This window comes from Paractinoplanes rhizophilus (assembly GCF_042664765.1).
In the GTDB taxonomy this organism is placed as follows: Bacteria; Actinomycetota; Actinomycetes; order Mycobacteriales; family Micromonosporaceae; genus Actinoplanes; species Actinoplanes rhizophilus.
Genome location: NZ_JBHTBJ010000046.1, coordinates 1 through 52,818, shown reverse-complemented (window position 1 = coordinate 52,818; position 52,818 = coordinate 1). Strand labels below are relative to the sequence as shown.

Genomic DNA, 52,818 nt, shown 5'->3' with positions numbered 1-52,818 from the left:
CTCCAAATCGACGTGCACATGGCCTCCATGGTCATCGTTGCTCAGCAACGTCGATCATGGAGACCCTCACCCGTCACCCCGCAGCCACCCCCATCCACGCAGGTAACCCCGGTCATCACTCGTCTAGGGCTGGCTGCCGTGCCTGCTCAGACAGCACGGTGGAGCAGGTGTCTACGGTGAAGGCATAGCTGGTGTGATCGAGTGTTTCCTGCATTGTCTTCAGCTCGACGTGCGCGGCCAGGGGTGAGCCTGGCCGACGCCGGTGCAGCGCAGCGATGGTGGTCTGGTCGAGGGCGATGGTGCGCTGCCCGGCGATGGCCTTCGACTCATCCAGATACGGCCGGCCGTGGGCATGGGCGATGTTGTGATTGACCGTCAGCAGCAACTGGCGCATGCCCTACCTGAGTCTTGGGCAGTTCCAAGCCCTTCAGAATCCGCTTGGGTTTGGCGATGGGCCGAACGTTTGCCGACATGGTCGCGCATGCAGCCGTGAGTCCGGCGTTGTCCTCGGCGGTTCCACCCTCGCTGGATGACGGGCCAGGATGGCTCATTTGCTCCGGCCGGCCCTCTGTGCCTGCGCGATTCGCGTAGAGACTCGAACCGAAAAGGTGAATCATTTGGTCAGTGCCGTACTTCAGGCTGCTACCGCAAATAGTGCCGATGTGGACCCGTTCGACCGGTCGGCAACGGAAAAGTGTCGTACGCCCTTGCTAGGCTCTCAGCGCTCAACGTAAGGGTCGCGACGCTGACAGTGACGACGTGGGTCCAGGTCAAGGCCGACAAGTCCGTCGACTGGGGCTCTACGTGCTCAAGATGACGATCGGGAGGTGGAGGTGCCTCTGCTTATTGCCGTGCCGTCCCGCCAAGGCGGTAGATGGCCTTGACTGATCGTGCCTTGGTCACAACCGAGATCTTCGTGCGCCACCCGATGCTCGGCATTGGCAAGCTTCACCGGAGCACGGGCGTCGTGCGGTTCTTCGGCGGGCCGACGACCGAGGAGATCGCTGTGCCTGCCGATGGCACGACATTCGTGCCGGTTCAGTTGGAGAGGCACCAGCGCGTGTGGTGCCGTCGCGACGGTTTGTGGCGCGCTGGGTTCGTTGATTCGCTCGACACGAGCGACGCACGGTACATGGTGGATTTTCCGAACGGATGTACTGAATACGTCGCCGTTAGCCAGATGTACGTGCTGCGGTCACGGTCAGTCAGCGATCCCGTGGATCTGCTGAAGGCCGGCACCGTGGAAACCCGGTACTGGCATCGCCGCAGGTCGACGTTCGTGGGCGATGTCCTGCGTCAGCGTGTCGCTGCTCAGGGGCTGGCGGGTATTTGGTCCTCCGGCGTTGATATCCATGCCCATCAGGTCGGAGCTGCCCGTCGCATCCTGGCCGATCCGGTGAGGCGATACCTCCTCGCCGACGAGGTCGGACTAGGGAAGACAGTGGAGGCGGGCATGGTCCTGCGCCAACTCCTGCTCGACTGTAGCGGTGAGGCGCTTGTGTTGGCTCCCGATGGCCTGACCGAGCAGTGGAAGGCCGAGCTTCGGTCGAAGTTCCGGGTGGATCAGCTTCCCGGAAGAGTGCTTGTCCACCCTCACTCCCACATTGCGACGCTTGCCCCGGTCAGCCGGATGGCCGTCATCGTGGACGAGGCTCATCGACTCACCGCGGCTGCCCCAGGCGGCGACGACGCGGCCTATCGGCAACTCTGCGCCGTGAGCCATGCCGCGTCCAGCCTGTTACTGCTGTCAGCGACGCCCGTACGGTCGAACGAAGACGGCTTCCTGCGGATGCTCCACCTTCTTGATCCGTCGACGTACCCCCTCGACGGCCTCGCACAGTTCCGGCATCGAGTCGACATCCGCGACGATCTCGGGGAGGCGCTCGCGGCGCTCGGCGATGACGCGCCAGTAATGTTTCTCGCCGAGCCGATCGCCGCGCTGCGCAGGCTGCTGCCGGACGAGAAGTGGCTCCAGACCGAACTCGACCTACTGGATCAGCTCATAGCCGATCGTCTTACCGACCAGGTGCGCAGCCGCTGCCGGCGGGTACGCATGCAACTCGCGGAGACGCACCGCATCCACCGCCGCATGATCCGTACCCGCCGGAGCGCCTCCCTCGCACGGCTGTTTCCCGTCCGCGGCCGTACGGTCGGACCTGACTGGTTGCTCACGGATCCCGACGAACGGCGGCCCGAGGTGTTCACGTTGATCGAGGATCTTCGAAACGAACTCGCCGCACTCCCAGAGCCGGACGCCGAGGCAGTCTTTCGCACAGTCCTGGGTCGCGCGATGGCCCCCGTGATCGCTCTGGCCGATCTCGCAGCGGCATTGCGGGAGGAACCTGGGCACGACCTTGACGATGGGGAACGGACCGCTTTACAGGCATTATCGGGCACCGCCTTGGGCCGCTCCGCTGCAGCGCAGATCGAGGCAATCCTCGCGCATCACACGGCGGCCGATCGTTTTACCGCGATGATCGAGTGGGCGTGGCTTGGCATCGGCAGCCGTCGGACGGCTGTGGCGTGCTCGTTCCCGGCGACCGCTGCCGCCGCAGCGGACCGCCTGGAGGCCCAGTTCGGCGCCGGCCGCGTCGTGCGCCTGTTGTCCACCATGAGCGTCGCGGAAAGGTCGGCCGCGACACGCCGGTTCGTTGCGGGCCCGTTCCGGGGAGTGCTCGTCATGGACCGCGGCAGCGAGGAAGGCATCAACCTGCAGGTCGTCGACGAGGTCCTGCACTTGGATCTCCCGGTGAGCGTCGCCCGCATCGAGCAGCGCCTAGGCCGATTCGATCGGTGGGCTCAGCCGGGACGTTCGGCAAGGGCACCGGTGCGATCTGCGGCGTTCCGCGAGCAGACCGCGGTCCTGGACGCCAACCTCGGAGGATGGCGCCTAGCCCTGGACGAAGGGCTGAGCCTGTTCGGAGAGTCCACCGCGACCCTGCAATATGTGGTACCCGAGGTCGAAAGGGACTTTCTTGCCCTCGCCATTGATCAAGGCCTCGCTGAGGCCGGTAAGCGCACGGGTGCCCGGCGAGACGAGCTAGACAGGCAGCGACGCCGGATCGAAGGACAAGACCTCCTCGACGCGATCGAGGACCGCACCGAAGACACGGAGTTCGCCGAGGCCATGAGAAGGGCCGACATGGCTGACCGTGCTTTCGCGGCGTTCCGCGGCTACGCGGTTCAAATGCTTGGCTTCACCGAGGACATCGGCGACACCGCAACCCGCTTCGGTATCAGCTCCAAGCACCCGCCACGCCTTACCGAGTCGGATGTGACGAGCATCGGCCCCGATAACCTGCGCCGGCGCTACGCACACCGGCGGGCGGCCGCCACGAACGGCGTCGGTCTGCTGCGCTGGGGTGAACCGCTCATGGATCGGTTCGCAGACCTGGCGCGGAAGGACGATCGAGGGCGAGTCTTCGCGATCGAGGTCTGCCAGCCGAACCGCGAACCGAGATCCGTGCTCGTCGTATTCATGTTTCGGGTCGTCGTCGCGGCCGACTCCGAGCCGGTGGACCAGTTGCGTACTGCCGACCCCGCAGCGGCGAGGGCTGCAACTGTTCGGCTTGGGCAGTTGTTCCCGCCTCTCGCCGAGACGGTGTGGTGGCGTCCCGACCATGGTGAGCCACCCGAACAGGTTTGCCGGACACTCGACCTGATCGAGGGGGTGAACTTGGGCAGCCGGCCCGAACGATTCGACGAACTCGTCCGTCTCCTGCACTGGCCCGATCTGTGTGAACAAGCTACCCGCGAGGCCCTTCGCCTGGCAGCCAATCGCCCCGGCGTTCTGCACCACACGACAGCCGCGGCCTCGGCGACAGAAGCCCTACGCACGAAGGAGGAAGCCGTAGTCCAGGCCAGGCTCCGCGTCGGCGCGGACACCGCCAGCGATCCTCGTGTGCTCGAAGCAGTCGCCGCCGCGGTCGCAGCACCGCAATTGGCGATCGACTCGTGCGGGGTCGTCTTCCTGACCGGGCCCGACGCGTGAGCACGCCAAGCATCACGCTCGACGACCTGCGTGCCCGCGACCGGCGACTCGACCGGCGACTGGCAACCTACGGGTCACCGGCCGACCTCGCCGTAATGATCCGTACCGGTCTAGTCGCGGCCGACTATGCGGCGCTGACCCTGACCGGAACGCCCCTGGAGGACTGGGACCCGGCGGTCTGGGCTGGCCACGGACTCATGCAGTCCGGGACGACGGTGCGGCCGACAGCATGGAAGCCCACCTGGCTCGATCACTACGACACCGTCGCACCCGACGAGGCCCCAAGCCGTCGCTCAATGCGACGCTTTGACGCCGACGTGCCCGCTGATCCATTTTATCAACAGACAATGAAGCACGCCGGTGCCAAGACCGTGGGACAGCGCGACGCGGTACGGGCAGCCGCCCTTGCCGGCTCCGGTGACACTGTCATCTGCATCCTTCCGACCGGATCGGGTAAGAGCGACGTCGTTCTTACCCGGGCACTACGAAACCGTCCGCGCCAAACCGTGATTGTCGTGCCGACAGTGTCACTAGCCCTGGATCTTGAGCGCCGAGTGCGGAAACTGGTGGGCGACGACCGAGCCCAGTTCGCCTACTTCGGGGCGGCTGATCAGTCCACCAAGCACGACATTCGCGCCGGGATCGCATCAGGGTCGCAGTGGTTGACGATCGCCGCACCCGAAGCGGCGTGCACGACTCTGGCCGCGCCGCTAATCGAGGCCGCCTCGAGCGGCTCACTCGATCTCATCGTGGTGGATGAGGCCCACATCGTCGCCGAATGGGGCGACGCCTTCCGACCGGCGTTTCAAACATTCGCCGGCCTACGCCAGAGGCTGCTTGAGACAGCGCCCGTGGGCCGGCAACCGGCCACCGTTCTGCTCACCGGGACACTGGACACCTACGGCCTCACGACCCTGACACGCTTGTTCCCCGGACGGCAACGCCTCCTCATCTGCGGCCAAGCGACCCGACCGGAACCCGCATGGTGGGCGGCGCAGTGCGCCGACGAGTCCGACAAACGCAACAGACTGGTCGAGGCGTTACGCCACCTGCCTCGACCTGCCCTGGTGTACACAACGCTGCACATGTCGGAGCGATCGACCAACACCAGAACCGCGCTGAAATGGCTGACACACGCCGGATTTACAGCCGTTACCGAGATCGCCGGCAATCCCCAGCCCAGCACCCGGCAGGCTGCGGTCCGCGGTCTGCGACTGGAGGGCCGACCAGACAAGGATCTGGACATCGTGGTAGCGACCTCAGCTTTCGGGCTCGGCATCGACATCGACGATGTTCGCAGCGTCGTGCATCTGTGTGTGCCAGAATCCGTCGACCGGCTATACCAGGAGGTGGGACGTTCCGGCCGCGACGGACGCGCAGCCGCGTCCTTGGTCCTGTGGACCACCGCCGATATGGCCGTGGCGACCGAAATGGCCCGTGAGCGGCTTATCGGACCCGATCTAGCGTGGTCGCGATGGCAAGGCATGCGCCAGGGGCGGTGGTCAGGTGACGACCTCACCGTCGACTTGCGCGCCGACCACGCGAACGTCAAATACCCGGCGAGCGATACCAACATCTACTGGAACGTGCAGACGCTGGCAGCCATGGACCGGGCCGGCATGATCCAGCGCCAGTGGCCGCTGCCGGCCGCGGTACCCGCCGATGCAGGCGACGACGAGGTGGAGGCGTTCTTCGACACGCAACGGACGGCGGCCGTTGTGAAGGTTCAGCACAGTGACCTCGACGATTTTGACACGTTCCGGACGCGGTTCACCGCCAGCCAGCGGGCAACCCGCGACGCGGCGAACGCCGGCCTCACCGCCGCGACCGGTCTGATCAACGGAGTCGACGAGTGCACGAACCGGTACCTCGCCCGTCACTACCGTCTCGGCGACGACCAGGGAAACCAGTTCCCGGTGTCGGTGGCGTGCGGTGGCTGTCCGCACTGCCGTCGTACCGGGACGCCACCAACGCCGGTTCCGACATACCCGACCCTCTGGGCAGGTCAACTGCGGACGGAGGCGATCGACGACCTGCGCCACCTTGCCACCGACGGCAGGATGAGCGTTCAGATAAACACGCCTAACGACGAGGCATTGCAGACCCTGGTGGATCGCCTACTGCGCCGCGGCATCACCATCGTCGCCACCGCGACCTCCGAGGCCAGGCAGTGGCGAACACGGGCTACGGGACCGTGGTGGCGCGACGACATCCACGTCTGGGCTGGACAACTGGACACACCGTGGCGGGTGCCCACCTTGCTGGTTATCGACTCATCGGTCGATGACGCGGTGCTGATGCGGGCCTTGTCACGCTTGGCAAAGCAACCCCTCGGCGTCGTGCTGACGGCCCCGGACCGCCGCGACCCCGTGAATCCGAAACAGTTCCTCCACGAGGCGTGGACGCCCAGCTATGAGATCGAAGACGTGTTGAGGAAGATCTGACATGCCGCTGCTCAATCCGCCCGACATCCTACCTGAGGCCATGCGCTACCTCGCGCGAACTGTCATCGCGCACCGGGGAAACCGCTGCCCTAAGGCGGAACTGCTGGCCCTAGTGGCTCCCGAAGGACTTGTCGAGACGATGAGGCCACTGGACCGTGATAAGGACGACGACCCTGACGCCGACAACACCGCGGAGAGCGGCAGGATCATCGCCGACAGATCCCTAGCGGCATTGATCTCACTTGGGTTCCTCGCACAGCATGACGCCGAGGTCGCAGCGAGCGAAACAGCTTTGAACCTGTGGCGCAGCGCCGACGCAATTACCCCGACGTCGTTCAGTCATGCCCTCCGATCGCAGATCTGGCGCGTCGCCGCATCAAATCGGGATAGCGTCGCCGCCCAGGTGGAAGACCTCGTCCAAGCGATGGGGGTCCTGTTCGCCGCCCGCGAACCACTACGTCCGTTCGAGTTTGAAACGGGCCAGGGTCGCCACTTCGCCGAGGCGCAGGCCAGCGAGTTCGGCCCCCTCAAGAAGAACTGGCCGGTGACCAACTCAACCCAGTTCCTGCCGTTGTGCCGATGGGCGCCCTACCTCGGCCTCGCCCAGCCACTCAGCCCTCGGTCACTCGTCGCCGACGCCAGCCAGGCACTGCGGCACGACCTGGCCCAACTGCCGGCCCAGCGATTCCGAGCGGCCGATTTTGTCGCGCGCTGCGCCGAAGTCCTACCGATTAGTGACGGCGGTCCCTGGTCACGTTGGAAAAGCGATGACGGTCAGGAGCTCTCGCCAGGCCTGTCGGTGTCGTTACGACAATTGGAAGCAGACGGCCATCTAGCCTTTCCTCCGGCGGAGAGCGACACCGATGCCCTCACCGTGGCGTTGGGTCAAAACGCAGAGTCCATCCGGATCTCTCACATCGATTGGCATCCGCAAGGATCAGCAAAGGAGCGGCCGTGACGGCGACGCCGATTCCCCCCTGTTGGTCCAACGCCGAGATCCAGGTGGCTGCCCAAGTCGACGCCGGCGGTCTCGAGTTCGGAGATCCCGCCGCCGACGCAGTGTTCAGCGCCGTCCACCAAACGGTTCCACTAGCCCGGGTGGCGAAGGGAGGTGCCCGGGAACCTGTCACCGAAGCGGAAGTTCTCGCAGATCTATGCCAACCGTTGGTCTCGAACGAGCCATTGATCCGGTTCATCACAGGAATCGCCGGACGGGGGAAGAGCCACTTCGTCCGCTGGCTGCGCGTGCACACGCCGCCACGCAACGACTGGCACATCGTCTACATCGAAAAGCGGAACACTTCGCTGCGGCGCATCATCGAACAGGTGATCGACGGCATCGACGCACCGTCGGCGACATCTCTGCGGGCGAGCCTGGCGCGGGCCGCGTCCCGCGTGACGACCGTGCCTGAGGCGATGCTCGCCCTGCTCAATCACCTGCACCGGCTGGTCGAATTCGACGACACCCCCATCATCCAAAACCTCTCCGGTTCCGACCTCGCCGAGATTCGGGCACGCGTCGCGCGGCTCATCGGCGACTACACGTTCAAGCAACAGCTTTCGCGGTCGGGCGGCCCGATCGAGCGCATCGCGAAACTCGCCAAAGACGGCCACGAACCCGGCAGGGACGTTAACGCTGAAGATCTGCACCTTACCGAAGCTGATCTCAAGGTCGACCCCGAGGAGTTTCTCGACGCCGGCACGGACATACAGCGTAGGGTCCGCGATCTCACTATGAACCGCAGCTTCCGCGCCGCGGCGGCGGCGATCCTGGACTACTACCTCCCACGAGCCGCCGCTGACGTGTTCACCGGCAGTTCCACCGATCTTTTGCAGGTCTTCGAAGACGTTCGCGGCGAATTGGCCCGCCGCAACCAACAACTGGTTCTGTTCGTCGAAGACTTGGTCCTGCTCCACGGCATCGACGCGCAACTCGCCCAAGCCTTGACAATTCCGGCACGCCACGACCTATGCCGGATCAGAGCTGTCATCGCTGTCACCACCGGTTACCTCGATGACCGCTATGCCACCTTCGCTGAGCGCGGTGTGCACTACACGATGGACGTCGATCTTGCCGCGGTTGACGTGGGCGACCTTCGATCGTTCGTAGGTAGGTACCTCAACGCCGGTAGGGTCGGCCGCGAGGAACTTGCGGCGGCGGCGAGCACCGGGGCGCCGACGCCGAACAAATGCACCGACTGCGTGTACCGCGACCGATGTCACCCTGTATTCGGGGTGACACGGGAGGGATATGGACTGTTCCCCTTCAACTCGGCCGCAGTTGACCACCTCGTTGCCTTGGCCAGCCCGCGAAGTTTCGACCCTAGAAACATTCTCCGCATGGTGATCCGGGAGCCCCTCGCCATCGCCGAAGCTGAGCTTTCGACGCCGGGACGGTTTCCGTCGGCGCGATTTGGTGCCAGCCTCACACCCACCCGCATGTCCGTACCCGTCGAGTTGCGCGACACGATCGCCCGGCAGTCCAACAGCGCGCAAGCCGAGATCAGCCTCCGCGCCTTCTATGCGGCGAACCCGCCGGCCGCCGACGACGGACTGCTGCCGATCGCCGCGGTCTTCGGCGTTGCATTGACCGAGTTGGCCGCGGACGACGACAGCGACATCCAACCCATCGCGGAGCCGGCACCGAAGGGACCAGCTCCGGCGTCAGAGATCGACAAATGGGTTGCCGGCAGTCGACTGGCCGGCAGTACAACTCAGAAGATCCGCCGGTGGATTCTCGACGCACTCGCCGCCCGCCTCCTCACTGGTCCCCACGGATTGAGCGTCAAGCGATCCGCCAGCAACATTCTGATCGGACAGCTGACCATCAGACCGGCCAACGTCGTGATCGAAAATGCCGCTGGCGGTGGCAGCGCACCACCGGACAATTTCACGATCGAGTTTCGGAGCAACGACCGCGACGGCGTCCTCTTGAAGGGCATATTTGCAGCTGTCTCCGGCGACCCTGTAGGCCCGAACGGGGGCCGCTGGTTCTTCGAAATGCAGCACCGGCTGGCCCGACTCGAAGCCGAGGTCGTCAAGGCAGCCAAGCACGACGCGAAGGCTGACATCACAGCCGCGCTCGCCATCCTGGGCGTACTGAGCTCGGTTGACGGCCGACAGGCTGACTCGCCGGCGAGTGCCCTGGCCATCATGATCCGGCCAAAGCGCCCCGTCGGTCTGAACCCGAAAATACTGGGGTTCCTGTCGGCGGTCGAACTGTACCGACTCAAAGCGCTCACCGTGGTCCGGGACAGCCTCACCCAGCGCAAGGGCACCGGCGCCACCTCAATCTTCGACGCGGGCGCCGTCCTCGCATCCCTTCTACCCAGTGTTCGGGGAGCTGAGTTGGGTGCAGACCTCCGCGACTACGCGAGCGATCGCCTGGCCCTGGCCGGCTTCCATGACAAGCAGGCCAAGGCGGCTCAAGACATGTGGGCACCAGTCCGCGATCTGGTCGGGAAGATCAACGGCTATGTCAGCGAGGACGAGGACGAGGACCTACCGGCCACCGCAAAGATCATGGACGACTTTGTGACGCAGGCGCACCGTGCGTCCGCGCTGACCCGCCAAGACGGCAAAGAAGCTTACGACCGGCTACGCCCAGACGGCGAGCGGCTCAGCACCCTTCGAACTCTCACGCGAGCGGTCCAATCCCCACCAACGCCAAGCGCAGTCTGGGAACTAACGTCCGACCCCATCCCCATGCTCACAGAGATGCTTCAGTATTGGCACCTGTGTGATCGGTTGTTGCAATCCCTCCGCGATCCGGTGGATGGGGCTGCAGGAGCAACGGACACCTACAACCGGGCCAGGCTCCAGACCGCATTGAGGGATCTTGCGAACACGCTGGAAGGATTGACCAAGGGATGACCGAGCCGCTCAACGACCCGGCTAAGCTGGTCCCCCGCTCGCTCGCAGGTCGCGCCACTCAGGCCCTGTTGGCGCTGGCCGACCAAGCTGATCGGAAGAAGACCGAGGTAGAACGAAACGCGATTTCTATAGCGTGCAACCGGGCCGAGGCCCTGACGGTACGGCTCACCAAGTGCAGCGACATCGACGCCGAACTTGTCGCCCGTGGAGTCGCTCACACTCGGCCGGCAATACCGACCCATGTGACCAGATCTATCACAAACCTTCGCAGAGTAGCGACCCAGGCGACCGACCCCAGTCAGGACCTGACCGAAAGGCTGCGCACCGGGGCGGTGCAGGACTCCCTCAGTTCCGCCGAAACCATCGCCAAGAATTTCGAGCAATCCCTGCAAAAGGCCGGCAACGCCGAACAGAAACACCTCCGACCCGACGGTATAGATCAGCCAATCGCCACCATGCCAGGTAGCGAGTCACTACAGGTACGCATATCACGGATCCAGGCAGCATGGTCGCACCCATTCACCGGTCCGATCGAGCAGCTTCCGGCGGCTGTCGACGGCTGGCGGCAACACGCGTCAGACTGGGAAGACATCCAACACGAGCTCACCCGGCGCCTGGCAAGCCTGCCGCCCGAGATCAAGACGTTCATCGAGGCGGCAGCCAGCGATGCTGGCGCACCGTGGTCCCTCGTTACCGCAACCGTACGCGAGTGGCTGGACACGGACGGACGCGGAGATGGATATGGGGTTCGCAAGTGGTAAGTGATCCCACCACGACCCTGCTCCATGTGCTCGACACCCTAGAGGACATCGAGGCACGCCACCTGGTCTGGGGTCTGACGGAAGAGAGCTGGACGCAGGATCAGCTGATCCAGACCATCGGCGCAGCAGCGCCTGCCTACGATCCTCATGACATCCTCGAACAACTCCTGCAACACAACCTGGTATTCGAACTGGACCGGCGATGGCCCAAGGAATACCGCACGCGCATGGCCGAAACCATGCGGCTAATGGCGCACCTACGCCAACTCTTCCCCGGCCGTCCCTGGCAGGCCGCCCCCAGCTTGGTCGCCGACTTCCGCTTCCGACACGAACCTCGGCGATTCCCTCGGCGAAACCTCGAAACCGACGTTGTCACTGCGCGGCTGACTGGCGCCCAGCTTTCCAGCGCTCAGGTCGAAACCGCCCGGCTGATCCTCGACGGGCCGGCCGACGCAAACGGCCAGTACGACCGTCGAAAATTGTCCGAATTCCAACTCCAATCCACCACCGATGTATTCGCTGCGATGGCTAAGCGCGACCACGGCGTAATCGTCAGCGCCGGCACCGGAAGCGGCAAGACGCTCGCCTTCTACCTGCCCGCACTGACCCATCTCGCGACCCGGCCAACATCCACGCATGGCGTCGGAGTCGTCGCGATCTACCCACGCAACGAACTCCTCAAAGACCAACTCGCCTCAGCGCTTGACGAGACTCGCCGCCTGCGGGAGGCAGGCGGTCGGCAAATCCGAATTGGCGCCTACTTCGGCAACAGCCCGAACGGGAATTCACAAGGAGCACCAAAAGGAGCACCCAACGGGGCATGGCGTCGAGCGGCGAGCGGCTGGATCTGCCCGTTCCTCACCTGCCCCACGAGGGTCGGGGACGACCGTTGCGGAGGTGACCTGGTATGGCTGTTCTCGGACTACGATCTTCCGCGAGCGCGACGCCAGGAGCGACTGACCTGCACAAGCTGCGGCGGTGTGGTCGCCGACGACGAGCTAGCCCTGACGCGCGCCACCATGCGAAATCGCCCACCCGACCTGCTGTTCACCACGACCGAGATGCTCAACCGCTCCCTCAGCGACGGCTGGAGCATGCATGTCTTCGGGGTTGGGCCGAAGGCTCGAACCAAACCCGCGCTGGTCTTGCTCGATGAGGTACACACCTACGACGGTACAAATGGCGCACAAGTCGCATACCTCCTCAGGCGATGGCGGCATCTGCTCAGCAGGCCGACCACATGGGTCGGCTTGAGCGCTACGCTGGCCAACGCTGATCGCTTCTTTGAACAGCTGTGCGGCCTAGCGGACGGCACAGTGGTGACGGTCGAACCGGACCAAGGTGACCTGGAGCTGCGCGGACGCGAGTATCAAGCGGTATTGCGGGGCGACCCGTCCCAGCAGACTGCCCTGCTGTCCACCACGATCCAAACACTCATGTTGTTGCGTCGCATCTTGGAGCTGCAACCGACTCCGCTGAGCGCCTACGGCAGGCGCGTGTTCGCGTTCTGCGACAAGCTCGACCTGGTCAATCGACTCTATCGACAGATGCAATCTGCCGAGGGGCTCACCGAATACGGCAACGCGCGGCGCGGCGCCGTCCCTCTAGCCGCGCTTCGCATGATGCAAACGGTGCAGGGCGCGGGGCCAGTAACCGACTGGGACCGACGTGACATGGACGGCCAGCACTGGTGGATGTCCGAGCTACTCGGCTTCGGCCCTCGGAGCCTGACGATCGGCCGAACGTCGTCGCAGGATACCGGCGTCCGTGCGGGCGCGGACATCGTCGTGACCACGTCCTCGCTCGAGGTCGGGTTCGACGATCCCGCCGTCGGCGCGGTCCTGCAACACAAGGCCCCACGTGACGTCGCCTCATTCCTGCAAAGGCGAGGACGGGCCGGTCGTACCCAAACGCAACGGCCATGGACCGTCGTAGTGCTGTCAGATTTCGGGCGCGACCGCACTGCCTACCAGGACTACGAAACGTTGCTCGCTCCCGATCTGCCAGCAAAGCGCCTGCCCATGGGCAATCAGTCCGTGCGCAAGATGCAAGCGGCCATGTGCATGATCGACTGGGTAGCCTACAAGTTTGGCGTGGCGGCCCGAGGAACCAATGACCGTAACACCCGCATCGTGTTCACTCAGCCGGATGCCACGGCCTCGGTCCTTCGCGACGAGGTGGGAAAGTTACTTACTCGGGTTATGAACGGCGGACCCGACCGCCAAGATCTAATGACCTTCGTCGGGGCCTCACTGCAGTTGAGCCGGGATGAACTCGAAGCGGTGTGCTGGGAGCAACCCCGGTCACTATTACTCGACGCGGTACCCACTGCTCGGCGCCGGCTGGTGAGCCGTTGGGCCGCATACGTCGACGGCGAATCAATTGCTGAGCGCGAAGAGTGGGTGAACGATTCACCCCTACCGGAGTTCATCCCCAAAGCGTTGTTCAGCGACCTGTGTCTGCCTGAAGTAGCGATCAGCGCGCCGCCCGGCTACGACCAGGCGGCTAACGAGTCGATCGCTGTCCAGATGGCCCTGAATGAACTAGCGCCTGGCAAAGTGACCATGCGGTGGGCCGTTGAGCGAGGTCGCGGGCTTTGGATCAACCCAGCGGACGACGGAGCCCCAGTTGCGCTGGAAGAGGGACTCGCCCACGAAGGTGTTGTCATCGGCGAGGTGGCCGGCGATAGCGGGCCAATTCCACTGGTGCGCCCCCTGATCACCGCACCACAAGTTCCGCCACCTGAGGTGCAGCCATCGTCAATTGGCCGACTGAACTGGCACGTGCGCTGGCGACAACCGAACGACGGCCTCACGCTCGTCCGCCCGCGGTCCGGCCCACTTGTCGGCAACGTCGTCGCCGTGCAGGCGTATCTCCACACCGCCCGTGGCGCTCTTCAGTCCTGGCGTTACGCGAGGCACACATCGGCCAACGTGGCACGGCGAGGCGGAGTCCGCCAGCAACTGAACAACAGCTTCACGTGGCACGGTCAACCGGCAGCCGTCGGCTACGACGCTACCGTCGATGCCCAGATTGTCACCATGACCGTGCCACAGACGCTGCCATCGTTCGAACTTCACCGTTCACCGCAACGGCTCCGGCAACTCCGACGAGACTTCTTCGTCGACCAACTCCGAGAGCGGCTGCATGCCCTCGCAGTCGATCGCTTCCTTGCCCGAAACCTCGCCGAGTCGATCGTCGCTGCTGCCGCCGCGGCCGTACGCGACAACACCGCCCCGGCTCACTTATCGGCATTGCCGTCCACCCAGTGGCGACAACTAGTCACTGACCTGCTCCGCGACGGCGTCATCGGACTAGATGACGACTCCGACGACGACACCGATTCAACGGATCATGGCCTAGGCCCTCGCCAGCAACAACTCCTCGATGCGTTGACCGATGGGCCTATCGCCCAGGCTATCGCCGATACCGTCGGCCTCCTGACAGCGGAACCGGACGACGATTGGCTTCCCTGGCTGCGAACCCGCTTCGTGCAGACCATGGCCGCCGCCTGGCAAGCCGCCGCCCAGGAACTCTGTCCTGACTTCGACGCCGACCTCGACACCGTCATCGACGTTGACCCGATCGGTGACGGCCCCACCGCCACCTTTGTGCTCAGCGACGCCATGATCGGGGGTGGCGGCATGATCGAAGCCTTCAGTTCCCGCATCAGCGACGACCCGCGGCAGTTCGACTACCTCGTGGTCGCAGCCCTTCAGCCATCTGATCTAGAGGACGTCGACCGGTCACTGCGCCACACGTTGACATTGCTCACCACGGAACCCGAGGTCGACGATGCCGCGCAGAGATTCCGCACCGCCACACATCAACGGCTCCACGCTTGGCAGGACCTGGTCGCAGCCCTTACGAACCACGGCGTGAGCCCAGCCCACGTCACCGTTACCACCTTGGCCAGCCGCGTATTCCGAGCGAAGTCCGGGCCAGAATCTGACAATCTCATCCGAGAATGCCTCAAGGCATGGAACGACATCGAGGTCCGCGCAGGCTTCGCGATCGATCACCGCAGCATCTGTATGGCCCTTGCGGTCGACCCCAACATCGTGGCTACGCTCATCAAAGCGATTCCTGAAGGCACGGGCGAAAGTGAGAAGTGGGCGCAATCTGTACTGCAAGGACTGTTGTGGCCAACCGCCGAGGCCCGCCGCGCGCAATCACTCGTAGCATCGAACCGCTTCGTCACCGAAGCCCCGCTGACTGAACGGACCCTCGTGCTTGATGCACTTCCCGACCCAATCGACGAGGTCGACGTCGACGATGCCGACTGGGTCCGCCGACTCACCGAACACATCGCGGCATCAGGACGCTGCCAACTGGTTTCCGGCAGCGACGACCGCACCCGCCTCAAACACGCCCTCCAGCACCTAGTCACTCATCCGGTCGACATGGGCTGGCTGCACGTGCACCCGCACGTCGAAGCCGCCATACGCCGCGACGGCACGTTGGCCGTGGACGTGTCACTGGAAGAAGCACCGCAATGAGCACCCGTCACATCCACCGACTCGCGGCTCGTCCGCACCGGCTGATCAGCGAAGCCCTGCAAGGCTTGCTGGTCAGTGAACTCTTAGCACCAGGACGCCGGCTGTTGATCGCCTCACCGTGGATCACGGACGTACCGCTGCTGGACAACCGAGGCGGCCGTTTCAACGTCCTGGACAACATGTGGGGCGCCCGAGTCATCCGACTGTCGGCGATCCTGCGGACCCTTCTCGCCCAGCAGACCAGCGTCTACTTCCATTGTGGCCCTGGCCCAGCCGAGACGGCCTTCGTGAAGCGCCTTAGCGACGTGGCGCGACGGGACGGCAGCGAAGCTCAGTTCCATCCGCGGCAATCGGTACACGTACCGGGCACCGTGCTCGACCACGAGAAGGCGATCGGTGGCGACGACTGGATCATCCACGGATCCATGAATCTGACATACCGCGGAGTCGAGATGAATGGCGAGTTGGTGACCGTTTCAACGGACCCCGCGCATGTCGCAACCGTCACCACCGAACTGATGAGCCTGTTCGCATGAGCGAGCCCGTCGCCACGCTGACCGTACTACAACGGTGGCCATCTTTTCGCGACTCGTTCTTCGGACCGCCCAATTCCCTTCGCCCAGGCAGCGGAGTAGCCGCGCTTGACGAGTTCGTGGCGACCGCCGACGCCCTCATCGCCGAGGACCCTCCGAAGCCAGTGGTGCTACCGGCCCGCATCGATGGAAGCACCCACTACTTCGCCCTAGCGTTCACCTCGGATCAGTCCCGAACCCTCCGAGAACTGCTGCAGTCGCACGTCGGCCGAACCTGGACCGACTTCGACGGCCGAAGCCTGGCTAGCAGCAACGGCATTGACCCACTGGAGCAGGCCGCCGTCGCCTTCACAGGCGACAGCCGTTACGTCTATCGCTTCCGCGTCGGCAGCCAAGCAGCAGCCCTCAACTCGGTGCGCGAATCGGTGCAGACGCTGCTGGCATCGTTAAGGTCAGCACCACAGCGGCAGGCGCGCATTTCCCTACCCATCGGACGCCTCATCGGCGACCTGACCGATGCCTGCGCCGCGCGTGCGGAACACGCCGCTCAAGCCGCCTATGAGGTCCTAGCCGCAGACCATCGGCTGTCGCAAGCAAATCGACTCTTCCTGCAGATTCAACTGCTCGCCGCGTTCGACCGCTGGGACGAACTTGAGCAGCATCCCGAACTGGACACTCTGCTGCGGCTTCCCCGCCCGATCCTGGCCTCCGACGCACTCGCACGTCTCGCAACGTCCAAGTTGACGGACCGGCCGGATCTTGCCACGTTCGCCCCGATCGCCACGCGCTTCAACGGCCTCATCGACTCGGTGTCCGCGATCCGTTCGGTTGCCGGCGCACGCTATTACACGTTGTGGGCGCTCACCGGCGACGAGTCGCCCGATCAACTGCGGGAACGGCTCGCCGAGGCTGGCTGGACCAGCGATCCTGGCATCGCAGCGCTACTCCACACCGCAACGAGTAACCCCGGCCCCGCGGTGGAAGAGACCACTGAAACCGCCGACGACCTGCGGAAACGCGCCAGGCAGGCCATCGAGGCGGGACGCTTCGATGCCGCAATCGACCTGCTGACCCTTCTTCCGACCGACCGCGCAGACCTCCCGGCCATCGTGGAGGCGACCACCCATACCTTCACCGCGAAGGCCATTACACTCCTCGAAAGGCACCGAGCCGAGTACGGCGAGGACGCCATCCGCGGTGCGCTCGGCTCCTGGCGATCAGAGCGCCCGCTGGAGTCTGCCCCGCTGCCCGACCGGCTGGCCCAACTGTTCTCAGATTCGACCAGCCCGCAACAGTTGGAGTACCTGCGGGCGTCCGTCGAACGCAATGGCGTCGCCGAGCTGCGGGTGCCCGGGGGCACCGACGCCGTATGCCGGGCGATCCTGCAGGCAATGGACGGCGTCGGGCCCGCACGGCTATCCCCGGGGATCGATGTATGCATCGATCTGGTCCGCGACCTCAAGACCAGTGACGCCCCGATCGGCGACGTTCGTAGCCTCAGCCACCGAGTCCTCGAACTCTGGGCCTACCACGACAGCAGCGGCGACCGGCATCGCGCCGGTCGGATCGTGCATCTCGTCGGTGATCTGGTCGAGTTCGGCCTCAGCGTGCAGGCATACGAGGAGGTCGTCGAACTTGTCCGGGCCGGCTGGGACCCGTTTCTCACCAACGCCGATCTGCCGACAGGACTGGATCTGCTCGAACAGTTACTCGCTCACCGCCCCGAGGCCGCCTGCAACCTCAATACCTTCGCCGTTCCGATGCTGTCGCGCATTGGTCCGCACAATGCCGCCAGGGTACCGCCGGCTGCGCTCGCCGTGGCGGTTGACATGTCCCCGTCGTTCGACCTTGCCCTCGACGTCCCAGCACCGTTGCCAGCAGTTCACGATCAGGAATCGTCCGTACGTCCCGGCACCCGGGTTGCCCTGTACTCGCTGCAGGAGCAAGCCCTCGACCGTACCGCACGGATTCTCCGGGAACGCCACCCGGGCCTTGACGTGGTCATCTGCGCCGATCACGTGGCAACCGATGCGCTGCGTGCTGCCGCACGTTCTGCGGACGTGTTCATCGTGATGGACCGAGCCGCAGCCCATGCCGCGACCAACGCGCTCAAGGCGGAGCGAGCTGGGAGGCCCATCCGGTACGCGGCGGGCAAGGGTTCGACGTCCATGATCGAAGCTGCCGAGACGTGGTTCCGCGACCAGCACGGAGTCGGCGGCGCGCCCGCCGCCGACTCCGTGTGACTGGCCTGTTGGCGTATCGCCGTGTCAGCGACTGCGACGTGGCGATGGCACCGCACGAACGCTACGCCGGTACCGGGTACGCAGGTATTCCGACAGCCGGTGAATGTCGCGCGGCGTGTTCTGCACGTCGTTCCATACACGCTCGCCGTCGTCGAACTTCCAGGTGCCCTCTGTCCAGTGACAGTCATCGGCGATTGCCTTCAGATCGGCGGCGAACTCTGACATCGACAGAACCTCGTCGTTGCCACCCCGCTCGTGGGAGATGGCATCCATCAGATACCCCATCGCGATGATGCCCGCGCCGTGCATCAGCCGGGACCGGCGCGGTGGCTTCCCCCACGCGTCGGGGAACACCTCGGCAACGGCTCCCCAGAAGTTGTCCAAGATAGCGATCATGCAGCCGTAGTTCGGGCCACCGCGTACGCCACGGTAGGGGTATAGAGCGCCGTCGCTGAGGCTGTTCTCCAGCATGCGCAACATCGAGTTGTCTTTGATCAGACCCTTGGGGTTGGTCGGCGTCTGGATCATTCCCCGCAGCGGTCCCTTGGTGGCGAAATTCAGCCGCTCGACGAGGGTTGCCGGCACCTGCCGCACCATGAGCGGCACGGGCAGCGCCCCGGCAGCGGTCGGCAGTAATTCGTGAATGAGGCCCTTGGGAAGCGCCTTGGTTGAGTTGACCAGGATGAACTGGGATCGCTGGTCGGCGTGGGTATCGGCGATGAACGCGGTCACGCAGATCGGGAATTGATCCAGCTTGGCGTCGCGGATCGCCGCGCTGCGCTGCTGGCCATCCACGATGAATCCCGGCTTGTCGGGATCGTCGTCGCCGACGAGCGGAATGCTGAGGGTTCCGGAGCGGACGAACTCGGGCCGATCGTCGGTTGCCTTGTCCGGCCGGAATTGGACCCGGTCGTCGAACGCGATCACGATGGCATTGGGCAGCAGCGGATTGGGGTCGGTGTCCAGGTAGCGGCGGATCGCCGCGACATGCGCCACGCTTTCCGGACGCTGGTAACCGTGCAGTTGGGTGTCGTCACCGCGACGGAGACGGGCCACGGCCGCAATCGTGTCAACGTGTTTGCCGTCAATGGCGAAGGTATAGATGCGCCGGTTCGGCCCTTGGGTGATCTCGAGCGCGGGGAGTCGCAACTCGTGACGCCGGATCCTCCTTGCCGAGTTGGTCTCTGCCCGCGTCACGATCGGTCCTCTTCTACTTGGGCGCGTAAGCGCTGTCGGAAAACATATAGGTTGTGGAATCCGCGGCGTTTGTTCCGCTCGGTGCCGCGGAAGATGATGATGTCGATGCCGAGTTCCCGACACAGCGGGCACGGGCAGTTGCGCCAAGGGCGGTCGGCGAGGGTACGACGATAGGCCGTGCCCCGATCCGTGGTGTCGGATAGTCGGCTGTACTCCTGCAGCGCGTCCCACGCCTCGTCGAGAGTGGCTTCGCCTGCGTCGTACTTGCGAAGCAGGCTCAGAGCCGCCCTTTCGAGTTTGAGCGCCTGTTTTTGGTCGATCTCGCCGGCCATGATTTGTTTGCGGAGCCCCACGTTGCCGTCGACCTGCTTGACCCGCAGCGCCGTGTATGCGCCGTCGGGCGTGTGATAGTTGTTGCGCGCATCCTTATACGACTGCTGGAACGCCGAGGTGCTGTCGAGGCTGGTCACGCCCAGCCGGGCGAAGGTTCGTATCTCCTCGCAGCGGCTGATCCCGAGTAGGTGTAATTGCGTCTCGGAGTCCCGTACCTCATTGACAGCTTGCAGGCAACCGATGATGTCTTTCGTCTTGTAGGGGACCATGCCGCCGATCGCGATCCGGCGGTAGCCGATCTTCTGTAACTCGGCGACTGACACCGCGTATGAGGCAGGGTTCCATCCTTGGGCGACGCCCATCGGAGTAAATCGGACCTGGCCGTCCTTCGTGGCCTTCCAGAAGTCATTGGCCAACGTGAGCGTGATGTCTTGACGGTCCTGCCAGCTCTTCAACTCGTCGTCGCTCTCGTGGACTTGGGCGCCGAGCGGGTTCTTGTTGAAAATGACGTGGTCGACGGAGATGCCGTAGTCGAATTCGCAGCCGTCGTAGAAGTCGATGACATCGTCTACGTCATAGGGGGGTTCCGGGTTTTTCCAGTAGGAGAATGCGCCGCAGTCACCCATGATTTCCAACAGTCCATCGGCATGATCGAGGCGGAAGAATCGGCGCGCGTGCTCGCGATACAGGCGGTGACGTTGCGACGAACTGTATTTGCCGGAGGTGCCGTCGGAGTAGCCGTCCACGATCGACTTCGATACCAGCAGTCCGTCGAACGGCGGCGGATCGAAGACCTCGTGTGCGTACAGGTCGTCGCGCTGGCGTACACGTAAGGGCTCTCGCTCCTCGGTGTCAAAGTTGAATCCGGGGTCGATTTGGTCTTGGCTGTCCGGGAAGAAGAACCTCATCGAATTGTTACCCTTGCTGTTAGATAGATGCGGATGAGGTAATTCGACAGTTTCTGGATGTGCCCGTTAGTGTTCTCGACGGCATCCCAGCGCAGCCGGCTTTCTTCCCAGGTGCCGGAGGTCCACCGGCAGTGTGGTGCTACTAGGTCCAGGTGCTTGCGAATCTCGGCGGCAGCGTCGGGTTGGTGAAGGTCAATGCTTCCCAGCACCCGATCCATCAGGCGTCCCATGGCTCGGATACCGGCACCGTGCATGAGTCTGCTGGTCTCAGCCGATTTCCCCCAGGCGTCGGGAAACGCCTCGCGGACAGCGGACCAGTAGACGCAAAGAGCGTGATGGATGCCGTCGATGTCGGTGTCGCCGGTCGTCAGGTTCCGGTACGGGTAGAGACATCCGCCGGGCTGGGTGTAGCTCTCCTGGAGCATTCGCACGATGCTGTTGTCGGCGATTACCGCTCGGTCGGCGTCACTCCTGGAGGTCGAGGCCCGCCTGATCATGCGGTGGAACGGTGAAGCAGGATCGTTGTTGAGGCGCTCACATAGGAACGACGGGGCCCTACGGACACTCAGGTGCGTCGGCAGTGGGCTGTCGACCTCAGGGAGCAGTTCTGTAACCAGGCTGCGCGGCAGCGGCTTGGTGTTGTTGACCCGCAGAAACTGATCGCGCTGCAGGCTGACCGAGTCGGCGACGAACGCGGTGATCGGGACCGGCAGGTTCGTGCGGGCGGCGCGGGACAACGCCAAGGCGCGCTGCTGGCCGTCGACGATCCAGCCTGGTTTGGGGCCGCCGAGCAAGGGGCGGGGGAGTTTGAGCGTGCCGCCGGTGGCGAGTCCGTCGGTGACGTTGGGGCCCCGGCTGGCGGTGAACTTCACCGTCGACGACAACGCCATGATGATCGCGTTCGGGAAGATCACCGAGTCGCTGTCGAGGTATTCAACGATGTCGTGCACATGGCTCTTCACCTCGGGGCGTTGGTACCCGAGGAGGGTTCCGGCTTCATCACGGCTGACTCGGGAGACGTCCGCGACCTGCAGCACCTCGGCGGCAGTCAGCGTGAACAGGTACAGCGGGTGGCCGTCGGCCTGGATGAGCTCGAGCGCACGCCGTACCAACTCGGTCTCGGCGCCGGTAGTCACGGCCGTCGCCCTTGTGGACACTCGCGGCAGACTGCTCGGTGGAGACGCCCGAATCGACCTTGCTCGCAGGAGCGGCCTGTGTCCCTTAGCCGACGCAATAGTTGGGTGGCACTGCCGTGTGGCTGCCTGTGAATGTAGGCGTTGACTTCGTCGTCCGACATTCGTCGTCCAGTCGGCCGTATGGATGGAGCCTCGGTCGGCTCTGCGGCGACAGCAGCTGCCCGCAGGTCCGAGCGTCCGTGACCGGCTCCGTGCGCGAGGAGATGCTGGGCTACTCGGACGTTCAGCGCCTGAAGGCTGCCGCCGACTGTGTGCCGTAGGCGCGCGGTGACCGGCACCAACAAGTCGGCCAGGTCAGGCTGCACTCCGGGCGGTCCGATCACCGATAGCGCGTCGTGCCGAGCGGAGTTGGCCGCGGTGAGGATGTCGGCGGCGCAAGCACGCTGGTATGCCTCCGATAGCACCGCGATGATGGTCGCGTCGGGGACTTGGCGTACCAGATCGGTGAAGGTACGCGGCTGGTCAGGTGCGGGTCCGGCCCAGTCTCCGAGGCGGCGCCACCAATCGGTGACCTGGGCTGCTGTGGCTCCGACGGTATCGCGGCCTGCCGAGAAGGTCGCTCCGTAGGCGCAGATCGCTACCTCCGCCGGGATGAGCCCATAGCCGGCCGATGCCACCCACAGCACAACAGGAGGCGTGGCGGCGGCGATGCTCCGAACGACCTGCCAATGCTCCCCAGCGTAAAGGTCGAGGGCGCGGTATCGAGGATTCGTTTCGGCGTCTAGGCGCGTGGTCCAGGCGGTGAACCGGGCCGCCGGATTCGCGTGGTCCAGGTGGCCGAGGCGAAGGTGCGGCGCGACCGCATGTCGTTTTCGATGAGTACAGGTCACGACGAGGTGCACAGCCGGGTCGTCGTGGGGACTATCCACGGCGTCCCCCAGGCCCGGCGTTGGTCCAGCTAGCCCGAGCGAACGCGTCGTGATTGTGGATGCTTTCGTCGTTGACCACCTGGACCCGTCCGCGAGTGATCCGGCTGTCAGCCCGAAGCGCCACGACGACCGCGCGGGCCATGTCTTCGACAAAGACGGGGTTGTCGTAGGCGCTCATCGTGACGAATCGCTCGTCGGGGCGCTTGAGAAGGGCATACAGCGGTGAAGAGCCGGACTCCTCGGCAACGTCGATCAGCTCGTCGAACCACAGCCCACCCTCCGGGTCGGCCAGGTCAACCTCGATGGTGACTCGCCCACGTTGGTTGTGGGCGCCCCGGTCGCTGATCGCCTTACTGCACGGGCAGACACTGGTCACCGGAACTTCCACGCTGAGGCGCACGATCGACGTGCCCGCCGTGACGATGCTTTCCACGGTGCAGGCATAGTCCATGAATGACGTAGCCCCCGAAACCGGGGCCTCCCGTTCAAGGAAGTACACGAACGTGGCGGCGACGCTGGCACGTCCGCTACCCATCCGGGTCCGCAAGTCGTCGGCCATCTGCAACAGACTCGCCGCGCCGAGTTGGTCGCGCCAGGCGTGTAACACCTCGACAAAGCGGCTCAAATGGGCGCCCTTGACTTCCCGGGCGACGTCCACCGACATGTTGAAGGTGGCGACAGTGTCGCGCTTGTTGCCTTGCCTGTCGCTCACGAGGATCGGGTAGCGGAGTCCGCCGACGCCCACCTCCTCAAGGTCCACGCCGCGGCTGTCGGGAAAGGCTTGCACATCGGCGAGACTCATACCGGCCCCCGATACACGCATCCGGAGGTGCACGTTTCGCGGACCACGATCGCTGACAGTGGCAGGGCGTTCGTGAGTTGGTCCCACGCCCAGCGGGCTAGGTTCTCGCTCGTCGGATTCTCCAACCCCGGAACCTCGTTGAGGTAGTAGTGATCAAGTTGTTCGATAACCGGACGGACGGCGGCCTTGATGTCGGCGAAGTCCATCACCCAACCGAGGTGAGGGTCGACATCACCCGTGACGTGGACCTCAAGCCGGTACGAGTGCCCATGCAGGCGAGCACACTTATGGCCCGGTGGTACCTCGGGTAGTCGATGCGCGGCCTCGAACGTGAACTCTCGGAAAATCTCCACTACGCGATCCCCAGGTACTTGTGGGTCTGCAGGCTTAATTCCCACTGCGGGTGCTCCAAGCAGTAGGCCACCGCCGCCGCCGTGTTTGCCTCCCGGTTGGGTCCATCCATCGGCTGGAGCAGAAACCGGCTGAAGGCGAGGTGCTCGACCTGACCAGGTAACAGCTCGGACTGTGGATACACGAGCTTCAAGTCATCACCGCTGGTGAGTACCAGGTCGGCGCCGGCTTTCGGGCTCACACAGACCCAGTCGATCCCTGGGGGCGCCGTGCGGGTGCCGTTGGTCTCGATCGCCACCTCGAAACCTTCAGCATGCAATGCGTCGACGGCGGCCGCGTCGAGTTGCAGCAGGGGCTCCCCACCGGTGCACACGACATACCGTCGGGCGCGCGGGTGCTCGCGTCCCGACCACCCCTTTGCCACGGCCGCAGCCAACTCGCCGTCCGTAGCGAACCGTCCACCACCCGGCCCGTCCGTGCCGACAAAGTCTGTGTCGCAGAATTGGCAGATCGCCCGATGCCGGTCCCGTTCGCGTCCGGTCCACAGGTTGCAGGAGGCGAACCTGCAGAACACCGCGGGTCGACCGGCGTGACTGCCCTCACCCTGCAACGTGTAGAAGATCTCCTTGACGAGATACATCGTCAGTGAGCGTGCGCGAGTGCCGGGTCCGCTTGCTTCGCCTGGGCGAAACCCTGTGCCCGCAGCAGGCACGAGTCGCAGGTGCCGCACGGGCGTGCGTCGACTGGGTCGTAGCAACTGTGTGTCAACCCGTAGTCGACGCCGAGTTCCAGACCTTTGAGGATGATTTGCGCCTTGGTCATCTCCATCAACGGGGCGTGGATCTTCAGCCGCTGGGTTCCCTCGACGCCTGCCCGGGTGGCCCGGTTCGCCATGCGCTCGTAGGCCTCGATGTACTCCGGCCGACAGTCCGGGTACCCGCTGTAATCCAGGGCGTTGACGCCGATGAACACGTCCGAGGCGCCCAACGTTTCCGCCCACGCCAGCGCGAAGGACAAGAAGATGGTGTTGCGGGCCGGCACGTAAGTGACCGGGATGTCTTGCGCGACTTCCGCCACGCCAGCGTGGTGTGGCACGTCGATGGCGTCGTCGGTCAATGCGGACCCGCCGAACACCCGCAAGTCGATGTCGGCGACAACGTGGCGGCGCACCTTGAACGCCTCGGCCACGCGTCCCGCCGCATCGAGTTCGACGGTGTGGCGCTGACCATATCGGAAACTTAGGGCATACGGCTCGTAACCTTCGGCGCGAGCAATGGCCAGCACCGTTGTCGAGTCCAAGCCGCCACTGAGCAGCACAACCGCCGCCCTTGGTTCACCCATCACGCGACCTCTCGATCAGAAATCGGCGGCTACCTCGAATTACAGGCATGTAATTTCGGGCGCCGATCGCGCACACGCTACCCAAAAAACTGCAACAGATCGAGCCGACAGGCTGCCGCAGTTGATGTGTCGCTCCGATCGGGCGCTGCTTCTGGTCGATCGCGACCATCGAAGATCAAAATAGTACAATCGTACGAATGGGGCGATCGGTGCGGGGTGTCATGTCAACCGTGTACGCGGCGCCGAGAGGGCGGGTCGATCGGCACCGACAGTCCGCCGGGCTATCGCCTCCGCGGCGACCCAACCTTGGAGCGGCGGATCGACCTCTGTCCTTGCGCCACTGTCGTCCCCGGCGTGCCGCACTTGATTTCTGCAACATCAACTGATGATCCTGCTAGATTCTCGACCGTGGAATTGCTGACCGAAGCCATCGGGACGCTCGACGAGCGCGGCGTCCTGAACCCGCTGGCCGACCTGCTCCGCCAGGTCTACCGGCGGGCCGCGGAACGTCATGAGCCCGCGCTGGGTGACGACGCCATGAGCTTCGGCACCACCGTGTGGCGCAATCTAACCAACCTCGGCGCCGCCGCCTTCGCCGACCAGCCCGGCGTCGATGCCCGGATCGAGGACAACTCCCTCGAGATCATCGTGGCCGGTTACATCCTGCGGCTGTACTCGCTGCAGGGCGGCTTGGACGCCAGTGTCGAGTCGATCCGGTGGGAGGGCAGCGATACGCGCCTGGGCGGGGCCGTGGCGAACAGTGTCGAGGGGCAGCTCGCCCTCGACGACGACGAGCAGTTCCCCGATGTGTTCGCCGGCCTCATCCCGCAGAAGCGGCACATCCGGGTCGCGCACGTCGGCGACATCGACACCGGCGAGGCGGTCGCCTACATCGGGCTGCCTCGCGACAACCGCGCCGGCGGGTCACCCTGGTTCGCGGTGACGTTGTGGTTCGGCCAGCCGACACGCGCCACCGTCGCCGGCACCAACGGCCAGGCCCCGGACCGTTCTCGGCCGAGCTACGACGAACTACCCATCCCGGAGCTGGATCTGCGGCTGCGCCGCGAGCACCGCACGCCCGCAGCGGGCACCTCGATGCCTGCATGAGTCCAGCACCCCGTCGCTCCACCACGCCGGCGTTGGCCGTCGCGGCGTTCCAAGCGAACGCCCTTACGCTGGGCCGACGGTGGCGGCACCTGACCAAGAAGGAACTCGCCGAGCGGACGGGCGTGACCGCGGCGGCCGTCAGTCAGTACGAGCTCGGTCAGGCCCGCCCCTCGGCCGGCGTCCTCGGCCGGCTGGCGCTGGCGTTGGCGTTGCCGGTGGAGTTCTTCGCCGCTGGGTTCCCGACGCCGGCTACTCCCGGTCATGCCCACTTCCGGAGCCTGCGCGCCACCACGCAGGCCGAGCGCGACCAGGCGTTGGCGTTCGGCGAGATCGCCTGGCGGGTCATCGACGTCGTCGACCGGTACGTACACCTGCCCGAGCTTCGGCTGCCGCAGCTCGACCTGCCCGACCCGGCCACGCCCGCGGCCATCGAGGCCGCCGCGCTCGACGCTCGATCGGCATTCGGGCTCGGCGACGAGCCGATCCCACACGTCACCCGCCTGCTCGAGACGCACGGGGTTGTCGTGCTCACCCTGCCCGACGGCTCCGACCGGGTCGACGCGTTCTCCCACTGGTACGGCCGGTGGCCGTTCGTCTTCGCCAGCCCGACGAAGAACGACAAGGCCCGGTCCCGGATGGACGCCGCGCACGAACTGGCCCACCTGCTGCTGCACCACGACGCCGAACCAGGCAGCCAGATCCTCGAACGGCAGGCCACCACGTTCGCCTCACAGTTCCTGGCGCCCACCATGCTTTTGCGCGACGAACTGCCCAGTCGGCTCGACTTCGAACGACTCCACGAGCTGAAACGGCGCTGGGGAATGTCACTCAAGGCCCTCGTCTACCGCGGCCATGCCATGGGCATCTACCGCGACCACACCTACCGGCGGGGGATGAGCCTGCTCGCCGAATGGGGCTACCCCGAACCCGGTGACCTCGGACCCCGCGAAGCTCCCTCGCTCATGAGTCGCGCGGGACAGCTGCTCACCTCCCGAGGCATCAGCCTCGACGAACTCGCCGGACGCGCTGCTTTGCCGATCGAGCTTCTCGAAATCGTCGTTTCGGCTGGTAGTGAAGGGTTCTAACCGCTTGGTGGTGGCCTCCGCGAGAGAGCCTGAGCGGGAGTCACGAACTGTCACGCCTCGAACGTGTAGCGCAGCGCCTTGGCGTTGCGGATGCCTCCCAGGTTGACGGAGCCCTGCGGGAGCATGGTGAGTTGGTGGAGCGGGTCCGTGATGATCCGCACCTCCGGGTCCAAGCCGCCTCGCTCGACGTTGCCGACCACGACAAGGAAGAACTTCTCGGTCTGCTGGGCACGCTGGAACTCGGAACTGGTCAGCGAGACGGTCTCGGGGATCGGCCCGGCGTAGACCTTGAGTTCGAAGAAATTCTCCAGATTGTCGATCGCGTCGGCGCCGACATTGCGTTGATGTCGGATGTCGACAATCTGTTCCTCGTCGCCACCGAGCACCCGTCGTACCAGTGCCAGCCCGGCAGATTCGCGCTCTTCGTCGGTGTAGTTCCTGATACCTCGCCCGCCGTCTACCGATGGCCTCCTGGGATGCGATGCATCTGGGTCGCGAGGCTTACCCGACGGTGTCGTCGGCATCCTGCCAGCGGGTTCATCAAGTGCGGCAGGAGTGCCACCGACGATCTCACCATCTTCATTCTTGAGGATCAGGCCGTCGGGGTCGACCAATTGCCTGGTCGGCTTCGGCTTGGCCTCGGCGGTCTTGATCGTGGTGACCGGTGCCCTCCTCGTGGCATCTGGCGCTACTTTGATCTTCGCGCGTCGGTCGTTGGTGTGCTCGGCCAACTCCCGCAGAAGTTGCTCACCGCGCTCGTCGCGGACCTTCATAAGCTCCGCGTCCAAACGCGCCGCGGTGGTGATCTCTTCCTCCCGGTGCCCTTCGAGGGCAACAGACCAGGCGGCGACCCAGTCGTGGGCGATCCGCCGGGTATCGCCGTCGAAGACGGATGCGATGGCGTAGGCACCCGAACTCGGGGAGCCGATCGCCGCGTCGTCAGCGATGTAGAAGACGCCGGCGGCTAGGTCCAGCCAGGTGTCAAGCTCGACGGTTTCGTCGAGGCCGTAGGCCGGCTCGAGGAGCCGAACCTGAAGGCGAGGCAACTGCTTGACGCTGAGCGCAGCCAGCTCGTCCCACGAGACCCGCAGGCTCTGCTCAGCCGTGGGGTCGCTCAGCGCGAGGTCGGCCCGGAGGTTGACGACAGCGCGGGAGAAGACCTGGGTGAGGTTGGCGTGGTAGGTCGCGTCGTCCGGGTCGAGCACCTGACCGTGGGGAGCGTCGAGCCGTGTCAACTTGTAGGCGTCAACCAGCGGATCCAGCTGGGTCAGCGATCCGCCGGGGCTCCAGATCGGCACGCGGCGCTTGAGCACCTGAGCGATCAGGGCGTTGCGGGTCGCGTAGACCGGCCGCCGTCGCTCCCACCGATCACCGACCCAGACAGCCGCCCTGCGGAGCTTGGTCAGTTCGCTTCCCGGCGCTCCGACCAGCAGCCGAAGCGCTTCCAGCATGATCAGCTTCTCGTCGCTCTTCAACGACTTCTTGCGGGCGAGTTCGCCGAGTACACCGCGCGCGTCCTGGGCGGCCGGTCGTTGGATGGTCAACAGCGCCCAGAGCGCGTCAGTACCCGACACCGAGGGCACGAAGTCGCGCATGTCGCCGAAGATCGGTGGGCCAGTAAGCACTACGCTCGGTCGGCGCCAGCCTCCCCGCGTCGCAATCAGGCCGTCGCCGCGACCGAAGGCCTTCCGAGCAGTGCTTGCCGGCTGATCGCCCAGCCGGTGGCCGCGGACCTGGGCGGCCAATGCCTGGTAGAGCGGCGCCGCGAGGTCCTCGGCTGTCTTGGACGCGGAGTTGGTGTCGGCCCGAATTTCCTCGAGCTTCTGGATGAGTTCGGCCGCTGTCGGGTCACCAGCGACGCCGATGCGAGCGAGGACTTCGTGGTAGGTCACGATGTCGACGGCTGGGTTGAGGTATCGCTCCGGGTCGTCGCCGTAGAGCGCCACGGTCGCTGAGCTCTTGATTCGGAGCTGATCGGGCGCCGTGGCCTTGCCCTGCTCGGACGGCAGCCACGCGATCGCGGCGGCGCTGCTGATCCACCAGGCATCGACCAGGCCCCGGTCGTACCAGCTGTAGTAGGGCGTGGCCGCCGTAACACGCGCAAATCGGCCCAGACGATCCCATGCTCGCGCGAGGGTGCCAAGCACAGCCCTGACTCGTCGCCGCTGTTGGGCTGCGTCCTTCTCCTTCGCGATGCTTTTCAAAACCGCATCGAGATCTGGCGCAATCCAGTCCTCAAGGGTGTACGTGGCCTGCAAGTGCCGCAGAGCCTCGCCACGGCGCTCCGGCGACCCAGCTGCTGAGATGGGTACGCCGGGGCGGTAGTTCGACAGCCGAGATTCGTTGGCTGGGTGGCTCGTGACGCGTGGTGCGACCTCGGCACCGAGCAGGCGGAACAGGCGCTGGGCGCCGATGCTGTCCGGGCTGCCGTCGGTGCGGATCTTGTCCGAGTAGCGCCGGTCGATCCAGGTCAGGCCCGGCGTCTTGCCCGCTGCCACGACCCAGGCGGTGGCCTCGCGTTCGATGAAGTAGGCATCGCACGGCCGGGCATGGACGGCCTGCCGCTGACCGCTCGCGTCGTACTTGACAGCCTCGACTTCGACGGCCTGGCCCAGGCCAGTGCCGAGCGCCGGACGCTCTGCCTCGGGGATCGTTTCGAGTGCCCGGCGAAGCCCGTCGACCTGGGCATCGCTGAGAGGAGGTTCCAGCGCGGTGCCTGCCTTGCCGGCGTCCGCCAGGACGTGCAACGCGTCCGCGCTGGTCGCCGCCGATCTGAGCCATTTTCTTTCATTGAGCCAGTCGCGGATCACGGTCCACTGCGGCTGGCTGGTGAAGGCCGGATCCAGCCGCGCTCCGATTCCCAGCAGTTCCCACAGCGGGTCGGGCTCCTGCGGGAGCAGGACCGCCAGGCCCACGCGACTCAACGGTGGCACGCGGGCGCCGCTGTCAAGCACCAGACATGTTCGTGCATCGAGGGCGGCGCCAAGGCCCGCTTCGATCGCGACCGCCAGCAGATGGGCGAGGAACGCCGGCGATCGCCGGTCGTCGTCCAGCAGGACGCTCGCGTCCGTAATGCTCACTAGGGTCGGCGTCGCGGCGCCGACGGCCCGGAGATCGGCAAGCACCTCGCGCCAGCGGTCGTCGCTCGATCGCACCGACTCGGCCAGCACGCCTGGCCGCCCCGACACCAGGCGGACATCCTCGCGGGAGAGGACCGGCGTGAGCTCGGCCGCCTCGTAGGCGAGCGCGTTCAGCCCGTACCTGGTCCCCGCGTCGTCGAGGGTCAGTGCCGCGGCGAACTCGATGCGAGCCCGCCGAAGGAGATCCTCGCTGAGGCGGGTCCGGAGTCGACCGGTGGTTCGTTCGTCGGCCTCGAACTCGGCCGTCGTCGGTACGATCCGCCAGCCCTGCGCCGGCGCGAGCTGGAAGACATCGAGCGCCGCGTCACGCCAGAGATCGCTGAGGAGCGGGACGAGAGCCGCGTTCCAGTCGGTGTCGGCGATGTCGCGACGCGACGGTTGGGGATCGAACTGCGCGAGGACGCGGAAGGGCAGACCGACCGGCCGAACCGGCAAGCCGACGTGGATGTGCCCGGTATCGCCTTCGAACAAGGCGAACGCGAAGGCCACGGGCGTGCGAGCGCCTTGTGCCTTTCCCACCCGCTCCACTTCTGCGGGCGAAGCGGCACTGCGGTGGTAGACCAGCCACTGACGGCCGTCGGTGGCCGTGACGCGGTGCCGGGACGTGCGGCCACCGGGAAGCTCCAGTGTGTCCTCAGGATCGGGCTCAAGCTGCAGTCGGACGATCTCGTGCCCGGATTCGTCGACCAGCCGCACTTTCGAGAGGTGGCGAAGGAAGACCAAACCCGCGTCATCCCATTGCCTGAGCCACCGTGCGGCATCGCCGCTGTCGACGGAGTCCGGGGTGAAGGGGACCGCGAACGTCGTCATCGAGCTGTCGGCCTGCGGCCAGCCGATGTGCTCGTTCAGCGGCTGGATCGTGTCGGAACTGAACCGCACGCGGAAGTGACCTTGGTAGACCTCAAGGACGTCCGATAGCGAGTGGAGCGTCTTGAGCCCGATGCCGAAGCGCCCGAGCTTCTCTTCGTCGGCGGCCTTGAGGCTGAGCCACGGGATGGCCAGAGCCCAGACGTCATGCAGGGTGAGCGGGGCACCGTTGTGCGAGAACAGCAGCCGCGAGCCGAGACTATCGACCACGATTGTGGCCTCGGTCGCACCGAGGTCGTCGGCGTTCTGAATGAGCTCCGCCAGCCCCTGAAGGCGGTCGTCGCTGAGGTAGGCGGCACTGTCGCCCGCCCGTTTCAGGGCGGACCGGATCGAATTCGGCAGGCCGTGTAGACACTCGACCAACGCGACGACGCCCGCGTCGGCCGCCGCCTCGTCCGCGGGGAGCAGGACGACCGTTCGCGGCGTCTCAGGATCATGATCGACAACGAGGTGGGCGACCTCGGACGCTTCCAGGGCGGTGAAGACGCGCGGCACCAGCTCACCGGCCATCTTGGCTCCCCACTGTCATCCAGCCCGAGCCACCTCATCTTCTCGCATCACGAACACTCCCAGCCGACAAAGTCAGGGTGCGGCTGGACTGAGCGTTGCCGTCTGGCCCCAGCTGAATTCGTGTACATGCGCCCCGGAGTCGTCGACGTCGGCGGGCCAGCCGCAGAGCAGGACGGTTCGCGGCATCGGTCATCGAAGACTTCATTTGGAAGGACGGGATGTCCTGCTGTCACCTGCAGGTGGATCGAAAGGTCAGCTGTACCGCGTCCGCGCCCAGGTGCCTGATTCCGGTCCTGGTTGGTGTCGACGTGACAACCCATATCGGTTCGGCGCCCTGCGGGCGTCGTATCACTCCGGGTCGTCGCCGTTCTCCACCGGCCGGGCTTTGCATCGCCGTTGTCGGGGAGGGCTGGCAGTGGGACTCCTTCGTCGGCGGTGGGCTTCGACGGTTCGTCCTCGTGGGCCGGAAGCAATTGCAGGATCTCGCCGGAAGCCGTTGTGAGGAAGAGAACCTCGGTGTCGCCGTCCGCTGCGGGAGGCGACACCTGGGCGCGGATGTGTTCTTGGCGGGCCGTCACGGACTTGTCGCGGTCGCGTAGCCGCCGGCCCTTGAGTTCGATTCGGCTGAGGCGTTCGGTCAGTTCAGCCACGATGGCATCGGCTTCGTCCAACTGATAAGCCTGCGACTCCAAGCGCTTGCGCATCGCAGCGTAAGGGTTTGCGGGATCGGCAAGAGCGTGTGCGGCGGCATCGGCCATCAACGCTTTACGCCGTATCGCGAGGGCTGATCTAGCCAGGTGAAGGTCGCGGAAGAAGTGACCCGTTTCCTTCGCCTTGCCGCCGAGTGTCTCTTCCAGCAGGCGGTAGTCGACCTTGCCGTTGTCGTCCGTCAAGGCGTCGAAGACACCGCGGTGTTCCTCCAAGAACTGCTGGGACTTGAAGAACTCGTCGGATGCCTTCTCCAACGCAGGAACGAGATCCGGGTCGCGACCGTCGAGCATCTGGGAGATCGCTCGGGACAGCAAGTCGTCCGCAGTGCGTTGATCCGCGATTCGACCAACGTAGTGGCGTTTCTCTTGCAGTGGCGTCCCTGATAGTGGTGTAACGCGATCGGCGTGATCGTCGGGCGGCCCGGTTTCTGGGCTGAACGAAGAGCGCGGTCATCGCGTGATCTTTCGAGTGAACCGCTCACAGCACTCTCGAAAGGCGCCATCACGATGACCGCACCCCACATCATCAACCCTGCCGGCCTGTTGGACCAAGCGCTGGGCGACGCGTCGCCGGACCTGATGCGCCACCTGCTGACCACGGTGATCAACGCGCTGTTGTCGGCCGAGGCCGACCAGGTCTGCGGCGCCGAGTACGGCACCGTGTCATCGGAGCGGGTCAACTCCCGCAACGGCTACCGGCACCGCGAGCTGGACACCCGCGCCGGCACCATCGACGTGGCGATCCCCAAGTTGCGGCAGGGCTCGTACTTCCCCGAGTGGCTGCTGGAACGCCGTAAGCGGGCCGAGGCCGCCCTGGTCAGCGTGGTCGCGACCTGCTACCTGCTCGGTGTCTCGACCCGCCGGATGGACAAGCTCGTGCAGTCGCTGGGTATCACGTCGTTGTCGAAGTCGCAGGTCTCGCGGATGGCCGCCGACCTCGACGCCCAGGTCACGGCGTTCCGCACCCGCCCGCTGGGCGAGTCCGGGCCGTTCACGTTCGTGGCCGCCGACGCGCTGACCATGAAGGTCCGTGAGCAGGGCCGGGTCGTCAACGCCGTCGTGCTCGTGGCGACCGGCGTGAACGCCGACGGGCACCGCGAGGTCCTTGGGGTCAAGGTCGCCACCAGCGAAACCAAACAGGCGTGGAACGCGTTCTTCGCCGACCTGGTCGCCCGCGGCCTGACCGGCACCCTGCTGGTCACCTCCGACGCGCACACCGGTCTGGTCGAGGCGATCTCGGCGAACCTGCCCGGCGCGTCGTGGCAGAGGTGTCGCACGCACTTCGCCGCGAACCTCATGCAGGTCTGTCCGAAGTCGGCGTGGCCGGCGGTCAAAACGATGCTGCATTCGGTCTACGACCAGCCCGACCCGGAATCGGTGCACGCCCAGTTCGGCAAGCTGCTCGACTCGACCGGCCGGTCCCTGCCGAAGGTCGCCGCCTACCTCGACGACGCCCGTGCCGACCTGCTCGCCTTCACCAGCTTCCCGCAGCAGATCTGGCGGCAAATCTGGTCGAACAACCCCAACGAACGCCTGAACAAGGAGATCCGCCGCCGCACCGACGTCGTCGGGATCTTCCCCGACCGCGACGCCATCGTCCGTCTCGTCGGCGCCGTGCTGGCCGAGCAACACGACGAATGGACCGAAGGACGCCGCTACTTCGCCCTCGACATCCTCGCCAAGGCCCGCGACACCACCCCAGCCACCGCCACGGCCGCGAACCTGCCCGAACTGGAGACCGCAGCATGACCGACCTGACCGGCGACCCCGCCATCCCTGACCCTGCCGAACGCGCCGCCCTCAACGCCGCCCTGCTGACCGACAACCTCGAGACCGGCTTCTTCGACGACCAAGGCCGACCCGCACCCTGGCCCGACGACATCGACGACTGGCAGCCCGAAACCGGCGAACCCATCACCCGCCAGCCCACAGAACAGCCCTTCTAGCAACCACAACTCGAAAGATCAGCCGTTACACCACTCCAAGGGGCTTGACCTCTCTTGCCGGCCGAGACTGGCTTCGATCCGGCGCTGGTACGCCCGCTGCTCACGTTGCGCCATCATGTCCGTTGCCATGACGGTTGCGGCGACCGCCAAGAGAGGCCAACCGGCGGCAATCACCCCGCCGGCCGCGACGGGCTGCCAGACGGCTGAGCTACTGAACTTGCCGCCCGCACCGCGAGAAGACCCTCGGAACCCCGATATCTTCCCGGCGGCCTTGATCAGCTTTTCACCTTCGGGCAGCACAGGTCGGAACATCGTCTGAGACTTCGGTTTGACAACATCGATCATCCCGGCAATCGCCTGCTGAGCGGAGGCATTCACCGGCACAGCCCGATACTTTGCCAAATCCGAATCGCTCACCGGGAAATACTCGACGGCGATCGGCACCGCCGCGACTTCCAGCGCCTCCCAAATCGCGGCCTGCTTCGACCCGGCAGTACGGAGGACGTCCTCAGGAACCAGCAGCCCCGCCGTAGGAAACTCGGGCTGAAGGTCACCTCCGGTGAGGTTTGATGCAACGTCTGTCCGCGCGGCGCGAGCCCGCAGCGAACGCCAAACAAAACCCGCAGCGACCAGCAGCAAGATGGACCCGACTGCGGTCAGCATGGCAACCATGGCGGCCAGGTTAAAGGAGCATCTCGAGCGCACTCATTTCGGTGCCTCCCGAACCACGGGCCAGCGCGCTCGGCTCCTCGAGACGATGTCGGACAAGACGTTGGTCGAGATCTCCCTCTCGGAACAAGTGGATCATCAAGATGGGGACGCGAGTCTCGTTACGCCGGGTCGTGTCAGGATATGCACTGCGTGATGGCGATCAATGGCAGACCCATGTCATGGTGAGCGAGCGTTGCCGGGCTTGCGGGAGGTGGCCGGTGAGATCCAAGGGCCGTGTTGGTGCGCTCGCCGCCGTTCTCCTGTTCTCGACCACCGCGCTGGGCGTCCTGGTCTCCATCGCGGTCAACGAGGCGACGTCCCAACCCACCTGGCCGTGGCCCTTCGACACGATGCAACATCACCCGTGGCGCTGGGCGATCATCTCGGCCGCCGCGCTCACCGTCCTGACAGTCCTTTTCTTCCGCCTCACCGACCGAGGCGACGGTGCCGGGGATGCCGAAGGGGGTGCTGCGCTGACGATCGATCGGTCGCATTTCGATCGCAGCAACGTCAATCAGATCACCGGCGGCAGGCAGACGAACGCCGACTCCTACTATGAGACTAACTACTTCCTTGGCGGCGGGAACCCGCCCAGCCCCGCGGAAAAGCCGAGCGATATGCGGGACATACCCGGGCTGCCCGAGTTTGTGCCCGGAACCCTGCACGATCGCCGGGGCCTACTGAAAAGGCTCGAGACCGAGATGTCACGGTCCGAGGGTCTCTTCGTGGCGTTGGAAGGCACGGCCGGCGTCGGAAAGACCGCCATCACCGCGGAGCTGCTGCGGAAGGCGCCGGAGAAGGTCGCCCGCGTCTATCTCGCCGCCCGGGGGTATCCCGGGGTGAACTGCTTCTCCGTGCTCGAGAGGCTCGCCGTGGCGGTCGCCGACCAGGACGACCGGCAACTGCTGGTGGAACGGCTGAACGACGGCGAGTCCGATGTCCTGGTACGACTGGGTGACGTGCTCGACCAACTCGGCGGCGACCGGGTGTGGCTCGCCCTCGACGACGCCCAGGATCTGTTCGACACCGGCTCCGGAGAATGGCGCGACGAGACCCTCGGCTTGCTCTTCGACGAGGTCGCGAAACGACCGGGACAGCGGATCAAGATCCTGCTCGTGACCACCGTCCGGCTGCCCCTTGCCCGCTTGGTGACCGAGCGAGTGACGAACGGGCTGCCCGCTACGGATTTCCCGGGTTTCGTCGCCACTCTCGCGATTCCGGGCGCGCCCGCCACGCAGTTGGCCGCGCTGGCCCAGGCGACCCGGCGGCATCCGCGGACCGCCGAGCTGGTGGTGGGAATTCAGGCCATCGCGACGCGGCCTGCCGCCGACCCGCTCGACGCCGCTTCCGACGCTCCCACGCTGGCGAAGACGATGCTGGCAAGCCTGGCCGAACCCCAGGAACGCGTGGTGCGCTCCCTCGCCGTCCTGGACGTGCCTGTACGGCCGGCCGTGCTCGCCGAGCTCAACGGCGTCACTCCCGGTGAGATGCGTGTCGTGCTGGACGAGCTCGTCCGGTGCCGGCTCGTCCGGCGGCACGACGACCACTACTACCTGCCCGCCGGCGAGGCACACCGGATAGCCGGTGCTGTCCCGCCCGGTACCCGCGTCGCGCAACGTCGGCGAGCGGCGGCGTTCCTCGAGAACGCCGCCGGTGCCCGTACGGTCGCCCGGCTGGACGACCTCGAGGATGCCTTCCTCGCCGTCCACCTGTATGTCGCCGCGGAGGAGGCGGGGCCGGCATTGCGCCTGATGGCCGCGCTCGACGATCGCTACCTGAAGGGCTGGGGGCAGACCGCCACGCTGACGCCGTGGCTGACCCGGATGACCGGCGGATTCTTCGGATTCCGGGAACAGGCGCGCTACCTCATGCTGGCGGGGCGGGCGCTCGCCCAGCGGGGTCAGCTCGCGGAGGCCATCAAGGTGATCGACAATGGCGTGCTCGTGAGCGCCGAAACTGACAACACTGCGGCCCACCTCGGGTTCCTGGTGCAATTGGCCGCCTACTACTTCCGGGCCGGCCAGGTGGGGAAGGCGGCCGAGCAGTATCAGAAGCTGCTGGACCGATCTCCTGCTGGACACAAGGGCGTCCTCACGGCACACATCGGGCTTGCGCTCTGCCTCACCGAAACCGGGGCGTTCACCGAGGCGGACGTCCATCTCGATGCGGCGGGATCCGTCGGCCCGGACCTCGCCCTGTCCCTGGAGTATCAGCGCGCGCTGATCGACTTCGAGCGCGGCCAAGCTGGCCGGAGTGTCGATCGGCTCGAGCAGGCCCGGGACGCCGCCGTGAAGGCGAACGCCCGGGTGATTGCCGCGCGCTGTGACGATCTCGCGGCTTGGGGCTGGCTGTTGCGGAACAAACCAGGCCGCGCCACGGAGGCGGCGTTGCGCGCCTACGAGGTCGCGGAGCGGGGCGGTGATCCCGGTCTCTGGAGCACCTCGGGCACCACTCTGGCGATCATCGAGCTCCATCACGACAAACCGGATCGAGCTTTCGCCGCGGCGAACCTGGCCACGCGCTACGCGACCGGAATGTACGCGGCCGAGGCCTTCGCCGTGAAGGGAGTCGCCTCCCTGCGTCGCGGCGACTCGCGCGAACACGCTCGGCAGGCGTTCTCCAAGGGCGCCGAGCTGGCTCGCGAGCTGGGAACAGCGGCGCCAGGCTGCTACCGGCCGCATGAGGTCGAGGGCCTCGCGCTCGCCGGGCTCGCGTTGTTGGATCCAGAGCGTGGTGAGCAGGGGGCGGCCGACGCCTACCGGGAAGCCAAGCGGATCGTGGACCTGCCGGGCGCACAGTTCCGGCGGCGGGAGCTATTCGGCGCATTGACTGAGGACTGGCCGGGTGACCCGCTGCCCGCTGTCCGCGGGCTGCTTTTCTGATTCAGAGCCAGCCGTGGTGCTGCGCCGTGATCAGCGCGTCGGTGCGGTTCCGGACGCCCATCCGGGTATACAGGTCCCGGAGCAAGCGGAACATCATGCGCTCGGAGTAGCCCGCCTCGGCCGCAAGCCGCCCGACGGTCACGCCCCGAGCCAGGCCCCGCAGCCAGTCCCGCTCGGCCGGTGAAGGCTCGCCCGGCGGGGACGAGTTCGCCGTCGGGGTGGCCAGCTCGCGCAGCACCTCGACCGGGACCACGCTCTCGCCGCGCGCCACCGCCCGAAGCCGCTTCCGGAACGCCGACGGGCTGGCGTCCCGGGCCATGACGCAGGCCGCCCCGGCCCGCAGGGCCCGCACGGAGTCACTCACCGACATCTGCTCGAGCAGAGCCACGAGCACGAGCCCGGCGGCAGTGCGGCGCAGCCCTTCAAGCGTTCGCCAGTCCGCTTCCGTCTGGAGAGTGAGAACAACGACGGTCGTTTGTTCGTCGCGGACCCAGGCGAACAGGTCGTCCGGCGTCTCCGGCTCGAATCCGGCGTCTCGCAGTATCTGGACGACACCATGCCGGAAGACGGGGAGGGGATCCGCCACGGCGATCCGCACCAACATCTGAACGGTGCCCTCCTTCCCGACGAGGGTTAGCGCCCGTAGATCCTTGTCGATGCGCCGACCTGTGCGCCAGCGCGCCACTCCATGGCAGGATCATGCCGTCTTGATGGCGTCATGGACCGGCAGGCCCAACCGCACTTAGCGTGACTGACATGCCACCTCCCGGTATCACCCCGGAATGGCCGTCCTCGGACTACTTCGATGACGACGCAGACGTCAACGGGCAGATCCAGAACGTCGAGGAACTCCGGTTCGCCGTCCAGAAATGCGTCGCGACGGCGGCGCGGTCCCAGGCGGGGCTCACGGATCATGCCCGCGCGCTGACCGCAGCGGCCGCTCGCCTCGCACAAGCGTCCAACAACCCGCACCTGGCTAGCGCGACTGGCCATCTGGAAAATGCCGCCCAAGCGGTGGAGCAGGCACAGACCATGCTCCGGGCGGCCCAGGGCGACAGTGAGAACTATCTCGAAGGCCTCTGAACTCGGACACCCAGCCCAGGCGGGCCGGGCGGATAACGGCCCGTGCGTCACGGGCCCCACGATGGCAGGATCGTGCCGCCCTGATGGCGTCATGGACCGGCGGGCTCGACCGTACATAGCGTGACGTTCATGTCACCGCCCGGCGTTCCTCCGGAATGGTCGTCCGCCGACTATTTCGACGACAGCGAATCCCTCCGGCCGTTTGCGAGCCGGAAAGAGGTGGTCGCGGCCATCCACAAGGTCGTCGCGTCGACGTCGCGGACGCGCTCCGAGCTGGCTCGGTACGCCGGCCGCCTTGTCCGGGCCGCCAATCGTCTTGCTCAGGCCGCCGATGCCACCAGGAACAGCGATCTGATGACCGCCAGTGCCACTCTGCGGAAAGCTGCGGACGCAGTGGAACACGCGCGTGCGCTGCTCGTGCAGAGCAAGGGATATCTCGACGGCCCGCCGCCTACCCGCGGCCGGCCGCGCCGACGGTAAACGGACGACTTCCGGCGGTGTCGGCGCTAGCTGCCGCGGCGCCGTTGGAAGATCAGGTGGGGTCTCGGTGCCCGCGACCATGTGCATGCCGCTGAAGGCGACTATCCGGATGTGTGGTTGTGCCGGAGAGACGCCCCAGCGAATCATCGAAGTTGGGCCGCAGGTGATGCGACGGCAGTTTCGAGTGTGCGGATGTCGTCGTCGGTGATGGATCCGCGCAGTTTGCCGACTATGCGCCAGTTCTGGGTCAGTTTGCCGTAGCAGCCGGCGATGGTGGGTACGCCGACGCCGAGTTGGGCGGCGATGAGGATCAGGTCGTGCTGGCTGCGGGCTCCTACGATGCGGTCGGTCGTGTCGCCCGGGAACAGTAGGTCGGAGGCGAATTTGTCGGCTTCGGCCTCGGCGGGGTCGGCGTAGTCGGGGGTCTCGAGGTCGAGGTAGCTGGCGCGGCGGGGGTGCAGGGCGATGTGCCCGATTTCGTGGAGCAGGCTGAACCAGAAGTTGTCGGGGCGTTTCTGCCGGGCGGTGATCCCGATCGCGGGGCGGTCTCCGGTTATCCACCAGGTCGCGGCGCCGACCCGGGTGCCGGTGATCTCCCGGACGAAGGTGAGGGCGACGCCGGCTTCGGCGAGCGCGGCGCGGGCGGCGACGAAGCCGTTGGGGACGCTCATGGTGGTGAGCCGGGGAATCGTTTTGGCGACGCCGCGTAGCGCCCGCGGGCTGAATGGCTCCACCTGTAGGCCGGCCGCCGACCGTTCGACGAGGCGTAGCCACAGGGCTGTGTTGGGTTCGTGGACGGTGAAGGCCTGGCTACGGCGGAAGGAGACCGACGGGCGAACCCAGGTCTGCTCGAACGCCTGGGGTGTGGCGACCTCGAAGAATTTGAGGATCTTATCGACCGCGGTGGTGCCCGTGTCGGTGGTGTCGAGGATGCCGTGCCGTTCGAGGGTGGGCCGGTCGAACTGGTCGGCCCATGGTTGGTAGCTGGTGAGTGCCTCGTCGGCCTTCCGGCGGCTCTCGAACTCCTGGTAGGCGGCGTCCCATTGGATCCAGATGTCGGCGGTGACGCCGAGCGCGCGTTCGAGGAGCACGGCCACGTCGGAGCTGATCCCGATCGACTGCTTGATGATCTGGTTGATGTGCTTGGCCGACAGGCCGGTGCGTTCCGCCAGTTCGGACTGACGTAACCCGCGTGCTTCGAGGACCTGGGCCAGGAGCAGGCCCGGATGCTTGGACCAGTTCGGGGTGAACTGCTTGCCGGTCATGGTCTGGCTTGCGCGAGGGCCGCGACGCGGACCCCGTGCACCTCCAGGTGGGTGACCTCTTCCGGGTGATCCTGCGCGGCGGTGACCTCACTGCCGTCGGCGCGGCGGCCGAGCACGACGAGGCTGACCCGCCGGTACTGCAGGATCAGCGCGGACCGGGCCGCCGGCGACGCCGCCAGCACGATCAGGCCGAGCGCGAGGACCTCGGCCAACGTCCTCGCCGCGGTGTGCAGCAGCAACTGCAGCAACACCATGACGTCGTTGGCCGCGTCGCGCCACCGATCCAAGATCATCCCATCCGATTCCAGCACCTGAGAGAGGCCGGGGTCGGGCACCGTCACGAGCACGTCGCCAAATATATCTTGCCGCCGGTGCGGCCCAGGGCAGGACTCGCCCATCAGTCGACACACAGATCTTAACCTTGCGCGCGACTTTTCATGCGCTACGATCTTCGCCGTACGGCCGCCCGAGTTCACCGATTCAGCGTCATTCATCTGGTTACGAGGAGGTTGCAGTGCGTGTTCACGTGTTCGCTGCGGGGGTCGGGGTCGCCGACACTCGCGAGGCCGAGCCGCATGTCCGGCTCGCTGAGCTGGTCGCGGTGGAGGAGGACGAGAAGGTGTACCCGGTCGACGAGGAGGGCGAACTCGACCTTGATCTGACGCTCGAGGCGTTGCTCACCGGCCGACCGGGCCACTTGGCCGTCAGCACCTGCCGCGAGGTCGCGGTGACGGTCGGGTACGCCGGCCGGGACGAGGTCGTTCGGGTTCACCCTGCGACGCGGCTGCGTCGGGTCCGCCGGCGGGCGATCGAGCAGTTCGGCATCAGCCCGGCCGACGCGGCGGACCTGGTGCTGCGGGTGCCCGGCGGCGCCGAGGACCTCGACCTGACCGCGCCGGTCAGCTCGATCGTGCCGAAGCACACCTGCGCGGTCACGGTGGACCTGGTGCACACGGTCCGGCCGCAGGGATGAGCACGATGCCAGAACCCGGCGGCGACCCGACTCTCGAGCGTCTGCGGCGGCATCTGCACAGCCCCGAGGTCGAGAACGGGGCCGCCGCCGGGTTCTGGCGCGTCATCGAGCTCGCCTGGCCGTTCCTGACCGTGACCATCGCCGTCGGCGACGACGCGGACTTGGGCATGCGCCTGCAGGTCGACGACTACCCGGTCAAGGCACCAGCCGGACAACCCTGGGACATCGCCACGGGCATGCCGCTCCCGGTGGAGCGCTGGCCGGTCACCGGCCGCAACCCGGAGGTCTTCCGCCCGGAGTGGTCGCCGAACAGCGGCAACGCCCCCTACCTCGCCTGCGACCGGATCGCCCTCGCCGGACATCCGGACTGGCCGGTCCAGCACCCGCAGCACGCCTGGAACCCTTCCCGAACAATCGGGTTCTATCTGCGGGAACTGCACCGAGCCCTGGAGTTCGGCCACCTGCCGCCGGCCGGAGCCAACCGATGACCGCGCGCCTGACGATCGAGCCGCAGCTGTTCGCCACCCTGATCGCCGGACTCACCGAACGCGGGCGCGGCAACCGGGAAAGCGGCGCCTTCCTGCTCACCGATCGCTCCCACCCCAGTGGGCAACTACCCCAACCGGTGACCGCGATCGCGTTCTACGACGACCTCGACCCCCTCTGCCTGACCGGCGCCATCACTTTCAGCGCCGCTGGCTACACCGCCCTGCTCGAGCGGTGCCGCCGCGACGGATTGCGAGTGGTAGGCGATATCCACACCCACCCGCACCACCATGTCCGGCAGAGCCCCATCGACGCCGCACACCCGATGGTCGCCCTCGACGGGCACGTCGCACTGATCGCGCCGCACTACGGCGCCGGCGTCACCGGCGTCGCGCAGCTCGGCGTCCACCTGCGCGTCGACGGCCGCTGGGCGTCCTTCTACGGACAGCGGGCCGAGCACTTCTTCCACATGCCCCGCCCGGCCGTCGGCCGTGCACCGTGGTGGCGCCGGCTGCTCTCACACCTACGGCCCCGCCGGCGAAACCAGGAGAAACGATGACCGTCCCCCTCACCGACACGATCAACCGCACCGCCCTGCTGGGCGTACAGGACGGCACCCAGCCGACCATCGACGCTGCGCTGACCACGCACGCCACCACCGGCATGGCCATCGTCGCGGACACGACGCCCATGAATCTATGCGGCCAGGCGGCGCTCTGCACCGCCGTCGCGACCGCCGTCCGCGCCTTCGGCCAGGTCACGGTCGTCGCCGACGGGAACACCATCCTGACCGCCGGCCCGCACCGAGGCCGCACCGTCGCCCAGATACTCAGCAGCGAGGGCGCCCGCCTCCTCGACCACCCCGGCGGCACCCCGGAGAGCTGGCCCACCCTGCATCTCGGCACGTCCCCGCCCGCCGCCGCTTCGAACACCATCCGGTTGACGGCGACCTGGAACGGGTGGGCCGCCCACGTCCAGCCAGCCGATGTACCTGCCGACGTAAGTTGTGGCGACAACGTGTTGGCCGCGATCGCGGCCGCGGCGCTCGGCGTGCACGAAGCCTTCGGCGCGGTCCGAAACCGGCCCGGCTGCGATGCCGGCCGGCGCACCATCACGCTGAACCTGTGGCACCCTGGCGACCGCACCGAGGGACCCGGGCTCACCCACGCCCCTTCCCAGTGGTGGCTCGTCGGCCTCGGCCACCTCGGCCAGGCCAACGCCTGGGTGCTGTCCTGGCTGCCCTACCCCGAACCCTCCGACGTCCAGATCGTCCTGCAAGACACCCAGCACGTCGTGGACGCCAACCACAGCACCGGCCTACTCACCCCGGCCCACCCGCAACCGCGCCGCAAGACACGCCTCGTCGCCGCGGCCCTGGACATCCTCGGCTACGACACGGTCATCGTCGAACGACGCCTCGACACCCACACTCGCGTCCTCAACGACGACGTCCACGTCGCGCTACTGGGCGTCGATGCCCTCGAACCTCGCCGCCTCATCTCCAGCGTCGGCTGGAAACTCGCCATCGACGCTGGCCTCGGTGCCGGACCCACCGACTTCAACGCCATCCTGCTGCGCCGGTTCCCCGCCGAGACGCCCAGCCATCAGGTGCCCGGCTGGGCGAACGACATCCCTCGGCCTCGCAACGCCGCCAGTCCTGCCCTGGCTGACCTCAAGCAGCGAGATCCGTGCGGGACTGTCCGGCTCGCCAACACCGCGGTCGGCGCATCCTTCGTTGGTGCCATCACCGCCTGCCTGGCGGTCGCCCAAGCCATCCGCGCCACGCTGACCACCGGAACCGGCTTCGACGTCATCAACCTGCACCTACAGTCGGACGACATCGACCTGGCACCACCAACACTCTCGACTGACGTGACGGCGATACGGCTCATCTAACGGGCGCGTCCGGCCATCTTTGCAGGTACGTGTCCCTGCAGCGCCGATCGCTGGCGCCCGGCGCGTCGGGAGGGGTCCGCGCCGGTGTCGAGATCATGTCTCCCTGGCCGCTGGCCGCCGACCGCCATCCGGCCGCAAGTTCAGGCGGATCACGCTCTGGGTGAGCGGCGAGAGGCTTCGGGCCATCGGGTGAGGCGTCGTCAACCGTCGATGAGCACTGGTGTCCTCGCTGGCGTTGACGCAGGGGTGTAGCTGTCCCTCGGTCGGCCGTGCGGGTGTACGGCGGCGCCCCCTACCGCCGTCATGATGGGCGGGTGCTGCTGGTCGCGCGTTCGGGCGGGGTGGGCTGTCGTCGGTTGCTGTTGGCGGATGGCGTCGAGGATGAGGTGGGCGGTGGCTTCGGCGGCCTTCTTGGCGTTTTCGGGTAGGACGGCGGTGTAGGTGTCGGCGGTGAAGGCGTAGCTGGTGTGGCCGAGCATGTCTTGGACGGTTTTGAGGTCGGCGCCGGCGGCCAGGGCGAGGGTGGCGGCGCCATGGCGTAGGTCGTGCAGCCGGATCGGGGGTAGTCCGGACGCGGTGACCAGGGTGGCGAAGCGGTGGGTGAGCCAGTCTGGCCGTAGCGCTTGCCCGTCGGGCGCGGTGAATACCGGCCCGCCCGGTCTCCAGCCCGCGTCGATGTCGCGCAGCAGGAGGCGTTGTCGGCGTTGGTGTTCGCGCAGTACGGCGGTGGTGGCGGTGTCGAGGGCGATGGTGCGTTGCCCGGCGGCGGTTTTCGGTGCGTCGAGGTAGGGCCGGCCGTGGGCGTGGGCGATGTTGTGGTTGACCGTGAGCGTCCTGTCGGCAAGGTCGAGGTCGGTCCAGCGCAGGGCGCACACCTCGCCGCGGCGCAGGCCGCGGAGGGCGGCCAGCCACCACAGGGCGAACAGCGGGTCGTCGCGGACGAACACCAGGAACTGCGCCAGCTGTATGGGCGTCCAGACCGCCACCGTCGGCCGCTGCCCGTCGTCGCGCCAGGCGGCGACCCGGGCGGTGGTCCATGATTGCGGCCGGTGTCGTTGCGGATGAGGTAGCAGGACCAGCCGGGCGGCGTTGACCTGCAGCAGGCCCTCCCGGATGGCCATGTTCAAGGCGCGGCGCAGGGTGGCGCGGATCCGTTGCAAGGTCACGGCGGCCATCGGGTTGCCGGACTTGGTGCGTTGCGCGGCGATCGCCGTGAACATGCCCTCGATGTGCCCGGCCCGCAGCCCGGCCAGCGGGTAGCGGCCGAGGTACGGGATCAGGTACCGGTTGACGTGGATGCCGTAGCCGGCGGCGGTGGACCGGCAGACCCGGCCGGGTAGGGCTTGCAGCCATTGCAGGAGCCATTGTTCGACGGTGACCCGGCGGGCGCTCCCGCCGGTAGCGACCGTGGCCAGGACTTCGTCGCGGGCGGTGGCGGCTTTGCGGGCGGTGCGGTAGCCGCCGCGCCGGATCCGGGTCGGGCTCGGCTGGCCGTCGTGGATCTGGACGGCGAAGTACCAACTGCCGTGCTCGGGATCATCTTCCAGCCGCGGGCACCGCCCGCCGAGGCGTTTGCCGGTCATCGGGTCGGTGCACCCGCACCTGCGGTAGACCCCACCCGTCTCGTTCGTGTTCATGACAGCCTCCCCCAGGCTCTCGATGGTTCATCACCCCTCACCGTCGCGCCGAGCAGGCCGGAAAGGAATTCGTTTGTTGGGGCCGATCCCACTCGTTGCCGGCGATGCGCAGACACTGCGGCACGATCGAAAATGAAGGCGGCCGTTGGCCCCTTTGCGCCGTTTCGCTAGGCTGCCGGGCCGTCGAACACTCGCGTGGTCGATGAAGCCGCAGAATTGGACTCACCGCGGTCTGGCCGGACGGGCTGCCACTGCTCTGGACTGGGGTTATCTGGAACAGACGAGCGCCCCAGGAGCGCCCCAGGTCCATAGTGGACATAGCGCGGCAGGCCTTGGGTTGCGTTTCCGCAGGTCAGTGTGATAGAAGGCAGGAGTACGGTTTGGAGGTGCTCGACTATACTGCGGACTTTTAATCCTTAGGTTCGGGGTTCGAGTCCCCGGCGGCCCACGAGTGGTTTGGGTGGAGTCTGCTCGCGGAGAGCGCGAGCCGGGACCACTCGTCATGCTGGCTCCGGGGGCCGAGCCCCCGGAAGCCCCGCGGTGCGGTGGTCCCGCGTCACAGGTGCGGTTCGCACGGAAGCGGATGGGGCTGCCCAGCTCGCGAGCACCTTGAGCCGCTCCTCGGACGCGCTGCCCGGTTCGGCGGTGTAGGTGATCAGGTTGTGCACGGCTCGGCCGGGCAGGGGCAGGTCGAGGGACTGGAAGGTCAGTTCCAGGTGGCCCACGTCGGGGTGCCGGAGCCGTTTGACGCCGTCGTGGCGGATCAGGACGTCGTGCGCGGCCCACCGGCCGCGGAACTCGGGGCTGAGGGTGGACAGCTCGCCGACGAGGTCGCGCAGCGCCCGGTCCCGCGGCTCGCGCCCGGCCTCGGCGCGCAGCAGGGCGGCGGTGGCACTGGCGGCGGCGTCCCAGTCGGCGAAGAAGTCCTGGGCGCCGGGGTCGAGGAAAATGTAGCGGGCGATGTTGGGCCGGCCGCGCTGGTCGATGGTGGCGCTGCCGAACATCGGCGCGTGCAGGGCTCGGGCCAGGGCGTTGCCGGCGAGGACGTCCGTGCGGCCATTGCGTACGAACGCCGAGGACATCGTCATGGCATCGAGCAGCCATTGGACCTGAGGCGGGAGCTCGGCATCCCGGCGACGCGACGGCGCGCGACCCTCGGGCCGCGATGACCGGGCCAGGTCGAACAGGTGAGTGCGCTCGTCGTCGTCCAGCTGCAGGGCCCGGGCGACCGCGTCGAGGACGTCGTCGGACACGCCGCCGATGTGACCCTTTTCCAGCCGTGTGTACCACTCCGTGCTCACCCCGGCGAGGACGGCGACCTCCTCGCGCCGCAGCCCGGGGACCCGGCGCCGGGCGCTGGTCGGCAGTCCGGCCTGCGCCGGGGTGATTTTGGCGCGCCGGCTGGCGAGGAAGTCCCGGATTTCCGCGCGCTGCTGGTCCATGTCCTTCACGGTAACCGCCGGCCGCGGCTCGAGAGGGGTTGCGGAAGTACCCCCGATAAGCGCGACCTTCTCCGGTGGCGGCGATCGCAGTTCCCTGGGATTCGAAAGCCGCGACGGCCGACGAACAAGGCAATGGAGACAGGGACATGACGAGCAAGACGCCGGCAGTGCCGGCAGTGGCGTTGGGCACGTGGGCCTGGGGAGACAGCGGCGAGGCGGGTGACGGCTATTTCGGGAGTCAATTGACCGCGTACGGGCGGCGCGAGGTCGCCGAGAAGGCGCTGTCGAACGGGTTCACTCTGTGGGACACCGCGGTGGTGTACGGCATGGGTCGTGCGGAGACTGCCCTCGCTCAGGCGCTGAAGGGCTACGCCCGCGGCGAGTACCAGCTGTCGACGAAGTTCACGCCGCAGGCCGCGGGCGACGGGGACGATCCTGTCGCGGACATGCTGGAGCAGAGCCTGGATCGATTGGGCACCGATTACGTGGATATGTACTGGATCCACAACCCCGCCGACGTCGCGCGGTGGACGCCGCGTCTGATTCCGCTGCTGCGGAGCGGCCAGATCAAGCACGTCGGCGTCTCGAACCACAACCTGAAGGAGATCGCTCTTGCCGATCAGATCCTCGGCAAGGCCGGCTTCCGGGTGGAGGCGGTCCAGAACCACTACAGCCTGCTATATCGAAGCTCTGAGCGGGCCGGCATTCTTGATCATTGCCGCGAGCACGACGTGCCGTTCTTCTCCTACATGGTTCTCGAGCAAGGGGCGCTGACCGGCAGGTACGGCCCGGCCCGGCCGCTGCCGGAGGGCAGCAGCCGGGCGACCGTGTACAACGGCGTCCTACCCCAGCTGCGGGCGCTGACGGACCGGATGGCGGCGATCGGCGCGGACCGCGGCGCGTTCGCCGCCGATGTCGCCACCGCCTGGGCCATCGCCAAAGGAACCACTCCGATCGTCGGGGTCACGAAGGCGGATCACATCGACGGGTTGGTCCGAGCTCGGGGCATCGAGCTCGCCGACGAGGAAATCGCGGAGCTGGAGGCGCTGGCCGACGCCGCCGGCGTCGACACGCGTGGCTTCTGGGAGCACGAGATGTAGCAGTCGGCGGCTATGGGGGTGCGAGGAGCGGGCGGTAACTGCGGGCGAACAACCGCGGCGCCGCGATGCGGAGGATGGTGTTTCGGGCGAACGACGGCATTGTCCGCGTACGGTCGCGCTCGCGCGCCTGCTGCTGCACCCAGGTCGCCCGGGGAGTCCGCCGTCGTTCGTACTCGGTGAGCGCCTCGGTCAAGGGCGCGGCGGAAAGCAGCTCCGCGAGAACGAGGGCGTCTTCGAAGGACATCGCCGCGCCCTGGGCCATGTTCGGCGGGCTGGCATGCGCGGCGTCGCCGACCAGCAACACCCGGTGCGCGATCCAGGTCGGCGGGGCGACCTGTTCGATCGGCGCGCGGTGGACGACGCCGGCCGCCGCGATGAGCGAGCCGACGGGTTCGGCGAAGCCGGCGAACTCCGCTCGCCAGTCCGGCGTCTCCGGCTGCGCGATGTCGGCGTAGCAATACACCTGGTCATCCTCGAGGGCGACGGCCAGGAAGCTGCGTCGCGGGCCGAGCCACGCATTCCAATCGATGATGTCGGGGCGGCCGCGCACCACGAAGCGCCAGCACATCTGACCCACCGGCTCGGCCCGCGGTCCGCCGAACACCAGATCACGTACGGCCGAGTGCACGCCATCGGCTCCGATCACCAGATGGTACGTCCGGCGCGAGCCGTCGGACGCGTGCACGAGCGGTGCGTCGCCGTCCCGGATCGACTGGACGGTGGTGCCCATGCGTACGGGAATGTCGCGTGCGGCGCGCCGCAGGACCCGATGCAGCGAGGCCCGGTGGACGCCGACGCTGTCCCCCATCCCGGGCCAGATCCGGCTGACGTCGAGGTCGGCCAGCCGTCGACCGTTACGGTCGTGGAGGCGCTGACGGCGTACGGGACGACCCGGCGCGTCCAGCCCGAGGTGTCCCAGCGCCCGCACGGCGTTGGCCGGCAGGAAGAGGCCGGCGCCGCCGTCCTCCCACCTGCGCTGCCGCTCGACGAGCTCGACTCCGATCCCCCGCCGATGCAGGGCCAGGGCGGTGGCGAGCCCGGCGAGCCCGGCACCCACCACCAGCACCCGCAGATCTGACCCGATCGTGGATTCCATGTCAGGGCCGGGCCTCGTACACGATGTTGAAGGCGGTCTCGGCGACCCGGCGGAAGGTGCCGAACCCGGCCTCGGTCGCGATTCGCGCGATGGGCTCCTCGCCGGCCTGGTTGCCCAACGGATCGGCGGCGTCCTCGGACAGCGCGTGCGGTACGCACAGGAACGTGGAGAACGAGTAGTAGACGCGCCCGACCGGGTTCAGGTTGTCGGCCACCGACCGGCCGGCGAACGGTTCGACGATCATCCACACCCCGTCGTCGGCGAGCGAGCGGCGGATGTGCCGGGCGGCGCCGACGGGGTCGCCCATGTCGTGCAGGCAGTCGAAGGTCGTGACCAGGCCGTACCGGCTGCCCGGGAAGTCCTGGGCGGTGGCGGTGCGGAAGTCGACCCGGTCGGTCAGACCGGCCGCGTCCGCCGTCTTGCGGGCCAGGGCGATCGACTCCGGGTGCGAGTCGTATCCCGTCACCGATGCCGCCGGGTACGTCCGCGCCAGGATCATCGTCGACGTCCCGAGTCCGCAGCCGACGTCGGCGACGGAAGCGCCGGCCGACAACCGCGCGGCCAGGCCGTCGATCGCCGGAATCCACGCGCCCACCAGGTTCGCCACGTAGCCGGGACGGTAGAACCGCTCGCAGCCGGTGAAGACGCCCGGGTCGTGGTCGCCCCAGGCAAAACCCTCTCCGGTACGGAAGGCGGTGCGAATCTTCGGTTCGTCGGCGAGGCAGGCCAGGGCGAGCTCGAACGCACCGGGCAGGGCCAGGCCGTCGGGGTCGGCGAACGCCGTCGCCTGCGCCGCGCTGAGCCAATACTTGCCGGTCGCCGGATCGTAGGAGACGTATCCGCCGGCAGCCTGACCGGCAAGCCACTCCCGGACGTACCGTTCGGCGGTGCCGGACTTCGCCGCCAGCTCGGCCGCGGTCACCGGCCCGTCGTCGGCGAGCGCCCGATACAGACCGAGCCGATCGCCGAGGACGACATTTCCGGCCGACGCGGTGGCGCCAAGGTCGCCGACGAACCGGCCCAGCAGATCATTGAGTTCAGCTTCATCAATCGCAGTCATGCGGTGCAGCCTGGCCGAGCCCCGTTGGCGGCCGGTTGGCGAAACCTTGGCGCTACCGGAGCAGGCCGGCCCACGCCTCGCGAAGTCCCGGCGACGGGCTGACCCCGAGCTCGTCGCGCAGCAGGACGCGAAGACGCTCGTACTGGGCGAGCGCCTCGGCCACGTTGCCGCGGGCGACCAGGGTGCGCATGAGCAGAAGGTGGGCGGTCTCCCGCAGCGGCGCCTGCTCGATCAGCTGGCGCGCGGCCCGCTCGGCGCCCGCGAGCTCGGTCCCGCCCATCTCCAGGCAGGCTGTCGCGTAACACTCCAACGCCCGCAGGTCGACCTCGGCCAGCCGGCGTCGCCAGACCTCCGACCACGCCGCGTCGGCCTCCGGCAGAAACCCGCGCCGGGCCACGAAGTGAGCGGACAGCGCCGGCGCCCAGGCGGCCCGCCAATCGCCCCGCGAGATCGCGCTCTCCGCCGCGTGGACGGCCGCCATCGCCATCTCCACGTCGACGATGACCGGCTCCGGGAGGACCAGACCCAAATGGGTACGGCCGGTGATCGTGCCCGGCTCCACACTCGCGCGCACCTTTGAGATCAGCGCGTTGAGCGCGGTGCCGGCCGCCGCCGGCGGCTCGTCACCCCAGAGTGCGTCGATCAGCACATCGCGGCTGACGGTCTGGCCCCTGACAAGTACGAGGTACGCGAAGAGCAGGCGGCCCTGACGACCACGTAAGGCCTGCTCCACCCGGCACCCGCGCAACTCGACGGCCAACGTTCCGCACAGCTGTACTCGGGAGGACTCGGGCACCGTGGACACACCTCATGGCAGACTCAATCAGAGACTACGCCGGGGAGGATCGGCGATGACGCGGCAGGTTCGATGCGAGTGCGGCTTCACCGCTCGCGGCGACACGGATGATGTCGTCATCCAGCAGATCCTGGATCACGTGGCGGCCGACCATCCGGAGCTCGTCGAGATCGAGACGGCCGACTACATCCGCGGTTGGATCGAGCTGCTGCCCGGGTGACGGGAGCTTCATGGCACAGATAGATCTCACCGGCCGCCGCGCCCTGGTCACCGGCGGCGCGCAGGGACTGGGCGAGGGCATGGTCCGCGCGCTCGCTGCGGCCGGCGCCTCGGTCCTCGTCGCCGACCTGCAGGACGACCTGGGCGGGAAGGTCGCCGAGTCGCTCGGCGCGGGCCACGGCTTCGTGCATCTGGACGTCACCGACGACGACAACTGGGCGGCCGCCGTCGAGCAGGCGATCGCGACGCTGGGCGGGCTCGACATCGTGGTCAACAACGCCGGCATCGAGATCACCAGCCTGATCGTCGACCTCGAGCCGGCCGCGGTACGCAAGATGCTCGACGTCAACCTGCTCGGCACCGCGCTCGGTCTCAAGCACGCCTTCCGCGCCATGCGCCCGGGCGGCGCCGCCGGGGACGGTGGAGTCGTCATCAACGTGGCCTCGGTGGCCGCGACCATCGCGTTCCCCGCCATCGCGGTCTATTCGGCCACCAAGTCCGGCGTCGACCCGGCTGACCAGGGTGGCCGCGATGGAATCCGGCACGCTCGGCTACGGCGTACGTGTGAATTGTATTTATCCCGGTCTCGTGCCGACGGCGATGGGCGCCGGCCTGGCCACCGATGTCGCCCGAATCGGGCTCTTCGCCTCGCCGGAGGAAGCCGTCGGCGCGGTTGTCGTCCGCACACCGTCCGGCCGGCTGGGTGAAGTCGGTGACGTGGCCGACGCCGTGGTCTTCCTGGCGTCCGACGCGGCCCGCTTCATCAACGGCGTGGGCCTGCCCGTCGACGGCGGCATGGGAATGTGAAGTGGCCGTGTCCCCGCCCGAGCCGCCGACCAGGCTCTTTTAAATGCGAAAAGCCCGCCCTGGTTTCCCAGGGCGGGCCTTTTTCCACGTTGAGTCCGGCGGTGTCCTACTCTCCCACACCCTCCCGAGTGCAGTACCATCGGCGCTGGAGGGCTTAGCTTCCGGGTTCGGAATGAGAC

The 52,818-nt window shown here is 66.7% G+C and carries 41 protein-coding genes, 1 rRNA gene and 1 pseudogene; 23 read left to right on the top strand and 20 right to left on the bottom strand.

Features of this window, described 5'->3' with window-relative positions; genetic code table 11:
• Positions 1-115 precede the first annotated feature (115 nt).
• Positions 116-394: a hypothetical protein gene (locus ACFQS1_RS35260; RefSeq protein ID WP_378976390.1), complete on the bottom strand. Its 279-nt coding sequence runs from the start codon at positions 392-394 to the stop codon at positions 116-118.
• Between the two features lie 480 nt (positions 395-874).
• On the opposite strand from ACFQS1_RS35260, the gene dpdE reads away from it, so the two are divergent.
• Genes dpdE through dpdD form a run of 8 tightly spaced genes read left to right on the top strand, consistent with a single transcriptional unit; the run spans position 875 to position 18,344 of the window.
• Positions 875-3,991, top strand: a complete 3,117-nt coding sequence (gene dpdE, locus ACFQS1_RS35255) for a protein DpdE (RefSeq protein ID WP_378976388.1) — start codon at positions 875-877, stop codon at positions 3,989-3,991.
• Positions 3,988-6,435 (top strand): protein DpdF, encoded by a 2,448-nt coding sequence (gene dpdF, locus ACFQS1_RS35250; RefSeq protein ID WP_378976386.1) that lies wholly within the window; start codon positions 3,988-3,990, stop codon positions 6,433-6,435. Before dpdE ends, dpdF begins: the two co-directional genes overlap by 4 nt.
• Before the next feature lies 1 nt (position 6,436).
• Complete coding sequence (gene dpdG, locus ACFQS1_RS35245; protein ID WP_378976384.1) at positions 6,437-7,393, top strand: protein DpdG; 957 nt, start codon at positions 6,437-6,439, stop codon at positions 7,391-7,393.
• Positions 7,390-10,308, top strand: coding sequence for a hypothetical protein (locus ACFQS1_RS35240; protein WP_378976382.1), 2,919 nt, complete (start codon positions 7,390-7,392; stop codon positions 10,306-10,308). Before dpdG ends, ACFQS1_RS35240 begins: the two co-directional genes overlap by 4 nt.
• Positions 10,305-11,069 carry a hypothetical protein gene (locus ACFQS1_RS35235; RefSeq protein ID WP_378976380.1) on the top strand — a complete coding sequence of 255 codons (765 nt, stop codon included), beginning with the start codon at positions 10,305-10,307 and terminating at the stop codon, positions 11,067-11,069. The genes ACFQS1_RS35240 and ACFQS1_RS35235 overlap by 4 nt, the downstream gene beginning before the upstream one ends.
• Positions 11,070-11,095: 26 nt before the next feature.
• The gene (dpdJ, locus tag ACFQS1_RS35230) at positions 11,096-15,568 is read left to right on the top strand and encodes a protein DpdJ (protein WP_378976378.1); all 4,473 of its coding nucleotides are present in this window, start codon (positions 11,096-11,098) and stop codon (positions 15,566-15,568) included.
• On the top strand, positions 15,565-16,104 hold the full coding sequence (dpdK, locus tag ACFQS1_RS35225) for a phospholipase D-like domain-containing protein DpdK (protein WP_378976376.1): 540 nt from the start codon (positions 15,565-15,567) through the stop codon (positions 16,102-16,104). Before dpdJ ends, dpdK begins: the two co-directional genes overlap by 4 nt.
• The gene (gene dpdD, locus ACFQS1_RS35220; protein WP_378976374.1) at positions 16,101-18,344 is read left to right on the top strand and encodes a protein DpdD; all 2,244 of its coding nucleotides are present in this window, start codon (positions 16,101-16,103) and stop codon (positions 18,342-18,344) included. Before dpdK ends, dpdD begins: the two co-directional genes overlap by 4 nt.
• Positions 18,345-18,368: 24 nt before the next feature.
• Here dpdD and dbpB (ACFQS1_RS35215) read toward each other — a convergent pair whose 3' ends face one another.
• The 7 genes from dbpB (ACFQS1_RS35215) to queC form a co-directional block, all read right to left on the bottom strand.
• Positions 18,369-19,541: a DGQHR domain-containing protein DpdB gene (dbpB, locus tag ACFQS1_RS35215; protein ID WP_378976372.1), complete on the bottom strand. Its 1,173-nt coding sequence runs from the start codon at positions 19,539-19,541 to the stop codon at positions 18,369-18,371.
• Complete coding sequence (gene dpdA / locus ACFQS1_RS35210; protein ID WP_378976370.1) at positions 19,538-20,782, bottom strand: tRNA-guanine transglycosylase DpdA; 1,245 nt, start codon at positions 20,780-20,782, stop codon at positions 19,538-19,540. Before dpdA ends, dbpB (ACFQS1_RS35215) begins: the two co-directional genes overlap by 4 nt.
• A complete protein-coding gene (gene dbpB, locus ACFQS1_RS35205) occupies positions 20,779-21,918 on the bottom strand; it encodes a DGQHR domain-containing protein DpdB (protein WP_378976368.1) in 1,140 nt (379 codons plus the stop codon). The genes dpdA and dbpB (ACFQS1_RS35205) overlap by 4 nt, the downstream gene beginning before the upstream one ends.
• Positions 21,919-22,839: 921 nt before the next feature.
• Positions 22,840-23,649, bottom strand: a complete 810-nt coding sequence (gene folE2, locus ACFQS1_RS35200; RefSeq protein ID WP_378976366.1) for a GTP cyclohydrolase FolE2 — start codon at positions 23,647-23,649, stop codon at positions 22,840-22,842.
• Positions 23,646-24,002, bottom strand: coding sequence for a 6-carboxytetrahydropterin synthase QueD (gene queD, locus ACFQS1_RS35195; RefSeq protein WP_378976364.1), 357 nt, complete (start codon positions 24,000-24,002; stop codon positions 23,646-23,648). The genes folE2 and queD overlap by 4 nt, the downstream gene beginning before the upstream one ends.
• Entirely contained in the window at positions 24,002-24,640 is a 639-nt protein-coding gene (gene queE, locus ACFQS1_RS35190) for a 7-carboxy-7-deazaguanine synthase (protein WP_378976362.1), read from the bottom strand. The genes queD and queE overlap by 1 nt, the downstream gene beginning before the upstream one ends.
• Positions 24,641-24,642: 2 nt before the next feature.
• Entirely contained in the window at positions 24,643-25,317 is a 675-nt protein-coding gene (gene queC / locus ACFQS1_RS35185) for a 7-cyano-7-deazaguanine synthase QueC (RefSeq protein ID WP_378976360.1), read from the bottom strand.
• A gap of 432 nt (positions 25,318-25,749) precedes the next feature.
• Between queC and ACFQS1_RS35180 the strand changes: the two genes are divergently transcribed.
• Positions 25,750-26,448, top strand: coding sequence for a hypothetical protein (locus ACFQS1_RS35180; RefSeq protein ID WP_378976358.1), 699 nt, complete (start codon positions 25,750-25,752; stop codon positions 26,446-26,448).
• A complete protein-coding gene (locus ACFQS1_RS35175; protein ID WP_378976357.1) occupies positions 26,445-27,533 on the top strand; it encodes an XRE family transcriptional regulator in 1,089 nt (362 codons plus the stop codon). The genes ACFQS1_RS35180 and ACFQS1_RS35175 overlap by 4 nt, the downstream gene beginning before the upstream one ends.
• Positions 27,534-27,583: 50 nt before the next feature.
• Here ACFQS1_RS35175 and ACFQS1_RS35170 read toward each other — a convergent pair whose 3' ends face one another.
• Together ACFQS1_RS35170 and ACFQS1_RS35165 are read right to left on the bottom strand one after the other, a co-directional pair.
• Positions 27,584-32,050, bottom strand: a complete 4,467-nt coding sequence (locus ACFQS1_RS35170) for a sacsin N-terminal ATP-binding-like domain-containing protein (protein WP_378976355.1) — start codon at positions 32,048-32,050, stop codon at positions 27,584-27,586.
• A 47-nt stretch (positions 32,051-32,097) separates the two neighbouring features.
• Positions 32,098-33,051, bottom strand: coding sequence for a hypothetical protein (locus ACFQS1_RS35165; protein ID WP_378976353.1), 954 nt, complete (start codon positions 33,049-33,051; stop codon positions 32,098-32,100).
• A gap of 216 nt (positions 33,052-33,267) precedes the next feature.
• On the opposite strand from ACFQS1_RS35165, the gene ACFQS1_RS35160 reads away from it, so the two are divergent.
• Entirely contained in the window at positions 33,268-34,509 is a 1,242-nt protein-coding gene (locus ACFQS1_RS35160) for an IS256 family transposase (protein WP_378976351.1), read from the top strand.
• Positions 34,506-34,706, top strand: a complete 201-nt coding sequence (locus ACFQS1_RS35155) for a hypothetical protein (RefSeq protein ID WP_378976349.1) — start codon at positions 34,506-34,508, stop codon at positions 34,704-34,706. Before ACFQS1_RS35160 ends, ACFQS1_RS35155 begins: the two co-directional genes overlap by 4 nt.
• A gap of 18 nt (positions 34,707-34,724) precedes the next feature.
• Here the strand turns inward: ACFQS1_RS35155 and ACFQS1_RS35150 are convergent, their stop codons facing one another.
• Positions 34,725-35,378: a hypothetical protein gene (locus tag ACFQS1_RS35150; protein WP_378976347.1), complete on the bottom strand. Its 654-nt coding sequence runs from the start codon at positions 35,376-35,378 to the stop codon at positions 34,725-34,727.
• 257 nt (positions 35,379-35,635) lie between these two features.
• On the opposite strand from ACFQS1_RS35150, the gene ACFQS1_RS35145 reads away from it, so the two are divergent.
• Positions 35,636-38,299 (top strand): AAA family ATPase, encoded by a 2,664-nt coding sequence (locus tag ACFQS1_RS35145; RefSeq protein WP_378976345.1) that lies wholly within the window; start codon positions 35,636-35,638, stop codon positions 38,297-38,299.
• 1 nt (position 38,300) lies between these two features.
• Here ACFQS1_RS35145 and ACFQS1_RS35140 read toward each other — a convergent pair whose 3' ends face one another.
• On the bottom strand, positions 38,301-38,984 hold the full coding sequence (locus tag ACFQS1_RS35140) for a DNA-binding response regulator (RefSeq protein ID WP_378976344.1): 684 nt from the start codon (positions 38,982-38,984) through the stop codon (positions 38,301-38,303).
• Between the two features lie 71 nt (positions 38,985-39,055).
• Between ACFQS1_RS35140 and ACFQS1_RS35135 the strand changes: the two genes are divergently transcribed.
• Together ACFQS1_RS35135 and ACFQS1_RS35130 are read left to right on the top strand one after the other, a co-directional pair.
• Entirely contained in the window at positions 39,056-39,382 is a 327-nt protein-coding gene (locus tag ACFQS1_RS35135; RefSeq protein ID WP_378976342.1) for a hypothetical protein, read from the top strand.
• Positions 39,383-39,502: 120 nt separating this feature from the next.
• Positions 39,503-39,862: a hypothetical protein gene (locus tag ACFQS1_RS35130; RefSeq protein WP_378976340.1), complete on the top strand. Its 360-nt coding sequence runs from the start codon at positions 39,503-39,505 to the stop codon at positions 39,860-39,862.
• A gap of 143 nt (positions 39,863-40,005) precedes the next feature.
• Here the strand turns inward: ACFQS1_RS35130 and ACFQS1_RS35125 are convergent, their stop codons facing one another.
• Both ACFQS1_RS35125 and ACFQS1_RS35120 read right to left on the bottom strand, forming a co-directional pair.
• Entirely contained in the window at positions 40,006-41,127 is a 1,122-nt protein-coding gene (locus ACFQS1_RS35125; protein WP_378976338.1) for a HigA family addiction module antitoxin, read from the bottom strand.
• The gene (locus ACFQS1_RS35120) at positions 41,124-41,474 is read right to left on the bottom strand and encodes a hypothetical protein (protein ID WP_378976336.1); all 351 of its coding nucleotides are present in this window, start codon (positions 41,472-41,474) and stop codon (positions 41,124-41,126) included. The genes ACFQS1_RS35125 and ACFQS1_RS35120 overlap by 4 nt, the downstream gene beginning before the upstream one ends.
• Before the next feature lie 167 nt (positions 41,475-41,641).
• Here ACFQS1_RS35120 and ACFQS1_RS35115 point away from each other — a divergent pair, with 167 nt between their 5' ends.
• The 4 genes from ACFQS1_RS35115 to ACFQS1_RS35100 are packed head-to-tail and all read left to right on the top strand — an operon-like array spanning position 41,642 to position 44,482.
• Positions 41,642-42,100: a hypothetical protein gene (locus tag ACFQS1_RS35115; protein ID WP_378976334.1), complete on the top strand. Its 459-nt coding sequence runs from the start codon at positions 41,642-41,644 to the stop codon at positions 42,098-42,100.
• 5 nt (positions 42,101-42,105) lie between these two features.
• Positions 42,106-42,588 carry a DUF7665 family protein gene (locus ACFQS1_RS35110; protein ID WP_378976332.1) on the top strand — a complete coding sequence of 161 codons (483 nt, stop codon included), beginning with the start codon at positions 42,106-42,108 and terminating at the stop codon, positions 42,586-42,588.
• Positions 42,585-43,145: a hypothetical protein gene (locus ACFQS1_RS35105; protein ID WP_378976330.1), complete on the top strand. Its 561-nt coding sequence runs from the start codon at positions 42,585-42,587 to the stop codon at positions 43,143-43,145. The genes ACFQS1_RS35110 and ACFQS1_RS35105 overlap by 4 nt, the downstream gene beginning before the upstream one ends.
• Entirely contained in the window at positions 43,142-44,482 is a 1,341-nt protein-coding gene (locus tag ACFQS1_RS35100) for a hypothetical protein (protein ID WP_378976328.1), read from the top strand. The genes ACFQS1_RS35105 and ACFQS1_RS35100 overlap by 4 nt, the downstream gene beginning before the upstream one ends.
• A 200-nt stretch (positions 44,483-44,682) precedes the next feature.
• On the opposite strand, the gene ACFQS1_RS35095 is transcribed toward ACFQS1_RS35100, so the two are convergent.
• Positions 44,683-46,119: a tyrosine-type recombinase/integrase gene (locus ACFQS1_RS35095; protein ID WP_378976326.1), complete on the bottom strand. Its 1,437-nt coding sequence runs from the start codon at positions 46,117-46,119 to the stop codon at positions 44,683-44,685.
• 500 nt (positions 46,120-46,619) lie between these two features.
• Positions 46,620-47,561 carry a helix-turn-helix transcriptional regulator gene (locus ACFQS1_RS35090; RefSeq protein ID WP_378976324.1) on the bottom strand — a complete coding sequence of 314 codons (942 nt, stop codon included), beginning with the start codon at positions 47,559-47,561 and terminating at the stop codon, positions 46,620-46,622.
• 74 nt (positions 47,562-47,635) lie between these two features.
• On the opposite strand from ACFQS1_RS35090, the gene ACFQS1_RS35085 reads away from it, so the two are divergent.
• Positions 47,636-48,661 (top strand): aldo/keto reductase, encoded by a 1,026-nt coding sequence (locus ACFQS1_RS35085; RefSeq protein ID WP_378976323.1) that lies wholly within the window; start codon positions 47,636-47,638, stop codon positions 48,659-48,661.
• A 10-nt stretch (positions 48,662-48,671) separates the two neighbouring features.
• On the opposite strand, the gene ACFQS1_RS35080 is transcribed toward ACFQS1_RS35085, so the two are convergent.
• From ACFQS1_RS35080 to ACFQS1_RS35070, 3 genes are read right to left on the bottom strand one after another with little or no spacing between them, the layout of a single operon-like run.
• Positions 48,672-49,757, bottom strand: a complete 1,086-nt coding sequence (locus tag ACFQS1_RS35080; protein ID WP_378976322.1) for an FAD-dependent monooxygenase — start codon at positions 49,755-49,757, stop codon at positions 48,672-48,674.
• 1 nt (position 49,758) lies between these two features.
• On the bottom strand, positions 49,759-50,817 hold the full coding sequence (locus tag ACFQS1_RS35075; RefSeq protein ID WP_378976321.1) for a class I SAM-dependent methyltransferase: 1,059 nt from the start codon (positions 50,815-50,817) through the stop codon (positions 49,759-49,761).
• 52 nt (positions 50,818-50,869) lie between these two features.
• Entirely contained in the window at positions 50,870-51,466 is a 597-nt protein-coding gene (locus tag ACFQS1_RS35070; RefSeq protein ID WP_378976320.1) for an AfsR/SARP family transcriptional regulator, read from the bottom strand.
• A gap of 202 nt (positions 51,467-51,668) precedes the next feature.
• On the opposite strand from ACFQS1_RS35070, the gene ACFQS1_RS35065 reads away from it, so the two are divergent.
• The 3 genes and pseudogenes from ACFQS1_RS35065 (at position 51,669) to ACFQS1_RS35055 (ending at position 52,639) form a co-directional block, all read left to right on the top strand.
• A complete protein-coding gene (locus ACFQS1_RS35065; RefSeq protein WP_378976319.1) occupies positions 51,669-51,833 on the top strand; it encodes a DUF1059 domain-containing protein in 165 nt (54 codons plus the stop codon).
• Positions 51,834-51,843: 10 nt separating this feature from the next.
• Positions 51,844-52,281 (top strand): annotated as a pseudogene (locus tag ACFQS1_RS35060) (SDR family NAD(P)-dependent oxidoreductase); the annotation flags it as partial.
• A gap of 82 nt (positions 52,282-52,363) precedes the next feature.
• Positions 52,364-52,639 (top strand): SDR family oxidoreductase, encoded by a 276-nt coding sequence (locus ACFQS1_RS35055; RefSeq protein ID WP_378976318.1) that lies wholly within the window; start codon positions 52,364-52,366, stop codon positions 52,637-52,639.
• Between the two features lie 93 nt (positions 52,640-52,732).
• On the opposite strand, the gene rrf is transcribed toward ACFQS1_RS35055, so the two are convergent.
• Positions 52,733-52,818, bottom strand: a 5S ribosomal RNA gene (gene rrf / locus ACFQS1_RS35050); the annotation flags it as partial.

Bases quoted from the DNA above. Each gene is read 5' to 3' on its own strand.
- ACFQS1_RS35260 (WP_378976390.1), bottom strand. From the start codon at position 394: ATGCGCCAGTTGCTGCTGACGGTCAATCACAACATCGCCCATGCCCAC.
- dpdE (WP_378976388.1), top strand. From the start codon at position 875: ATGGCCTTGACTGATCGTGCCTTGGTCACAACCGAGATCTTCGTGCGC.
- dpdG (WP_378976384.1), top strand. From the start codon at position 6,437: ATGCCGCTGCTCAATCCGCCCGACATCCTACCTGAGGCCATGCGCTAC.
- ACFQS1_RS35235 (WP_378976380.1), top strand. From the start codon at position 10,305: ATGACCGAGCCGCTCAACGACCCGGCTAAGCTGGTCCCCCGCTCGCTC.
- dpdK (WP_378976376.1), top strand. From the start codon at position 15,565: ATGAGCACCCGTCACATCCACCGACTCGCGGCTCGTCCGCACCGGCTG.
- dpdD (WP_378976374.1), top strand. From the start codon at position 16,101: ATGAGCGAGCCCGTCGCCACGCTGACCGTACTACAACGGTGGCCATCT.
- dpdA (WP_378976370.1), bottom strand. From the start codon at position 20,782: ATGAGGTTCTTCTTCCCGGACAGCCAAGACCAAATCGACCCCGGATTC.
- folE2 (WP_378976366.1), bottom strand. From the start codon at position 23,649: ATGAGTCTCGCCGATGTGCAAGCCTTTCCCGACAGCCGCGGCGTGGAC.
- queE (WP_378976362.1), bottom strand. From the start codon at position 24,640: ATGTATCTCGTCAAGGAGATCTTCTACACGTTGCAGGGTGAGGGCAGT.
- ACFQS1_RS35175 (WP_378976357.1), top strand. From the start codon at position 26,445: ATGAGTCCAGCACCCCGTCGCTCCACCACGCCGGCGTTGGCCGTCGCG.
- ACFQS1_RS35170 (WP_378976355.1), bottom strand. From the start codon at position 32,050: ATGGCCGGTGAGCTGGTGCCGCGCGTCTTCACCGCCCTGGAAGCGTCC.
- ACFQS1_RS35165 (WP_378976353.1), bottom strand. From the start codon at position 33,051: ATGCTCGACGGTCGCGACCCGGATCTCGTTCCTGCGTTGGAGAAGGCA.
- ACFQS1_RS35160 (WP_378976351.1), top strand. From the start codon at position 33,268: ATGACCGCACCCCACATCATCAACCCTGCCGGCCTGTTGGACCAAGCG.
- ACFQS1_RS35155 (WP_378976349.1), top strand. From the start codon at position 34,506: ATGACCGACCTGACCGGCGACCCCGCCATCCCTGACCCTGCCGAACGC.
- ACFQS1_RS35150 (WP_378976347.1), bottom strand. From the start codon at position 35,378: ATGGTTGCCATGCTGACCGCAGTCGGGTCCATCTTGCTGCTGGTCGCT.
- ACFQS1_RS35135 (WP_378976342.1), top strand. From the start codon at position 39,056: ATGCCACCTCCCGGTATCACCCCGGAATGGCCGTCCTCGGACTACTTC.
- ACFQS1_RS35125 (WP_378976338.1), bottom strand. From the start codon at position 41,127: ATGACCGGCAAGCAGTTCACCCCGAACTGGTCCAAGCATCCGGGCCTG.
- ACFQS1_RS35110 (WP_378976332.1), top strand. From the start codon at position 42,106: ATGCCAGAACCCGGCGGCGACCCGACTCTCGAGCGTCTGCGGCGGCAT.
- ACFQS1_RS35105 (WP_378976330.1), top strand. From the start codon at position 42,585: ATGACCGCGCGCCTGACGATCGAGCCGCAGCTGTTCGCCACCCTGATC.
- ACFQS1_RS35100 (WP_378976328.1), top strand. From the start codon at position 43,142: ATGACCGTCCCCCTCACCGACACGATCAACCGCACCGCCCTGCTGGGC.
- ACFQS1_RS35095 (WP_378976326.1), bottom strand. From the start codon at position 46,119: ATGAACACGAACGAGACGGGTGGGGTCTACCGCAGGTGCGGGTGCACC.
- ACFQS1_RS35090 (WP_378976324.1), bottom strand. From the start codon at position 47,561: ATGGACCAGCAGCGCGCGGAAATCCGGGACTTCCTCGCCAGCCGGCGC.
- ACFQS1_RS35080 (WP_378976322.1), bottom strand. From the start codon at position 49,757: ATGGAATCCACGATCGGGTCAGATCTGCGGGTGCTGGTGGTGGGTGCC.
- ACFQS1_RS35075 (WP_378976321.1), bottom strand. From the start codon at position 50,817: ATGACTGCGATTGATGAAGCTGAACTCAATGATCTGCTGGGCCGGTTC.
- ACFQS1_RS35065 (WP_378976319.1), top strand. From the start codon at position 51,669: ATGACGCGGCAGGTTCGATGCGAGTGCGGCTTCACCGCTCGCGGCGAC.
- ACFQS1_RS35055 (WP_378976318.1), top strand. From the start codon at position 52,364: ATGGAATCCGGCACGCTCGGCTACGGCGTACGTGTGAATTGTATTTAT.